Origin of the sequence: Herbidospora daliensis, from assembly GCF_001570585.1 — a bacterium.
GTDB lineage: Bacteria > Actinomycetota > Actinomycetes > Streptosporangiales > Streptosporangiaceae > Herbidospora > Herbidospora daliensis.
On record NZ_BBXF01000010.1, the window covers coordinates 1 to 56,299 of the forward strand.

Sequence of the window (56,299 nt, forward strand, 5' to 3'; positions counted from 1 at the left end):
CTTCCGGCCCGTCCTCGATCGACCGGGGACGGTCCGGTCTGCGGCCCCCTTTTAACGCTCTGATTTGGGAGGAGTCCACCGCAGCGCGGGACAGGTCCAGGGCATCGACACTCCGGAGCCGATCGAGCAGAACTTCATGCAGCCGCTGCCATATCCCGGCCCGGTTCCATTCGTCCAGGCGCCGCCAGCACGTCATGCCCGACCCATAGCCCAGCTCTTGCGGCAGGTGCTCCCAGGCGATCCCGGTATGCAGCACGAACAAGATGCCCTGCAAGGCCAGCCGGTCATCCAGCCGCTTACGTCCCGGATGCGGGACCCGGCGTTGACGACGGGGCAGCAACGGCTCGATCACCGCCCACAGCTCGTCGTCGACTTCCCACGGCTTGGACTTGGCCACCTGCAACGCCTTCCGCTGGGCTACAGCGAGAGATCAAAGCACAGCGGAAGTCATTCTGTTAGGGCCTCTAAGCCAGGACGGGGAAATTGCTCCGGAAGGTCCCGTGAGGGTCGCGCCGCCGCTTGATCTCCCGCAGCCGGGCCAGCGTGTCGGCCGGGAACGCCGCCGCGGCCTTCTCCCCGGCGGCCAGATAGGTGAACGGCTTGCGGCCGGTCGTGTGGGGCACCAGCGCCCGCGCGATCTCCGCCTGCCGCCGCCGCACCGCCTCGGCCACCGGCGGGGCCGGGGCCACCCCGAGCAGGCCGAGCAGGTAGGGCTCGGCGAGGTGGCCGTGCGCGCCGTGGCCGTCCGACGGCCGCGCGAGGGCCCCGCCCAGCTGCCTGACCTGCACTGACACCATCGGGCCACCCGGCGCGGACAGGATCGTCTCGGCCGCGTCGTCGGGCAGGCCGGTCAGGATCTGGCCCGAGAACAGCGACGCGCCCGGCTCGGTCGGCTCGGCGCAGATCGAGCCCATCTCGTCGGCGCGCAGCGGCCGCCGCGAGTCGATCATCAGGCCGGGGATCGCCGCCAGCCGGTCGGTCAGCGCCCGCCCCTCGGCCTCGCCGCCCAGGAAGGCGAGGTCGAGCACGACCGCCGACAGGCCCCGCACCGGCTCCGGCACCTCGGGGAAGGGCGGGAACTCCAGCAGGGTGAACCACAGGCTGAGCTCGTCGGGCGCCTCCCCGGTCGCCTCGCGGAAGGCCGCCAGCACGTCGGGGGCGTGCCGCGCGGGCCACAACAACCGCCCGCCGAAGATCGACGGCGCCGGGAACAGCTCGATCTCCACGGCCGTGACCAGCGCGAAGTCGCCGCCGCCGCCCCGCAGCGCCCAGAACAGGTCGGGGTCGGAGCCGCCCGTCACCCGGGCCTGCCGCCCCTCGGCGTCGACCACCTCGAACGCCCGCACGCTCGACGCCCCGAACCCGTGCGCGCGGCCGAACCAGCTGAGGCCGCCGCCCAGCAGGAAGCCGGTCGCGCTCACCACCGGGGAGCTGCCGCAGAGCCCGGTCAGGCCGTGCTTGGCCGCCGCGGCCTGCACCTCGCCCCAGCTCGCCCCCGCCTCGACGCGGGCGATCCGGCGGACCGGGTCGACCGCCACGCCCCGCAGCAAGCGGGTGCGCAGCAGCACCTCGCCGTCGAGGCCGCCGGCCGCGCCGTGCCCGTTGGGCTGGGTCGCCACCGTCAGCCCCGCCATCCGCGCGCACCGCACGGCCGCCGCGGCGTCGGCCGCGTCCTCGGGGACCACGACGACGCGGACGCCGCCCTGGTCGACGGCCCGGTTCCAGGGCAGCCTGGCCGTCTCGAAACTCTCGTCTCCGGGCACCAGCACCTGGCCCCGGATCGCACCGCTGAAGTTCTCCATGGCCCCACCGTGGCCGCGCCGATTTGCGGCCCGGCTGGGGGTGACTAGTGGCCCACTAGTGGTCGTACTGTGACGACCATGGACGTTCGCCTCTTCGGCCCCATGGAGGTGCGGGACGCCGACGGACGTCAGGTCGAGCTCGGCACCCCGAAACAGCGGGCCGTGCTCGCCATGCTGGCGATCGACCCCGGCCGGGTGGTCTCCCTCGACCGGCTGATCGACGAACTGTGGTCGGGCGAGGCCCCATCGAGCGCGACCGGAACGCTCCAGGCGTACGTCTCGCAGCTCCGGCGGGCGCTCGAACCCGGCCGGGCGCCGCGCACCCCGCCCCGCGTCCTGCTGACCCGCGAGCCCGGCTACCTGCTGGCGGTCGCGCCGGGCCAGGTCGACCTGGCCCGGTTCCGGGCGCTGGCCGACGACGGGCGGCGCGTCCTGGCCCAGGGGGAGCACGTCCGCGCGCTCCAGGTCCTCGACCAGGCGCTGGCCGTGTGGCGGGGCCGGCCGCTCGACGAGTTCGCCGCCTATCCCTTCGCCCAGCCGGTGGTCGCCGAACTGGGCGACCTGTGGGTGTCGGTCGCCGAAGACCGGTTCGAGGCCCGGCTGGCCCTCGGCGAGATCGGCTCGTGCGTGCCGGGCCTGGAGGCGCTCGTCCACGACCACCCCTATCGCGAGCGGATGTGGGGGCTGCTGGTGCTGGCCCTCTACCGGGCCGGCCGCCAGGCCGACGCGCTCGCGGCGCTGCGCCAGGTCAGGGCCGTCCTCGACCGCGAACTCGGCATCGAACCCGGCCCCGATCTGCGCAGGCTCGAACAGGCGGTGTTCGGCCAGTCGGCCGGTCTCGACCTGCCCCCGGCCGCCGCCGCCGTCGCGCCGCCGCCGCCCGCGCCGCCGGTCGCGGGGGAGCGGCTGATCGCCCGGTCGGAGCAGCTGGCCCTGATCGACGAGCGGTTGTCGGCGGTCCGGCGCGGCCGGGGCGGCGTGCTGATCGTCACCGGGGAGGCCGGGGTCGGCAAGACCCGGCTCGCCCGCGCCGCCGCCGAGGAGGCCGAGGCCCGCGGGCTCGCGGTCGGCTGGGGACGCTGCGCCGAGGACACCGGCGCGCCCGCCTTCTGGCCCTGGCTCCAGGTGCTCCGCGACCTCGGCCGCGACACCGCGCGCTCCCTGCTCACCGGCGACGAGGCGCTGGCCGGCGACCCCGGCGCGGCCCTGTTCGAACTGCACGCCCGGGTGGTCGACGACCTGACCGGCGGGCCGGTGCCCGCCCTGGTCGTGCTCGACGACCTCCACTGGGCCGACGCCGCCTCGCTGCGGCTGCTCCAGTTCGCCGCCGGGGAGCTGGCGCGGCGGCCCGTGCTGGTGCTGGTCACCCTCCGGCCCGACCCCGGCGACCTGCTGCGCGACGCCCTCGGCGCGGTGAGCCGCGAGCTCGGCGCCGACCGGGTGCCGCTGCGGCCCTTCACCGCCGCCGAGGTCTCCCTCTACCTGCGCCGCCGCGACCTCGACGACCCCGCGCTGGCCGGGCTGCTCCACGAACGCACCGGCGGCAACCCCTTCTACCTGGGCGAACTGCTGCGCCTGCTCGACTCGGAACACCGGCTCGGCACGGCCGCAGAAGGGGTGCCCGACGGCGTGCGCGAGGTCATCGGGCGGCGGGTGGCCCGGCTGCCGGAGACCACGCAGGAGGTGCTGCGCGCCGCCGCCGTGCTGGGCCGCGAGGCCGAGGTCGACGTGCTCGAACGGGTCACCGGTTCCGACGCCGAACAGGTGATGTCCCGCCTCGAACCGGCCGTCGGCACCGGCCTGCTCGTCGAGTCGGGCGACGGCTACCGGTTCTCCCACGCGCTCGTCCGCGACGCCCTCTACGCGGGGTTGCCCCGGCTGGCCCGCGCCCGGCTGCACCTGCGCGCCGCCCGCGCGCTGGAGGGCCTGCCCTCGGTCGAGGTCTCCACCCTGGCCCACCACTTCGGCCTGGCCGCCCGCGTCGGCGGCGCCGCCAAGGCGGTCGACCACGCGGTGGCGGCGGCCCGCCAGTCGGCCGCCCGGCACGCCTACGACGAGGCCGCCGCCTTCTGGGCCCGCGCCCTCGCCGCCCTCGGCCCCGGCGACCAGGCCCGCCGCTGCGACCTCCTCATCGAGCACGGCCAGGCGCTGCGGGCCGTCGGCGACCCCGAGGGGGCGCGGGTCGCCCTGGTCGAGGCCGTCGGGCTGGCCGCCGACCTGGGCGACCGGGCGGCGCTGATCCGCGCGGTGTCGGTCTTCTCCGACCCCACCGTCTGGAACTGGCAACCCTACGGCTGGGTCGACGACCGCCTCGTCGGCGTGCTCGACGGGCTGCTGCGCGAGCCGCTCGGCACCGCCGAACGGGCCGCCGTGCTGGGTGTGCTGGGCCTCGAACTCGGCTACTCGCCCCGCCGCGCCGAAGGCGAGGCCATGGCCGCCGAGGCCATCGAGCTCGCCCGCCTGACCGGCGACGACGACCTGCGCGTCCGCACCATCAACGGCTACCTGGTGATCGCCGACCTGACCGGCCGGGAGGCCGAGCGCACCGCCGTCACCGACGAGATGCTCGCCATCCCCGGCCTGCCCGCCCGCACCGAGATCGTCGCCCGGGTCTTCCGCATGTCCAACCTGCTGCGCGGCGGCCGGCTGGCCGAATGGGACCGGGAACTGGCCCGCTGCCGCCACCTGCTCACCGAGGCCCGGCGGCCCGAGCTCACCGCGATGGTGCTCAACGCCGAATCGGCCATGCGGGTGCTGCGCGGCGAGTGGGACGAGGCCGAACGCCTCGCCGGGGAGTTCGGCGGCCTGCTCGGCGCCACGACCATGTGGGGCCGCGACTACCCCCGCCTCGTCACCGTGTTCGTCTCGCGCCGCGCCCAGGGGCGCACCGCCGAGATCCTCCCCGAACTGGTCGCGTACGCCGCCCGTCCCGAGATGATCCCCCTGCGCCCCGCCGCGATCCTGGCCACCCTCGACGTCGGCGACCTCGGCGGCGCCCGCCGCATGGTCGCCGAATGGGGCACCGACATCCCCGACAACTGGAGCACGGGCTTCCTCACGGTGCTCTGGGCCGAGATCTCCTGCCTGCTCGCGACCCCCGACCCCGGGGCGTTGTACGCCAGGCTCAGGCCGTACAGCGAAAGGATCGTGGTGAGCGGGACCGGCACGGCCGCGCTCGGCAGCACCCACCTCCCGCTCGCCCGGCTGGCCCGCGCCATGGGCGATCCCGCCCTCGCCCGGCGGCACGCCGAGGCCGCCCTCACCCTGCACGAACGCCTCGGTCTGACCCACTGGGCGGCGGAGAGCCGCCGGATCCTCACTGAGCTGGGGGCTTAACGTGATGCGCGGGATTCCCGTGTCGTGCCACCATCGATGGGAAGACACGGTGGTGTCGCATTGTTGTCAGGAGAAATGACGTATATGCCTAACGAGCCAGAAGACATCGGCGATTACGAACTCGAAGAGCGTCAGGCGCTACGGCGGGTCGCGGGTCTTTCGACGGAGCTCGAAGATGTCACCGAAGTCGAATACCGGCAGCTCCGCCTCGAAAGGGTCGTCCTGATCGGGGTGTGGACCAGCGGCACCTCCTTCGACGCGGAGAACTCCCTCCAGGAACTCAAGCTGCTGGCCGAGACGGCCGGCTCCGAGGTCCTCGAAGGCCTGATCCAGCGGCGCGACCGGCCCGACCCGGCCACCTACATCGGTTCGGGCAAGGCCATCGAGCTGCGCGACATCGTCGCCTCGACCGGCGCCGACACCGTGATCTGCGACGGTGAACTGACCCCCGGTCAGCTGCGCCAGCTCGAAGAAGTGGTGAAGGTCAAGGTCATCGACCGCACCGCGCTGATCCTCGACATCTTCGCCCAGCACGCCAAGAGCCGCGAGGGCAAGGCCCAGGTCGAACTGGCCCAGCTCTCCTACCTGCTGCCGCGCCTGCGCGGCTGGGGTGGCAATCTGTCCCGCCAGGTCGGCGGACGGGCGGCCGGCGGCGTCGGCATCGGCGGCCGCGGCCCCGGTGAGACGAAGATCGAGCTCGACCGCCGCCGCATCCGCGAGCGCATGGCCAAGCTGCGCCGCCAGATCAAGGAGATGTCCACCGCCCGCGACACCAAGCGCCACACGCGCCGCCGTCGCGAGGTGCCCGCCGTGGCGATCGCCGGTTACACCAACGCCGGCAAGTCGTCGCTGCTCAACCGCCTGACCGGCGCGGGCGTGCTGGTCGAGGACGCGCTGTTCGCCACCCTCGACCCGACCGTGCGCCGCGCGCGCACCCCCGAAGGCCGCCTGTTCACGCTGGCCGACACGGTCGGCTTCGTGCGCCACCTGCCCCACCAGCTGGTCGAGGCGTTCCGCTCGACGCTGGAGGAGGTCGGCGACGCCGACCTGATCCTCCACGTGGTCGACGGCTCCCACCCCGACCCCGAGTCGCAGCTGGCCGCCGTGCGCGAGGTCTTCGGCGAGATCGAGGGCGCCCGCGACATCCCCGAGATCGTCGTGATCAACAAGGCCGACGCCGCCAGCCGCGAGGTCATCGACCGGCTGACGATGCGCGAGCGCCACAGCATCGTGGTCAGCGCCCGCACCGGCCAGGGCATCACCGAGCTGATGGACCTGATCGAGCAGGAGCTGCCCCACCTCGACCACGAGGTCCACGTGCTGATCCCCTACGACCGGGGCGACCTGGTCGCGCGGGCCCACAAGGAGGGCGAGGTGCTGTCGGTCGACCACACCGGCGACGGCACGGTCCTGCACGCCCGGGTCCCGTCGACCCTGCACCACGAGCTGGACAGGGTGGCCAAGCCGGTGGAAACCGTCTAATTTCGTACCTTTTCCGTAAAGCGGCAGGAAAGCGGCGGTAGCTAGCATGCATCGCCGTTGGTACGATATGGCGAACCTCACGGCGAATTTCGCCGTGAGGGCTGTTACGCGTGGGGGACGCGCGCATAACCGGGCCCTACCTGGGGGAATGGGCTCGGGCGTGACAGGAGAGCAGGACGGGCCAACCGGATGCCCAGGAGGCGAACCGGCGTTCTTCTCAATAACCCTGTACAGCGAGGCGACCTGTGAAATAACGTAACTGGACTGAAATCGCCGAGGCGATCCCCGGCGATCGGTCCATCGCACAACCCGGTGCGCGATGAGAGCAGGAGACCCCCCAATGACGTCCGGACACGGAGCGGACCCGGCGGGTCCACCGGTGGTGACGACATTGGCGTCCTCATTGGTGGTGGTCGGATGACCGTTAGGCTGCTCACGAACATCGGCCGCCTCTGGACCGGCCACGATGTCTGCAGCAACGCCTCGATTCTCGTCCACAACGACCGCATCGCCTGGGTCGGCCGCGCGGCCGACCTGCCGCAGTCGGTCCCCGGCGTCGTCGACGACATCACCGACGTCGACCACGTGGAGAACCTGGGCGGCGCCCTGGTGACCCCGGGCCTCATCGACGCCCACACCCATCCCGTGTACGCCGGCAACCGCTACGCGGAACTGGCGATGCGCTCGGGCGGCTCGACCGCTTCGGCCATCACCGCCGCGGGCGGCGGCATCGGCTCCACCGTCACGGTGACCCGCGGCACCGACCCCTGGACGTTGTGCAACGGCGTCCGCGAACGCCTCCGCGAGTGGCTGCTCAGCGGCACCACGACCGTCGAGGCGAAGACCGGCTACCACCTCACGCGCGACGGCGAACTCGCCGACGTGCGCCTTCTCCGCGAACTGGAGAAGGAGCCGATGATGCCGCGCGTCCACGTCACCTTCATGGCCGCCCACGTCGTCCCGCCGGAGTACTTCGGCCGCCAGCGCGACTACGTCGAGGCCGTCGCCGCCTGGTGCGCCGACGCCGCGGCCGCCGGCGCCGACTCGGTCGACGTCTACTGCGACGACGGCCACTTCTCGACCGAAGAGGCCCGCTGGGTCCTCGCGTCGGGCCGCAACGTCGGCCTGCTGCCCCGCGTCCACGCCGGCGCCTACGCCAAGCGCGGCGCCGTCCAGCTCGCCGCCGAGATGGGCTGCGCGTCGGCCGACCTGCTCCACCACGTGACCGACGAGGACATCGCGCTGATGGCCCGCTACGGCGTGCCCGCGGTCGTCTGCCCCGGCACCGCCCTCCAGCAGGGTTCGCTCCCGCCGGTCCGCCGCCTGCTCTCCCAGCACGTGCCGGTGGCCCTCGGCAGCGACCACAACCCCGGCCACTGCGGCATCACCTCGATGAGCCTGGTCATCAGCCTGGCCGTGGCCGCCTTCGGCATGAGCGTCGGCGACGCCCTCCGCGCCGCGACTTTGGGCGGCGCCCAGGTCCTCGGCGCCCCCGACCGCGGCATCCTCGCCCCCGGACGCCTGGCCGACATCGTGCAGTGGGACGCCGACCACGAAGGCGCCTTCGCCTGGGCCTTCGGCCTGAAGCCCCGCCGCGTCTGGCGCGGCGGCACGCCCGTGCAGTAGATGACGGTCGCCGTCGTCACCGACTCGACCGCCTACCTGCCTCCAGAGGAGGTCTCGCGGTACGGGATCAGGGTTGTCCCGGTGACCGTGGTCGTCGGCGGCCGTGAGTTCCTCGACGGCGCCCAGATCTCGGCCTCGGCGGTGTTGCGGGAGTCGGCGGTGACGACTTCACGGCCCTCTCCCGAGCGGTTCCTGGAGGTGTACGAGGCCGCGGCTCTTGACGGGGCTGACGGGGTGGTGTCGGTGCACCTGTCGGGGGCGATGTCGGGGACCGTGGAGGCGGCCCGGCTCGCCGCTTCCTCCGCCTCGTTGCCCGTCGAGGTGGTGGACAGCCGGTCGGTGGGGATGGGGCTGGGATTCGCGGTTTCCGCCGCCGCCTTTTCCGCTTCTCTTGGGGAGCCGCTTTCTGCTGTCGCTCTCGCTGCTCGGCGGTGTGCCGGGGGGACCTTTTCGTTCTTTTACGTGGATACGTTGGAGTATCTGCGGCGGAGTGGGCGGATTTCCGCTGCTGCCGGGCTGATTGGGAGTGCGCTGGCTGTGAAGCCGCTGTTGCATGTCAGCGGGGGGAGCGTTTCGGTTCTGGAGAAGGTGCGGACTGCTTCCCGGGCGCTTTCCCGGCTGGAGGACCTGGCTGTGGTGGCCGCTGGGGATGAGGGTGTGAATCTGGGAGTGCAGCATCTGGGGGCCGGGGAGCGGGCTGCCCGGCTGGTCGAGAGGTTGCGCTCGCGGGTGCCCAAGGTGGGGGCGGTCTGGGTGGGGGAGATCGGGGCGGCGATCGGGGTGCACACGGGGCCCGGCGTGGTGGGGGTCACGGTTTCGCCGGCCTGAAGCGACGGCGCTGTCTCCACTCACAGAGAGAGCGGCGGCGACCGCAGGCTCTGCCTGACGGTACGCCGACCGCGCCGTCTCTCTTGATTCGGGGGAAGCGCCGCCGACGGACAGCGAGCTCCACGTGGAGGCCCGGCGCTGGTCAGCTCTCCTCGGGCTGAACGAAGGCCACGTTCTCGGTCTCCACGACGGTCGCCTCGCGCCCGGGGGCGGTCTGGAACTTCCAGTACAGGTTCGTGTGGGCGATGACCTGGTCGACAGGTGGGGCGCCGTAGGCGGTGAGATCCTCGGTCGTGTGGGCGTCGCCGACGAGGGTGACGTCGTAGCCGCGGGCGAGGGCGCCGTGCAGGGTCGAACGGATGCACGCGTCGGTCTGGGCGCCGGTGACGACCAGGCGGCCCACACCACGCTCGGCGAGCACGGTTTCGAGGTCGGTGTCCTCGAACGAGTCGCCGTAGAGCTTGTGGACGAGGGGCTCGGGGTCTTCCCTGGTCAGTTCGGGGACATACTGCCAGTTGTCGCTGCCGTATTTGAGACCGTCGTCCGAGTGCTGGACCCAGACGACCGGGACCTTCTCCGAGCGGGCCTTGTCGACCAGGGTGTTGATGTTGGCGACGACCTCGTCGCGGCGGAGTGCGCCCTCGACCACTCCGTTCTGCACGTCGATGACGAGCAGTGCGGTGTTGGGGCGGTTGGACAGGGTCGTCATGTGACCTCCTGGTGCTCCGTGTCAACGGGGTCGCGCACACGGTAGGGGTGGGCCGACGGAGTCTGGCCAGAGCCTCGGGCCGTCGGCTTCGTGCCCGTCCACACTAGGACGGGGCACCGACAAAACCTGATGCGGCGGAGTGGCGTGCGACGGGCCGCGGCCGTGGACTTGCGCGGCGAACTTATCGGCAACCACCCTGCCCTCGGTCCTGCTGTCGGTCTGCTGTCGGTCCTGCCTCCGGTCCTGCCCTTGGTCCTGAGCGCGGTGCGGTGCAGTTTGAGCGCGGTTTGAGCACACGAATCTAAGCGGCGGGTCTGGGCGGCAGGTCTGAGCGCGGCGCGGTGCGGTCCTGAGCACGGCCTGAGCGTGGGCTTGAGCGCCGGTCTGAGCGGAGGGGTTAAGCACAAGGGTGTAGCGCAGGTCTGAGCGGCGGGTCCTTGCGGCGGGTTTGAGCATGGCGCGGTGCAGTCTGGGCGCGATCTGAGCGAGGGGTTGAGCTTGTCGAGCCTCGGACTGGTTCTCAAGTGGCCCGGACTTCAGCCTGAACTAGAGCCCGGGTTCTGAGCGCAGGTCCGAACGCAGAGGTGGAGCGCAGGTCTGAGCGGCGGATCTCAGCGGCGAATCTGAGCGCGGTGTGGTGCAGTTTTGAGCCCGGTCTGCGTGCGGTCCCGAGCACGGTCTGAGCTCGGGTTCTGAGCGCAGTGGTGGAGCGCAGGTCTCAGCGGTAAGTCCGGGCGGCAAGTGTGAGCGCGGTGCGTGGTAGCCCTGACGCGGGTCTGAGCGCGGGTCTGAGCGCGGGTCTGAGCGCGGGTCTGAGCGCGGGTCTGAGCGCGGGTCTGAGCGCGGGTCTGAGCGCGGGTCTGAGCGCGGGTCTGAGCGCGGGGGGTGAGCTGATCGAGCCTCGGCCCGGTTCTCGAGGTGGCCTTGGACTTGAGCGCGGACTTGAGCGCGGCATTCAGGTCGGATTGGCGTGGCCCTGGTTGAGCTCGGGTTGGCTCGGCTAGAGCCTTGGGCGTTCGCGAAAGTTCGTCAGCGCGTCGATATGCGGGATGTGCGGCCGACTACAGCGTGGATGCGCATGTGAGGCGGAATCTGTATGCGGCGACCGGGGGTTAAGCCGTTCTTGCGTGGAATCACAGGTGTGACGAACTCCGGCGAAAAGGTGCTGTTTGCTGTTGATTCCGGCTTTTGTTCTTCGCGGGTTATCCACAGGATTGTGTTCTGGGTCAGCGGGATCATCGCGCGAGGCTTTACCTTCTCCGGGTGCGTAGCAGGGAGCGGGAAAGTCGCCAAGCCGTGGCGCAGGCGCGGCTGAATCAGATCGTCGAGCGGCCGCCGCCATCATTCGGGGCGGCCCACCCTCAACCGAAGTATCCGGTGCAGTCAGGTTCCCAGCCGGCGAGCCCGGCAGGTCCCAGAGGGCGCGACCCATACAAGGCCGATCCCTCGCCAGATCTTCGGGATGACGCGTTTTCTTCTTTCGACGCTTCGCTCGACCAGTTCGGCGACCCGCATGCGTCAGGGGCGGGGCAAACGCAGCCGAGGTACCCGGTGCAGTCGGGATCCGTGCCCGCGAGAGCGGCTGACCCCTATCGCGCCGAGCCGTCCCCAGGCCCACAGGAGCGGGCGCCTCTCCTGCCCGGTGCGCCGCCCAACCGCGCCGGTGAGCCCCCTCCGTTGAGGGCCGATCGGGTGCAGGCGAAGTACCCGGTGCACTCGGATCCCCGCCCGGCGGCACGGTCGGCACGGCCCAGGGGGCGTGACCCCCTTCTGGCCGAGTCTGACTTCCAGCACGGTGCTCCCATGTCACCCGGTGGCGTGCCGCCCTCGTTCGGGAAGGCGCCGCCTCTGCCCAGGTGGCCGCTTCTCGACGAAGCCGAGTTGGCCGAGGAGCTCGACGGTCCGCTCGATCCGGGGCGGCGGGGCATCAAGGGGCTGATCGTGGTGGGGATCGTGGCGGCGCTGGTCGCCGTGGCCATCGCGATCTGGACTCGTCCACGTGAGGAACCGCTCGCACCGCCCACCCCGGTGGCCGGGTCGTCGGTCGCGCCCAGTCCTGCGCAGTCGGCCGCCGCCGGCGAGGTGACGGTCTATGTGACGGGCAAGGTGAAGCGTCCTGGTGTGATCGCGTTGCCGCTGGGGTCGCGCGTGGTCGACGCGATCATGGCGGCGGGTGGGCTCAAGAAGGGGGCCGAGCCGGGCGGGATCAACCTCGCCCGCCGGGTGATCGACGGGGAGCAGATCGCGGTGGGGGAACCCGGCATGGCCGCTCCGCCGCCCGGCGTCGCCGAATCCGGGGTGGTCAGCCTCAACTCGGCCACCGTCGACCAACTCGATGAATTGCCCGGTGTGGGGGAGGTGCTGGCGCAGCGGATCGTCGAGTTCCGCGACGCCAATGGGGGATTCCAGAGCATCGAGCAACTACGCGAGGTCGAAGGAATCGGCGAAGCCAAGTTCGCCGATCTGAAGGACCAGGTCACGCTGTGACACCTCATACCGAGCCCATGCATCCGAAAGCGGTCATCCACCGGCTGCCGGTGACATGCCGCCTGCTCGGTCCTGCAAGACCGGAATCGACGCAGGGCGCGTCGCCCGCCACCCGGCCATAAGAGGTCTTGATGAAGGGAGGTCATTCGTGAGTATCCGGCTCAACGGCACCGGCGGGCGGCGATCGGGTGCCTCCCATTTGCGCGACCGGTTCTCGCAGGAGGTCGGCCACAAGTGAGCCGACGCGGAAGCTTGCAAGACAACCTCAAAGCGCGCATCCAGCAACGAGCCGACCGCTACCGCCCCCAACGTCCACGAGACGAAGAACCCCTCGCCCCGCCCGCCAACGTCTGGCGAGGCCACTCCGTCGAGCTCGTCGTCCCGGTCGTGGTGGCCTGGCTCGCGGCCCTTCTCCTCATCGGCCTGCCCACCTGGGCCTCTGTTATCTCTGCCGGAATCTTCGCCCTCCTCGCACTCTCCAGAAGGCGCATCCTCGTAGCGGTGGCCATCGCCGGATGCGCCGTCTCGATAGTGGTCGCCCTCAAAGTCCACGCCGTCACCTCAGGCCCACTCGCGGAACTGGCCAAGAAGAACGCCACCGTCTCAGCCGAGCTCGTCATCGCCGCCGACCCCAGAACCAAGGGCGATCTCGTCTTCGTCGAAGCCCGCCTGATCGCCGTCGATCGCCTCAAACTCGACGCCCCCGTCCTGGTCTTCGCCCGGGGCGACACCTGGCGCACCCTGCTCCCCAGCCACCACGTCAAAGTCTCCGGCCGCCTCGGCGTGGCAGAGCCGGGAGAACTGCTGGCGGCCGTCTTCATGGCCAGAGGCGACCCGATCGTCCTCGCCGCACCGTCGACCCCGCACGGCCTGGCGGGTGCCATCAGAGCAGGGCTGAGAGAAGCCAGCTCCGTCTTGGCCCCGGCCGAACGCGGACTCCTCCCCGGCCTCGTCGTGGGCGACACCACCGACCTCAGCGAAGACGTCAAGGCCGACTTCAAAACCGCCGGCCTCTCGCACCTCACGGCGGTGAGCGGCGCCAACCTCGCCATCATCGGCGGCGCCGTCCTGCTGATCGCGCGGGCCGTAGGGTTCACGCTCGTCTGGCGGGCCGTGCTCGTCGTGGTCGCCATGGTCGCGTTCGCGTTCGTCGCCCGGTTCTCGCCGAGTGTGCTGCGGGCCCTTGTCATGGGCACCGTGGCCGCGCTCGCCCTGGGCGCGGGCAGACAGAAGGACGGCGTGTCCGCCCTGTCCGTCGCCGCCCTGCTGTTGTTGCTGTTCAACCCCGGCCTCGCCCGGGAGTACGGCTTCGCCCTCTCGGTCGCGGCCACCGCCGGGATCATCCTCCTGGCCCCCTACTGGCGCGACCGCATGGCCACCCGGATGCCCCTCTGGTGCGCCGAGGCCATCGCGGTGCCGGCGGCGGCGCAGGTCGCCGTCACGCCCATCCTGGTGCTCATGTCGGGCGAGATCGGGCTCGTCGCCATCCCCGCCAACCTGCTCGCCGGTCCGGCCGTCGCGCCGGCCACCATCGTCGGGTTCGTCGCCGCGATCACCGCCCCGATCAGCATGGACCTCGCCCAGCTGGTCACCCGGCCCGCCGGGCTGGCCGTCGGGTGGATCATCCTGGTCGCCGACCGGGCGGCGGACGTACCGGCCGCGACCATCGGGTGGCCCGGTGGTCTGCTGGGGGTGGCGCTGCTCGTACCGACCGGGATCGCCCTCTGGCATCGGGGGGCCAGGCGGGTCGGGCTCGCCGTCGCGGGCGGGGTGCTGGTGGCGACGCTCGTGGCGGGGCCGGTGGTGTCCGGTTGGCCGCCCAGTGGGTGGCTCATGGTGATGTGCGACGTCGGCCAGGGGGATGCGATCGTCCTGAGCGCCGGTGACGGGAAGGGGGTCGTCGTCGACACCGGGCCCGAGCCCGATCTCGTGGACGCCTGCCTCGACCGCCTGAACGTCGACGCGGTGCCGCTGCTGGTGCTGACCCACCCGCACGCCGACCACACCGGCGGGCTCACCGGGGTGTTGCGCGACCGGCGGGTCGGCGCGGTCGTGGTCAGCCCGAAGCGGGTGGTCAGCCCGGAACTGGCGGCGCGGCGCATCCCCGAATGGGTCGTCACGCCCGGCACCACCTGGCGGTTCGGCGATCTGGTCCTCACCGTGATCGCGCCCGCGCCCGACGCGCCCTCTAAAGGCGCCGGTGAAGGGTCGGTGCTGAACAACGCCAGTGTGGTGCTGCACGCCAAGTGGCCGGGCACCTCCGCGCTGCTCGCGGGCGACCTGGAGACCGAGGCCGAGTCCGCTCTTGTACGCACCCTCCCGCAGGCCGACATCCTGAAGGTCCCCCACCACGGGAGTGCGAGACAGGACCCGGCCTTCCTCGCCGCCGCCCGTTCCCGGCTGGCCCTGATCAGTGTCGGCGTGGGGAACGACTACGGCCACCCCGCCGACTCGACCCTCGCCACGCTGACCATGCTCGGCACCCGGATCCACCGCACCGACGTCCAAGGAGACCTCGCGGTCGTGACCAGGGAGGGCACGCTGGCCGTGGTCGCGCGGGGGCCGTGATGTGGCATGCTGCCGGGATGGGGAACGCCGCGCCGGTGACGCTCGTGTCGGGTGACGAGGAACTGCTCGCCGACCGGGCGGTCGCGTCGGTGGTCTCGTCTGTACGCGCCGAGGAGCCCACCGCCGAGGTCCACGACCTCGTCGGGGGGAAGGTCGAGCCCGGCGAGCTGACCCGGCTGATGTCGCCCTCCCTGTTCGGCGACCGGTCGGTCGTGGTGGTGCGCAACGCGCAGGACCTGACGAAGGACGTCGTCACCGAGACGGTGAAGTACGCCGCCCACCCGTCCGACGACGTGACGCTCGTGCTCGTCCACCCGGGCGGGGTGAAGGGCAAGGCGCTGGTCGACGGGGTGAAGAAGGCCGGCGCGCAGGTGGTCACCGTCGCCAAGCTCACCAAGGCGGGCGAACGCATCGACTTCATCCGCAACGAGTTCCGCGGCCTGGGCCGGACCATCGCGCCCGCCGCCGCCCACGCCCTGCTCGACGCGGTCGGCAGCGACCTGCGCGAGCTGGCCGCGGCGTGCAGCCAACTGGCGTTCGACACCCAGGAGAAGACGGTCGGCGAGGCCGCCGTGGCCCGCTACCACCGGGGCCGGGCCGAGGTGAGCGGCTTCAACGTGGCCGACATGGCGGTCGAGGGCAAGCTCGCCGAAGCCCTGGAGCAGCTCCGCTGGGCCCTGTCGACGGGCGTCGCCCCGGTGCTGATCGTCAGCGCCCTGGCGGGCGGCCTGCGCAGCCTCGCGAAGGTGTCGGGCGCGCCGAGGAACGCCAACGAGAACCAGCTCGCGGGCAAGCTCGGCATGCCTCCCTGGAAGATCCGCAACGCCCGCCGCCAGCTGAACGGCTGGGGCCCCGAGGGCCTGTCCCGCGCGATCCAGGCGGTGGCGACGGCTGACGAACAGGTCAAGGGCGGCGGCACCGACGCGGCCTACGCCCTGGAGAACACCGTCCAGACCATCGTCCACAGCCGAAACGGCCGCTGACCCGGCCACGGAGTGCATAGAGTCCGGATGCCGCTTATGCTCCAGCGGTGCCCGACGATCTTCCCATCCTGTTCCTGGACGTCGACGGCCCGGTCATCCCCTTCGGCGGTCGGCACGCCATCAGGAACGCCGTATCCGGGGAGAACCCGCTGCTCGGCCGGGTCGACCCCGCGCTCGGCCCCAAGCTCGCCGCGTTGCCCTGCGAGCTCGTCTGGGCGACCACCTGGGCCTCGCACGCCAACGACGTCATCGCGCCGATTCTCGGCCTGCCCGACCTGCCCTACGTCGACTGGCCCGACGCCGACGAGCAGGGCGAACTCCACTGGAAGACGCGCCACCTGGTGGCGTGGGCCGGGAGCCGCCCGTTCATCTGGGCCGACGACGAGCTCACGGACGTCGACCGCCGTTGGGTGGCCCGCCACCACCGGGCACCGGCCCTGCTGCACAGGGTGCGTCCCGACATCGGCCTGACCGACACGGACGTCGAGCTCATGCGGGAATGGCTCAGGCCGCTGAGGTCTCCGCTTCCAGGAAGACCCCGTCCCGCAGTTCCAGCACCCGATCGGCCAGTGTGATCAGGCTCGGGTCGTGGGTCGCGACCACCGCCGTGACCCCCTCGCTGCGCACCAGCGCCCGCAGCAGCTGCATGATCTGCCGCGCCGTCTGCGAGTCGAGCTGACCGGTCGGCTCGTCGGCGATCAGCAACTTCGGCCGGTTGGCCAGCGACCTGGCGATCGCCACCCGCTGCTGCTGGCCTCCCGACAGCTCGTACGGCCGCTGGTTGGCGTGCTGCTCCAGCCCCACCAGGGCGAGCAGCGACTTCACCCGCTCGTCGCGCTCGGCGGGCGCGGTCCGGCTCAGGCGCATCGGCACGCCCACGTTCTCCGCGGCCGACAAGACCGGGATCAGCCCGAACGACTGGAACACGAACCCGATCACGTCGCGCCGCAGCTCCAGCAGGCCCGCCTCGGGAAGAGCGGTGACCTCCTTCCCGTCCACGAACACCCGCCCCTCGGTGGGCGCGTCGAGGCCGCCGAGCAGGTTCAGCAGGGTCGTCTTGCCCGACCCCGACCGGCCGCGGACGGCGATCAGTTCCCCGGGGGAGGCGGTGAAGGACACGCCCCGCAGCGCCTCGACGCCGCGCGGGTAGACCTTCCGCAGACCTTCCACCACGACAAGCGGTGCGCTCATTCGCCGTTCTCCTCGCCAGCGCCGGCCGGCCACACTCCGATGTGGTCGCGTTCGAGTTCGAGCCTGACGCGCCGTTCCATCTCCAGCGCGTTCATGAAGTCACGGGGGAGCTGCAGGCGGCCCACCCGGTCGAGGACCGCGTACTCCTCGGCGATCACGTCGCCGTCTTCGGAGGTGCGGCGCAGGGTCTCGCTGGAGGTGCGGCCGTCGCGGATGCCGACGGTCCGGTCGACCTGCTCGGAGACCAGGGGGTCGTGGGTGACGATGACGGCCGTCACGCCGAGTTCGCGGTTGGCGCTGCGCAGCGCGCCGAACACCTCCTCGGAGGTGTCGCTGTCGAGCTCGCCCGTCGGCTCGTCGGCCAGGATCACCTCGGGGGAGTTGGCCAGGGCGACGGCGATGGCCACGCGCTGCTGCTCGCCGCCCGACATCTGGCCGGGCCGGCGGGGGGCGCAGTCGGCGACGCCGAGGAGTTCGAGCAGGTCGTCGGCCCGGCCGGGGGTGACCTTGCGGCCGGCCAGCTTCATCGGGAGCAGCACGTTCTCGCGGGCCGTCAGGTAGGGGAGCAGGTTGCGGGCGGTCTGCTGCCAGATGAAGCCGACCACCGAACGGCGGTAGCGCAGGCGGTCCTTGGCGGTCATCGACAGCAGGTCCATGCCGGCCACCCGGGCGAGGCCGGCGGTCGGCACGTCCAGACCCGAGAGCACGTTCAGCAGGGTCGACTTGCCCGAGCCCGACGCGCCGACGATCGCGATCAGCTCGCCCTTCTCGATCAGCAGGTCGAGGCCCTGGAGGGCGACCACCTCCACGCCCTCGGTCTTGTAGATGCGGACCAGGTTGTCGCACAGGATGTGGGCGTGCTCGCCGAACGCGGGCGCCCGGCGGCTCGCCTGGGCCTCCAGGTCGGACAGTGTGGTCATGAGGATTCCCCCACTCGGAGTGCGGTGGTGACGCGGCGCCCGGCGGTCGCGTGGGCGAAGGCGCCGAGGATCGAGACGGCGGTCAGGGTGGCCGCCAGCAGGGCGGGTGTGGTGAGGCTCAGCGGGAAGTCGGTGACGGCCAGGCCCGCGAACGACGACAGGTCGAGGCCGGGGCCGACCACCAGGGGCAGCACGAGGCCGAGCGCGAGGCCGGCCACGGCGGTCAGCACGATCAGGGGCGCCACCTCCAGCACGGTCAGCGTGCGGGCCTGCTGCTGGGACAGCCCCAGCGTACGCAGGAACGACAGCGCCTTGGCGCGGTCGGCGGCGCCGATCACCAGGGCCACGATCACGGCGATGAGCGCGTAGACGCCCATGGCCACGGTCGCGACGGTGAAGGCGACCGTGACGGCGCCGGTCAGCGGGGTGTCCTGGACGTCGGCCAGCGCGCTCGCGTAGGTCTCCACCTCGGCGTCGGCCAGGCCGATCGTGCGTTCCAGCGTCGCCCGGTCGACGTCGCCGTTGACCAGCAGGATGTTCGTGTACGTCCGCAGCCCCGCCCGCTTCGGCCCGTCGAACGGCATCACGATCAGGTTCTCGCCCGGGAACGACAGTCCGGGCAGCTCGTCGAGCCGGCCCATGTTGCGGATCGTCATCCGGGTGTGCCACCCGACCTCGATCTCCTTGTACGGCACCAGCGTCGTCGACACCAGCGCCGGGATGCCGAGCCCGCGCGGCGGGTCGGGCACCACCAGGGGCGAGCCGTCGACGAGTTCGCGGTAGTCCTTCAGGTCGATCGACAACACGGTCGCCCGCATGCCGCCGATGCCGACCTGGACGTTGCCCTTGCCGGCCCGCAGCACCGAGGTGACCCCGGGCAGCGCCTCGACCTTGGCGACGACGTCCTCGGGGATCTCGGCGGCCCGTTCGATCCGGGCCTGCCCGCCGACGTCGCGCCACGCGGCCCGGCTCTGGGTGTCGCCGATCGCGCCCGACACCAGCGCCCCGAACACCGACACGGCCAGCGCGGGCAGCAGGATCAGCACCGGCAGCGCCGCCCCGCCGCGCGACCGGGCGGCCAGCGTCAGGCCCAGGAACGGGACCGCGCCGGGACGCCGTCCGGCCAGCCGCGTGAACAGCTTCAAGGGCAGCGGGTAGAGCCGCAGCGTCAGGATCCCGGCGGCCAGCGCCAGCCCGGCGGGCGCCAGCACCAGGAACGGGTCGACGCCGAGCTCCTGCGCCTCGCTCGCCACGCCGCGCGTGCGCATCAGGTAGGCGCCGCCCACGCCGAGCAGCACCACGAGCGACTCCAGCGCGATGCGGCGGGGCGAGGGGCGGGCCGACACGAGGTCGGACCGGCTGTCCTTCAGCGGACGGCGGTGCGCCAGCGCGACCCGCCCGGTCGCGAACAGCAGCGTCGCCACGGCCAGCACGACCGGGACGACGTGCGCGAGCGGCGTCGACGGGCCGGGCACCAGGTACGACAGGCCGTATCCGGCCAGCGCGGCGGGCAGCACCGCCAGCGCGACGACCGCGACCCCGGTCCGCACCACCTGGGCGAGGGAGGCGCCGCGGGCCCGTACCAGCGACAGGCCCGTGCGCATGCGCTCGGTGAGCAGCTGCACGGCCAGCGCCAGCACGCCGAGCGACACCACCGCGAGCCCGCCCAGCAGCAGGTAGAGCAGGGTCTCGGCGGTGCGCAGCACGACCAGGAAGTCGCCGAGCACCCGGTCGAGGCCGGTCAGCAGCTCGTAGTGGAGGGCGAGCGGGCTGCCCCACGCGCCGCCGGACAGCTCGCCGAGGAAGCGCCGGTAGTCGTTCACCTCGGCGATCACTGCCGGGGCGGTGGCCGCCGCGACGTGGTCGCGGTCGACGCCGAAGATCCACCAGTAGCTCACCTCGCGGCGCTCGTCGAGCTTGGCGAGGCCGTCGTCGCTGATCAGGCCGGAGGTCAGCCACTCGTTGTCGGTCGAGTGGGGGATGGGCCGCTCGACGACCCGGGTGACCTCGCCGTTGTGCTCCCAGAACGGGTCGGCCGCGTCGGTGAGCTCGTAGAGGCCGGTGACCTTGGCCACGACCGGGTAGCTGTTGCCGAGAACGAGGGTGGCGCCGACGTCGATGCCCATCTCCTCGACGGCCTCGGCCACCACGCCGATCTCGATGACCGTCAGGTTCCTGAGGTCGGGCCGGCCGGGCAGCCGGGCCAGTGTGGAGGACGCGCCGGGCGGTTCGCCCTTGACCCACTTCACCCGGGAGGCCGCGTCGGGCAACCAGGAGAAGTCGACGTACTGGTTGTTGCGCCGGGCCGCGCCGATGCGGTCGCTGACCGGGGTGCCGGTGGTCTTGGCGCTGAAGTGGGAGGTGCCCTGCCCGAGCGGGACGATCACCTTCTTCAGCTGCGCCGGGAAGCCCTTGGCGATCTCCTCGTACCGGTTGCGGAAGTCGGCCGGGTGGGTGAGCAGCGCCTGCTGCGCGATCGGCCGCCCGGTCACCCCGAGGTCGCTCACCTGCACCGAGACGTCGCCGAGCATGCCGTGGACCGCGTCGTCGTAGGCCCGCTCGTAGCCCCGGGGCAGCGCCGCCAGCAGCAGCGACGCGGAGAGGCTCAGCAGCGCCAGCACCAGGGCGCTGCCCCGGTGCACCTTGACGAGCTGCCAGACGTTCACTCAGTCCTCCCCGATGCGCAGCGCGCGGCCGAGACCCTGGCGGCGGAGCGTGCGGGCCAGGCCGCCGACCACCGCGAACAGCAACAGCGCCACCGCCGCGAGCAGGGCGGCCGTCGCGCCCCACGGGATGTCCAGCAGCACCCCGGGGGTCACCGCCGTCGCCTGCCCGGTGAGCACGATGTGCGGCACGACGAGGGTGGCCACGGCGACGGCGAGAGCCGTACCGCCCACCAGGGACAACCCGATGATGAAGGTCTGCTCGACGGCGAGCAGCCCGAAGACCTGGTTGAAGCTCACCCCGAGCGCGCGCAGCAGCGCGAACTCGGTGGCGCGTTCGCGGGCCGCGACGGCCGCGTTGACGAGGAAGCCGAGCACCGCGAACACCAGCGCCGCCGCGAAGCCCAGGATCAGCGCGCCCTGCAGGCCGCTGGCCAGCGGGTCGTCCTGGAGCTGGCGGGTCAGGGTGGTGCGCGACACGATCGTCTGGTCCCAGTCGACGTGCCTGGTCATCTCCGCCTCGGCCCGCCCGCCGTCGGCGGACAGCCACCACTCCGTGGCGGGATGCGGCGGGTACGCCCCCGCGAGGTCCCGCGTCTGGAGGGTCTCGAGGTCGGCCAGCACGGCCGGCTGCCGGCCCTCGGTGCCGGGCATCGCCTTCAGGATGGCGACGGGCGTCACGGGGGTCGGTGTGCCGTCGATCGCCATGGTCGCCGTCTTGCCGATCACCAGCTTCGAGCTGGCGGCCAGGTCGGCGGTGACCGCGACCGGCAGCGTCGTGGCGGCGGCCGGGCCGGGCAGCATCGCGATGTGCTCCGACTCGACCGGCACGTCGGCCGGGTGGGAGGCCGGGCGGCTCGTCGTGATCGTCAGGAAGCCGCCGGGCGTGATCTCGGGCTTGTCGATGCTCTCCTTGCCGCGCTGCGCGACCGTCCACGACGGCGCGGTCAGTGCGGCCCCGGCGTCGGTGGTGATCGAGTCGACGGCCAGGGTGAGCGCGCTGCCCTCGGGCGGGATCGGGACGTCCAGGAGCACGCCCTCGATCGTCAGCGGGTAGGCGACGGCGCCCGAGCGCCCGCCCAGCGCTTTCAGGTCGGCGACGACCCGGTGGTCGCGGCCGTCGGTGCGCAGCGCGGGGGTGCGGACCTCGGTCCGGGTGCCGAGGCGGTCGCGCACGACCAGGCGCAGCGGCATGCCCTGGTAGCCGTCGGCGTTGGCCGGCTCGGCGAGGGTGAACCGGATGCGCAGGTTCAGCGCGGCGGGTTCGCCCGGGATCGCGATCGAGACCGGGTCGGGCCGGGCCGAGGACAACTCGCCGGCGAGTTCCGGCACGGTCATCGGGGTGAGGTCGGAACGCAGGTGCAGCAGCCCGTCGAGGCGTCCGGCGTCGGCGGCCAGGAACACCGCGTCGTCGCCGCCGAGCTCGACCGCGCCCCGGTAGACCGGGCTGAGCCCGGTGACGCCGGGCAGCGCCGCGTAGGTGCCCGCCCGGCCGAGCGCGCCGAGTTCGGCGCCCGCGACCGGCCCGGCGACCCGCAGGTCGGCGGCGGCGATGTGGCGCGCCTGGTCCTCCTGGGACCCCCGCCAGGTGGCCGCCGTCGCGACCGACACCACGCCGATCGCGATGGCCATCGTGAGCAGCAGCACGGGGCCCGAGTAGCGCAGCGGGCGGCGGCTGACCTGCCAGGCGCCCAGCGCCGGCGCGAGACTGGACCTGCGGCTCGTCCACCGTTCGGCGATGCCCGAGACGATCGGGACGAGCCGCAGGCCCAGCATGCCCCCGCACAGAAGGGCCAGTGCCGGTCCCGTCACGATCAGCGGGTCGATGCCCAGACCGCCGCTCGACGTGGACGTGACCGGAGCGCCGTACCGCTGGAGCTGCCAGACCGCGAGCGCCGCCACGACGAGCAGGACCAGGTCGCCGCCGGCGCGCTGGATGATGCCCTGCTTCTCGCCGCGCCCGCGGGCCGACTGTTCTTCTATGTACGTCCGCCGCGCCCCCCGCCAGGCCGGCAGCGCCAGCAGGACGGCGCACGCGACCGCCACCCCCGCGGAGATCAGGAACGTCGACAGGTTCGGCGTGGGCGTCAGCCGCACCCCGGTGGCCCGCAGCCACGGCAGCGACCCGATCAAGGTCAGCACGGGCGGGGCCAGGAACGGCGCCACGATCGCGCACGGCAGCGCCACCAGCAGCGACTCGGCCCCGGCCAGCAGCCCGAGGCGCATCGACCCGGCGCCGCGCGAGCGCAGCAGCGCGACCTCCATCCGCCGGTGGTCGGCCAGCAGCCGCGCCGTCAGCATCAGCGCGTACGCCGCCAGCACCAGCAGCTGGAGCACCGGCACCAGCATCGTCGAGCGGGCCACCAGCGCGGCCTGGTCGAGCTGGGCGAGCATCTCGGGCAGGTTGCTGACCGTCGCGCAGCCCGAGCAGTCGCGCTTGACGTCGTCGTTGAGCGCGGCCACCGCGTCGGCGAACGGCCGCAGCTCCTCCCGCGGCAGGTCCCGCAGGTCGGGCACCGCGAACCAGGTCGCGGTCACGTTCGTCGCGAACCGCTGCACGAACGTCTCCTCGGCCACCATCAGCGGCCCGTACGTCGTGTAGTTGCGGACCTCCGCGCCCCGCCGCAGCAGTTCGTCGTCGTTCCACCGGTCGCTGTAGGGGTCGGTCAGCCGGAAGATCCCGCTGACCTTGACGTCGACGGGCTTGTCGTCGAGCCGCCCCACGATCGTGAAGGCGGCGCCGCTGGTCAGGTTCATCTCCTGGGCGGCCGGCTGCGACAGCACGACCTCGACGACCCCCGTCGGAGACGGCGCCGGCCAGGCGCCCTCGACGAGCTGGGCGTGCCGGTCGAGGTTCTGGTAGGTCGCGAACCGGGTCAGCTCGGGCTGTTCCTGCTTCTCCTGGCCGGGCATCGCGTAGGAGTCCGACCGGATGCCGACCGTCACCTCGGCGGGCACGTCGCCGTACGTCTTGTCGAGCTGCGCCCGGATGAGGGCGTCGCGCTGGGGGAAGGTCGTCGCGTCGACCGGCGTGGTGACCTTGGCCGAGGTGGTCCGGATCGGGGCCGTCTCCATGGTCCGGCGGACGCCGACCTCGGCGACGGTGACGGCGTACATGATCAGCGCCACCAGCGCCGTGGTGGCCAGCAGGATCGAACCGAACGCGGCGACGAGGAGGAGCGGCTGGCTGAGCGCGCGCCGCAGGACCAGCGGAATACGCCCCCGCATGTACCGACTCCCATCGTTTTTGCCGTTGTGCGGCACACGATAGGGGAGCAGGCGGTCTTGACGACCGGTCAGGGGAGACGGTGACCTAGCCGGTACGCTGCGGCGATGCCAATGTGATATCGAAAACGTGACATATTACGGGTTGAATCCCGACAACGGCGGAAGCCGCGCCCCGAGGGTGTCGGGACACGGCTTCCGGAACGTCGCTGAACGCAGACCTAGCTGGCCGCGAGGGCGGCGGCGCGCTTGGCGATCGCCGACTTGCGGTTGGCGGCCTGGTTCTTGTGGATGACGCCCTTGCTCACGGCCTTGTCGAGCTGGCGGCTGGCCGCCTGCATCGCCGCGGACGCCGCGGCGGCGTCGCCGGACTCGGCGGCCTCGCGGAACTTGCGGACAGCCGTCTTGAGGGACGACTTGACGGCCTTGTTGCGCTGCCGGGCCTTCTCGTTCTGCCGGTTGCGCTTGATCTGGGACTTGATGTTCGCCACGAAGAAGCCTCAAAAAGAAGTCTGGGTTTCGGTATGGGTCGCGCTGGCTCGGTGAGAGGGCGTGCCATACGCAGTTGTCTAGGATACCAGCACCCATGACTCGCGGTACTCCTTCCAATCCTCCTCGGTGGCCGCGAAGTCGACGTAGAGGGCCAGGCCGGTGTCCTGGCGCGGAGTCTCGCTGATCACCAGCCGGAGCCCCTCGGCCGCCATCTCCACACTTTCGGCGTAGTCGGTCAGGCCCAGCTTGTGGTCGTGGTAGGCCGGGGCGCCGATCAGCACGCCCGTCGAGGCGGGGGCCAGCGCGAACGCCTTGCGGGCCTGGCGGGCGACCCAGCCGCCGTAGACGGTCTGGAGGGGCGTCCACGAGTCGTAGGTCATGATCGCCACCTGGTCGACCCGCTCGGCCACCTTGCGGAAATACCCCTCCGACCAGTATTTGCCGTGCCCGACCACCGCGTTCCAGCCGGTTACCGCGCCGGGGAAGGGCTCGATCTGGTGGCTGGCGATCGAGATGCGGGCGTTCGGGATCGCCGCCCGCGTCTCCTCCAGCAGGCTCAGGTAGGCGGCGTCGCCGTCCATGACCGGCTCGAAGTTGTAGTGGACGCCGTCGTAGCCGAGCGCGACGATCTCGCGCGCCCCCGCGATGACGTTGGCCCTGGTGGCCGGGTCGTCGAGGTCGAGGAAGCCCGCGTCGTCCTCGTTGACCGTCTGCCCCAGCCACGGCAGCACCCGCACCCCCGGCAGGTGGGTCCGCGCCCACGCCAGGAACTCGCGCGACCTGGGGTGGAGCCCCGGATCGAGCCGCCCGTCGGCCCCATAGGGCCCGGAATGCACGAACAGGTCCCGCATGTGCGTGAGCCGCGGCTTCAGCGCCTCAAGATCCTTCTCGGTACGCCGCCCGTCGACCCACATGTGCCCCATCCACAACGCGTCGGTGCCCGCCGAACGCGCCGTGGCCGAGGGGGTGCCCACGTAGTCGAGCCGCAACACGGCCGTTCCGGTCACCGCCAGGACCAGCGGCAACGCGACGAGAATCGACAGGCCGAGCAGCACACGGCGGCGCGTGGTCGAGGCAAGCATGGGGACATGCGACCATGGAGGGTGGCTGCTCCGCCAGCCGTCGATCGCCTCAATCCCAGTTGAAACGGACTTCGGTGCGCACTCAGACCGGCCAGACCGACCCCGCGTTGATCCGCAATTTCTGCATCATCGCGCACATCGACCATGGCAAGTCAACGCTTGCCGACCGGATGCTCCAGATCACCGGAGTGGTCGACGACCGGTCCATGCGCGCCCAATACCTCGACCGGATGGACATCGAGCGCGAGCGCGGCATCACCATCAAGTCGCAGGCCGTGCGGCTGCCGTGGAACGGCCACGTGCTCAACATGATCGACACGCCCGGCCACGTCGACTTCACCTACGAGGTGTCGCGGTCGCTCCAGGCGTGCGAGGGCGCGGTCCTGCTCGTCGACGCCGCCCAGGGCATCGAGGCGCAGACGCTGGCCAACCTCTACCTGGCCATGAACGCCGACCTCAACATCATCCCGGTCCTCAACAAGATCGACCTCCCGGCCGCCCAGCCGGAGAAGTACGCCGAGGAGCTGGCCGGCCTGATCGGCTGCGAGCCCTCCGACGTGCTGCGCGTCTCGGGCAAGACCGGCGTGGGCGTCAAGGAGCTGCTCGACCACGTGGTCGACACCATCCCCGCCCCGGTCGGCGACGCCGACGCCCCCGCGCGGGCCCTCATCTTCGACTCGGTCTACGACACCTACCGGGGCGTCGTCACCTACGTCCGCGTCATGGACGGCCACCTCGGCAAGCGCGAGCGCATCCTGATGATGTCCACCAAGGCGCAGCACGAGACGCTGGAGATCGGCGTCATCAGCCCCGAGCCGCTGCCCTCGGCCCTCGGCCTCGGCGTCGGCGAGGTGGGCTACCTGATCACCGGTGTGAAGGACGTCCGCCAGTCGCGCGTGGGCGACACCGTCACCTCGGCCGCCAAGCCGGCGAATGACGCGCTCGGCGGCTACGAGCACCCGCGCCCGATGGTCTACTCGGGCCTCTACCCGATCGACGGCGACGACTTCCCCGAGCTCCGCGAGGCCCTCGACAAGCTGCGCCTCAACGACGCCGCCCTGGTCTACGAGCCCGAGTCGTCGGCGGCCCTGGGCTTCGGCTTCCGCTGCGGCTTCCTCGGCCTGCTCCACATGGAGATCGTGCGCGAGCGCCTGGAGCGCGAGTTCAACCTGGCCCTGATCTCGACCGCCCCCAACGTCATCTACCGCGTCATCATGGAAGACGGCACCGAGCACACGGTGACCAACCCCTCGGAGTTCCCCGAGGGCAAGATCGCCGAGATCTACGAGCCGACCGTGAAGGCGACCGTCCTGGCGCCCGCCGAGTTCATCGGCGCCATCATGGAGCTCTGCCAGGGCCGCCGAGGCGCCCTCCAGGGCATGGACTACCTGAGCGAAGACCGCGTCGAGATCCGCTACACCCTGCCCCTCGGCGAGATCATCTTCGACTTCTTCGACCAGCTGAAGTCGAAGACCCGTGGCTACGCCTCCCTCGACTACGAGCCCTCCGGCGAGCAGGACTCCGACCTGGTCAAGGTCGACATCCTCCTCCAGGGCGAGGCCGTCGACGCGTTCTCGGCCATCGTCCACCGCGAGAAGGCCTACGCCTACGGCGTCGACATGGCCAAGAAGCTGAAAGACCTGATCCCGAGGCAGCAGTTCGAGGTCCCGATCCAGGCCGCGATCGGCGCCCGCGTGATCGCCCGCGAGAACATCCGCGCGATCCGCAAGGACGTCCTGGCCAAGTGCTACGGCGGCGACATCTCCCGCAAGCGCAAGCTCCTGGAGAAGCAGAAGGAGGGCAAGAAGCGCATGAAGATGGTCGGCCGCGTGGAAGTCCCCCAGGAAGCTTTCGTGGCAGCACTGAGCACCGACTCGAGCGGCGCCGCAGAAAAGGCCAAGAAGTAGCGCCTCAGGCGCCCGCGTAGGGCTTGATCCGGAGGGCGCGGCGTCCCGCGGCGCTGTGCGAGCGCAACATCGCCGCCGCGTCCTCGTCCGTCAGGCGATTGCGGGTGAGCAGGCTCACCCCTGCCGCGGGGTTCTTGTCGTGGTCTTCGACCAGCCAGATGCCGACCACCGGCTCGGGCTTGGAGACGAGCGGGTTGAGGTAGCGCACCACCAGGGTGTGCCGGTGCAGCACCTCGGTCGCGACGACCAGCAGGTGGTCCTCCTCGGTGAGCTGGCCTTCGTATTCGAACCCGGCGCCCGGGCCGAGCGTCTGCCGTCTCTCGTCGCGGATGGTGACGATCAGGCGGTGGCGCACGCCCCGGCGGATGACGACGTGACCTCGGCCGATCACCTCGCGGCCCGAGTCGAAGGTGTAGTGGCATTCGTGCCAGGCGCCGAGCATGGGGCGTCGCCGGCCGCGATCGAACAGCAGGCGGCCGGCGGGCGCCCACCGCTGCACGGTGGCGCCGATGACCGCGCCGATGAAGGTGACCACGACCCAGTTGGGTTCGTTCTCGAAGATCGACCGCACGAAATCGATCACAGGACGCTCACCCCATATCGTCAATCTGACGATATAGCGGATGGCGGCGTCGGGAGGTTCCGCCGCGAGGGATAGGTTTCCCTATCCCGGAAACCAGCCGGTCCGCTTCCCTGCCCGTCGCCGCGCGTGGACGTCCACGGAAAGAATGAAGGGCCGGAGCGCGACCCAGTTGCGCTCCGGCCCTCGTCGTTCAGGTCAGCGGAGGACCTTGTAGAGCGCGGTCGTCAGGGACGCGCGGCTGTCGTCCTGGTCGATCGACCACATCATCGCGCCGCCGAGGCCCTTCAGGCGGATGTAGGCCGCCTTCTCGACGAGCGAGATCGGGTCGTCGTAGGACCAGAACTCGTTGCCGTCATAGAGCCACAGGGCGCCGGTCAGCAGGTCGCGGTGGCGCTTGCCGGGCTTGTTGACGATGTCCTTGTAGTCGTCGGTGCCGTTGGCCCACTTGCCGGGGGCGGGGCCGGTGGCGGGCTTCCAGAGGCCGTTGCCGCCGGCGGTGACGCCGGTCCAGCCCTGGCCGTAGAACGGGACGCCGACGACGATCTTCTTCTTGGGGGCGCCGCGGCTCAGGTAGTCCTTCACCGTCTGGTCGACGCTGAACTTCACCGCGTTCGGGTCCTTGCGGTCGGTGAACAGGTTGCCGTTGTGGCCGGTGACCTGCTCCCACGAGCCGTGCAGGTCGTAGCCCTGGACGGTGGCGAAGTCGAGGTAGGAGAAGACCTTCTTGACCTCGAAGCCGGCGTCGATCTTGGCGGCGGCGGCGGGGAGGAAGGCGGTGAGCTCGTGCTTCTTGTTGAAGGCGTTCATCTGGCGGCGCAGCTCGGCCAGGAACAGGGTGAAGTTCTGCTTGTCCTCGGGGCGGATCACGTTGCCGACCTCGCCGGAGGAACCGGGCCACTCCCAGTCGAGGTCGATGCCGTCGAAGACGCCGGCGCCCGCGCCGGGGGCGGCGCCGGGCAGGTTGCCCTTCAGCCACAGGTCGATGCAGGAGGCGGCCAGCTTGGTGCGGGCCTCGGGGGTGACGACGGCGTCGGAGAACCACTTGGAGCCGGTCCAGCCGCCCAGCGAGATGAGGACCTTGAGGCTCGGGTACTTGGCCTTCAGCTTCTTGAGCTGGTTCATGTTGCCGGCGATGGCGCCGGTGCCGTCGTCGGCGACGCCGTCGACGCTCTGCTCGGCCGGGACGGGGCGCTGCCAGTCGGCCCACGGGTCGGCCGAGTAGCACTCGCCGCCCTGGTTGACGAAGCCGAAGGCGTAGTTGATGTGGGTGAGCTTGGCGGCGGCGCCGGTCGTCACCATGTCCTTGACGTGGTAGTTGCGGCCGTAGATGCCCCACTGGATGAAGTAGGCCACGCGCTTGTATCCCGAGCCGCCGGGCGTGGCCTGGGCGGGGGCGGGCGCGGCGGTGGCGACCAGGCCGGCCACCAGGGCTAACAGAAGGGGGGTGCGAAGTCTCGGCACTGTTGTCTCCGCTGCTAGGAGGCATTTCTTATAGGAAAGTTTCCTGTAAGTTTGCCGGGATCATAAATGCGTGCGAGCGACCGCGTCAATGAACTCCCCGGCATCGGGCAGACTGGGCGGATGCCCTCCGTGCTCCCCGACGGCGAACCCGTCCCCACGTCCGGTGAACTGCCGTCTTCGGCGCTCGCCACCCTGGGCGGGCGTCCGTTCGGTTTCTATGTGCACGTCCCCTTCTGCGCGAGCCGGTGCGGCTACTGCGACTTCAACACCTACACGGCGTCGGAGCTAGGGTCCGGCGCATCACAAAGCTCTTACGCCGACACCGCGATCGAGGAGATCCGGCTGGCCCGGCGGGTGCTCGGCGACGCCGACCTGTCGGTCTCCACGGTGTTCTTCGGCGGCGGCACCCCCACGCTGCTGCCGCCCGGCGATCTGGTGCGCATCCTCAAGGCCGTCCACGAGGAGTTCGGGATCGACCACGACGCCGAGGTCACCACCGAGGCCAACCCCGAGTCGGTCGGCCCCCGCGAGCTGGCGGCCCTTCGGGAGGGCGGCATCAACCGCATCTCCTTCGGCATGCAGAGCGCCCGCGACCACGTGCTCCAGGTGCTCGACCGCAGGCACACGCCGGGACGCGCCGCCCAGGCCGTCCACGACGCGAAGGAGGCGGGGTTCGGCCACGTCAACCTCGACCTGATCTACGGAACGCCGGGCGAGACCGACGACGACTGGCGGGCCTCGCTCGAAGCCGCCGTCGCGGCCGGGCCCGACCACGTGTCGGCCTACTCCCTGATCGTCGAGACCGGCACCCGCCTGGCCGCCCGCATCCGCCGCGGCGACCTGCCCATGCCCGACGACGACGTCGCCGCCGACCGCTACCTGATCGCCGACGAACTGCTCACCAAGGCCGGTTTCTCCTGGTACGAGGTCTCCAACTGGGCCACCAGCGAGAAGGCCCGCTGCCGCCACAACCTGCTCTACTGGTCGGGCGCCGACTGGTGGGGCGCCGGTCCGGGCGCCCACAGCCACGTCGGCGGGGTGCGCTGGTGGAACGTGAAGCACCCGTCGGCCTACGCCGCCCGCCTGGCCCAGGGCCACTCGCCCGCCCACGCGCGCGAGCAGACCTCGGCCGAGGAGCGCACCCTCGAACGCGTCATGCTCGAACTGCGCCTGGTCGACGGCTACCCGCTCGACGACCTGGCCAAAGAGGTCAGGCCGGCGGCGGCCAAGGCGCTCGCCGGCGGGCTGCTCGACGTCGAGGCGTTCAAGAAGGGCCGCGCGGTGCTGACCCTCCAGGGCCGCCTGCTGGCCGACGCCGTGGTCAGGGATCTGACGTGACGAAGTCGATGAGCTCCTCGACCCGGCCCAGCAACTCGGGCTCCAGGTCGGCGTAGCTGTTCACCCGGCCGAGGATGTGCCGCCAGGCGTCGGGCGGCTCCATCCGCCAGCCCAGCGCGGCGATCACGCCCTCTTTCCACGGGATCCCGCGCGGCACCTGCGGCCACGCCCCGATGCCCAGCACGGCGGGCTTGACCGCCTGCCAGACGTCCACGAACGGATGGCCCGCCACCAGCACGTGGGGGCCCGTCACCTGCGCGGCGATCCGGCTCTCCTTCGAACCGGCGACGAGATGGTCGACCAGCACGCCGAGCCGCCGGCCGGGTTCGGGGCCGAACTCGGCGACGATCTCGGGCAGGTGGTCAACGCCTTCGAGGTACTCGACGACCACGCCCTCCACCCGGAGGTCGTGGCCCCAGATCTTCTCCACGAGCGCGGCGTCGTGCACGCCCTCGACGTAGATCCGGCTCTCCTTGGCGACCCGGGCCTTCAGGCCCTCGACCGCGATGGAGCCCGAGGCGCTGCGCTTCGGGCCCTTCGGTCCGGCCTGGGGGCGGACGAGCGTGACGGGCCTGCCCTCCAGGAGGAAGGCGGCGGGTTCCATGGGGAACAACCGTCGCCGCCCGAACCGGTCTTCCAGGGTGACGGCCTCCTTGTCGCAGGCCACCACCGCCCCGCAGAACCCGTCGTCGGCCCACTCGACCACGAGGTCGAGCTCGGCTGGGATCTGCGGGATCGTCCCCTTCTTGGGGCGCCGCCAGTCTCCGGAGAGCACGTCCCGCTCGTACATGCCGCGAACGTTAGTACATCCCCATCATCCGGCGGCGGGCCCGGCCGCGCCGCACCAGCACCACGATCGTCACGATCACGGCGATCAGGAAACCAAGGCCGGGCAGGATGACCAGCGCGGCCAGGCCACCCACCAGCCCGCCCGCCGCGTCGGCGGTGACGGCCGACAGCAGCTGCTTGCCGACGCCGAACGTGACGCCCTCGCCGTCGCAGGCGACCTGGTACTCGCCCTTGGCCGGGACGCCGATCGTGAAGAGCATCTCCCACTCGGTGCCGTCGTAGGTGAGGGTCTGCGAGCCGGCCGCCTTGTCGAGGGTGATCTGCCGGCTCGGGTCCGCGCCGGTGACCTGGCACTGGACGTCGGTGGGCTGCCCGGCGGCGGCCCAGATGGCGGGGCTGTCGGCCGGGTCGATGGTCACCTTGACGGTCTCGCCGCCCTGGAACGACGACGACGGGGCGATCTCGCCGATGTTGGCGATGGTCGAGCCGACGCCCGCGGCGAAGAGCACGCCGCCGACGACGAGCGTGACCAGGAAGAAGACCCAGGACAACACGATCCAGAGGATCCGGGGGCGGATGGGCCCCTGCGGCGGCGGGCCGCCGTAGGGGGACTGGGGGGCGCCGTAATAGGGGTGGGGCTGCTGGCCATAGTTCTGGCCATATTGAGCGGTCATGAGGGACATTGTGTGGAATGCGACTTGCGACGTATTTGCAGTCGGCTTGTTCCCCTCGTGCCCGACTGTGTTATCGCACCCCGGGGACGGTGGCCGTACACTTGGCACTCGGGAACACAGAGTGCCAGGGAGGTGAGAACGTGCTTGACGACCGGAAGCTGGCGGTGCTGCGGGCGATCGTCGAAGACTACGTCTCCACCAACGAGCCCGTGGGTTCCAAGGCGCTGGCCGACCGGCACAACCTCGGAGTCTCGCCGGCCACCATCCGCAACGACATGGCGGCCCTCGAAGACGGCGGCTACATCCACCAGCCCCACACGAGCGCGGGGCGGGTGCCGACCGACAAGGGCTACCGGTTGTTCGTCGACCGGCTGTCCCAGGTCAAGCCCCTCTCGGGCGCCGAACGGCGGGCCATCGAGACCTTCCTGGCCGGCGCGATCGACCTCGACGAGATCGTCATGCGGACCGTCAGGCTGCTCGCGCAGCTGACCCGCCACGTCGCGGTCGTGCAGTATCCCTCGCTGACCCGCTCGACGGTCCGGCACGTGGAGATCGTGCCGCTGGCCGACCGGCGGGTCATGCTGGTCCTGATCACCAACACCGGCCGCGTCGAGCAGCGGGTGGTCGATCTGCCCGAGGTCATCGCCGACGACCGGGTGTCCCACCTGCGCGCCGTGCTCAACACGGCGCTCGACGGCTGCGGGCTGGCCCAGGTCCCCGAGACCGTGGCCGCGCTGCCCGAGCGGCTGTCCCCCGAAGACCGGCCGGCGGCCGCCACGATCCTCTCGGTGATCCTGGAGACGCTGGTCGAACGGCACGAAGAGAAGATCGTGTTCGCCGGGGCCGCCAACCTCGCCGCCGCCGATTTCACCATCGGCCTGCGCGACGTGCTGGAGGCCCTGGAGGAGCAGGTCGTCCTGATGCGCCTCCTCGGCGAGACCGACGACCTGTCCGAGCTGACCGTCCGGATCGGCTCGGAGAACCCCTACACCGGTCTGCGCGGCACCTCGATCGTGGCCGCCGGATACGGCTCGGGAGACAAGGAACTGGCCCGGCTCGGAGTGCTGGGCCCGACGCGAATGGATTATCCGGTGACGATGGGTGCGGTGCGCGCGGTCGCGCGCTATGTCGGCCAGATCCTGGCGGGGTCATAAGTGGCCAAGGACTATTACGCCACCCTCGGCGTACGCCGCGACGCGAGCCAGGAAGAGATCAAGAAGGCCTACCGCCGGCTGGCCCGTGAACTGCATCCCGACGTCAACCCCGACCCGGCGACGCAGGAGCGCTTCAAGGAGATCACCGCGGCCTACGAGGTGCTCTCCGACCCCCAGAAGCGCCAGATGCACGACATGGGCGGCGACCCCTTCGGGGGCGCGGGCGGCGGCGCCGGTTTCGGCGCGGGCTTCCCCTTCAGCGACATCATGGACGCCTTCTTCGGCACGGCCTCCGCCTCGCGCGGCCCCCGGTCGCGGGCCCGCCGGGGCCGCAACGCGACGATCCGGGTCGAGCTCGACCTGGCCGAGTCGGGTTTCGGCACCACCCGCGAGCTCGTGGTCGACACCGCGATCCTGTGCGAGGTCTGCCAGGGCTCCGGCGCCGCCGCCGGCACCCACCCCGACACCTGCGACATGTGCCACGGCCGGGGCGAGGTCTCCCAGGTGACCCGCTCGTTCCTGGGCCAGGTCATGACCTCCCGCCCGTGCCCCCAGTGCGGCGGCTTCGGCAGCGTCATCCGCCACCCCTGCCAGGAGTGCTCCGGCGACGGCCGCGTGCGCACCCGCCGGACCATCAAGGTCCGCATCCCGGCGGGCGTCGAAGACGGCACCCACATCCAGCTCGCGGGCGAGGGCGAGGTCGGCCCCGGCGGCGGCCCGCCCGGCGACCTGTTCCTGGAGATCGTCGAGCGTCCCCACCCGACGTTCGAACGCCGCGGCGACGACCTCCACTGCACCGTCTCGATCCCGATGACCGCCGCCGCCCTGGGCACCTCCCTGACCATGGAGACCCTCGACGGCCCCGAGCAGATCGACGTCCGCCCCGGCACCCAGTCGGGCCAGGTCATCCCGCTCTACGCGCGGGGTGTGCAGCGCCTCAACGAGACCGGCCGGGGCGACCTGCTGATCCACGTCAACGTCGAGACCCCGCTGAAGCTCGACCCCGAGCAGGAGGAACTGCTCCGCAAGTTGTCCCAGCTGCGCGGTGAGGAGCGCCCGCCCGGCAAGTTCGCCCCGGGCCAGCAGGGCTTCTTCTCCCGCCTGAAGGACGCGTTCAACGGCCGATGACCGTCCCCGTCTTCCTGGGTGAGGTCACCCCGGGCCCGCGCCTGACCCTGGCCGGGCCCGAGGGCCGCCACGCGGCGGCCGTGCGCCGCATCACGGCGGGCGAGCGCGTCGACGTGACCGACGGCGCGGGCCGGGTGGCCGAGTGCGCGGTCGACCACGCCGGCAAGGACCACCTCGACCTCACGGTCCTGCGCGTGTACGACATCCCGCCCCCCTCGCCGCGCCTGGTGGTCGTGCAGGGCCTGCCGAAGGGCGATCGGGGCGAACTGGCCGTCGAGATGATGACCGAGGCCGGGGTCGACGCGATCGTGCCCTGGTCGGCGTCCCGGTCGATCACCCAGTGGAAGGGCGAGCGCGCGGCCAAGTCGCTGGCCCGCTGGCGCTCCACCGCGCGTGAGGCGGGCAAGCAGGCCCGGCGTTTCCACCTGCCCGAGGTCCTCGAACCCGCCTCCACCAACCAGGTGGCGGCGCTGCTCGAATCGGCCGCGCTGGCCGTGGTGCTCCACGAGGAGGCGGCCGAGCCGCTTTCGCGCGTCGACCTGCCCGAGAAGGGCGACATCGTCGTGGTGGTGGGCCCCGAGGGCGGCGTGTCCGACGACGAGATCACCCGCTTCCGGGAGGCCGGGGCGCTCCCGGCCCTCCTGGGCCCGACGGTGCTGCGCACCTCGACGGCCGGGGTCGCGGCGGCGGCGGTCCTGCTGACCCGCACCGGCCGCTGGTAGAGCGAAGCGGGCCTCCCCGGAGTGCGCTTGGCACGTTCCGGAAAGGCCCGCTTCGAAAAGGCTTACGACGCCGGGGTCGAGACCTCCACCGTCGACGGCGTCACCGCGGGAGACGGGTCGGGCGTCGGCGTGGGGCAGTCGTCGCCGCACCCGGTCGGGGCGGGGCTGGGGGAGTCGGCCGTCGGCGTCGGCGACGGCTTCGTCGGGGACTTGGTCCCGCTCGGGTTGGGCTTGCTCGTCGGTCCCGAGGTCGGGTTGGCCTCCTGCGTCGGGCACTTCGCCGCGACGGCCGGGTCGGGGGCCGGGGTCGGCTCCGGGGTGACGCACGGGTCGGACGACGGCTCGGGCGGCGGCGCGGCGGCGGGCTGCGACGGCGCGGACGAGGTCGCCGGCGGCGTCGTCTCGGGGGCCCGGGTGGGGTTCTGGGTGGTGATCGAGATCCCGGGCTCGTCTTGGGTCGGCGGCGGCTGGGCGGTCGAGCCGGCGCTCGGCAGCTCGCCGGCCGGGGTCTGCTCGGTTCCGGTTCCGTTGCCCACGAAGTCGACGCCCACGTTCTCGCGTATTCCGGGAACGGTGACGACCACGATTCCGGCCACCAGGGCGGCGGCGGCCACGGACGCACCTATGCGCCACCACAACAGACCGCGGAGGCCGCGGTTGTCGATGCGGTGGCGGATGATCTCCAGTCCGTCGGGAGACGGCACGACCGAGTCCGCCTCCGCGCGCATCACACGGCGGAGGAGGTCGCCGTGCTCGTCGGGGGGGATGGTCATGAGAACTTCTCCAGCACTTGACGTAATGAGGCCATGCCTCTGGCGGTGTGACTCTTCACCGCGCCTTTGGAGATGCCCATGGCGTGGGCGATCTCGGCCTCGGAAAGGTCGCCGTAGTAGCGCAGGACCAGCGCTTCGCGCTGCCGCTGGGGCAGGGCGCGCAGCGCCTCGATCACCGCGGTGCGCTCGAGTTCGCCGATGGCGCCGTTTTCGGCACTCGGCGCGTCGGGGAGGCCCTTGGGGGCGTACTTCTCCACGACGGCTCGATGACGCAGCACGGAGCGCGAACGGTTGACGACCGACTGTCGCAGGTACGCAAGTGCCTTGTCGGGATCGCGCAGCCTGCGCCAGGCGCCATGGATGGCGACGAACGCGTCCTGCACGACTTCTTCGGCGCTGGCCACATCGCGGACCAGCAGCACCGCGAGACGCACCAGTGACCGATAGTGGGCGCTGTAAAGCGCCGTAACGGCCATGTCGGCATCCCACCCGACCGGCACCGTGCCCAGCGACCTGTCGGCCACGAGGGTCTCGGTGGTCACATCAGTAGGACGCTCGTCCTTGCCAGGGGGTTTACGTTCTTCCGAATCATTAGGGGGCATGACCCAGTTGTGTCCTCGCCCGACACAGGGGATTGGTTGACGGTGCAGTCTCGCACATAAACCCTATCCGGGCAGATCTTTGCACGGGACATTCCGGGGATTACCGATTGGCAACGCTAGGCTTCCCCCGTGAAGAATGAGTGCCTGTTCTGCGCAATCGTGGCTCGTGAGATACCCGCGACGGTCGTGTACGAGACCGACACCACCCTTGCCTTCCGTGACATCAATCCCCATGCCCCCACACATGTTCTGGTCGTACCGAAAAACCATGTGCGCGACGCGGGGGAACTGGCGGAGGCTGGGCTCGCCGACGACGTGATCAAAACGGCGAAGGCCGTAGCGGTCGCCGAAGGCATCGCCGAGTCCGGTTACCGGCTGGTCCTGAACACCGGGCCCGACTCGGGGCAGAGCGTCTTCCACGCCCATCTCCACCTGCTGGGCGGGGCGCCGCTGACGCTCCAGATGGGGTAGCGGACGGCTACCATTGACAGCGGTTAATAGGGAGGCGAGCAGGCCCGACGAGGCCGCCCATGTCCGAGACGCGCGAAACACAGAAGACCCACGCCAAGGTCGTGATCCCCGACGAGCACGCGATGATCAGCATCCTGGGCTCGCGTGACGAGCTCCTCCGGGTCATCGAGAAGAGCTTCCGGGCCGACATCCACGTGCGGGGCAACGAGATCACCATCACCGGGTCCCCCGACGAGAGCGGTGTGGTCGTCCGGCTGTTCGAGGAACTGGTCGAGCTCGCCCGTTCGGGGGCTCAGCTGACCCCCGACGCGGTCGAGCGCAGCATCTCCATGCTGCGCCAGAGCAACGGCCGCCCGGCCGAGGTGCTCTCGCTCGACATCATCTCCTCGCGCGGGCGCACGATCCGCCCGAAGACGGTCAACCAGAAGAACTACGTCGACATGATCGACAAGCACACGATCGTCTTCGGCATCGGCCCCGCGGGAACCGGCAAGACCTATCTGGCGATGGCCAAGGCCGTGAAGGCCCTGCAGGAGAAGCGGGTCAACCGCATCATCCTGACCCGTCCGGCCGTGGAGGCCGGCGAGCGGCTGGGCTTCCTGCCCGGCACGCTCTACGAGAAGATCGACCCTTACCTGCGGCCGCTCTACGACGCCCTCCACGACATGATCGACCCCGACTCGATCCCGCGCCTGATGGCGGCGGGCACGATCGAGGTCGCCCCGCTCGCCTACATGCGCGGCCGGACGCTCAACGACGCCTTCATCATCCTCGACGAGGCCCAGAACACCTCGCCCGAGCAGATGAAGATGTTCCTGACCCGCCTGGGGTTCAACTCCAAGATCGTCGTCACCGGTGACGTCACGCAGGTCGACCTGCCGGGCGGCACGCAGAGCGGCCTCAAGGTGGTCCAGGGCATCCTCGAAGGCATCAACGACATCCACTTCAGCCGTCTGACCAGCGCCGACGTGGTCCGCCACAAGCTGGTGGGGCAGATCGTCGACGCCTACGGCCGCTACGACGCCGCACTGGCGTCCGACCCGCGCGCCAACGGCACCAACCGGCCCAGGGGGCGGCGATGACGATCGAGGTCAACAACGAGTCCGGCACCGAGGTCGACGAGAGCCGTCTCGTCGCCCTCGCCGGGCACGTCCTCGGCCAGATGGGCATCAACTCCCTCGCGGAGTTGTCGATCCTGGTCGTCGACGAGGCCGCCATGACCGCCCTCCACGAGCAGTGGATGGGCGAGCCCGGCCCCACCGACGTGCTGGCCTTCCCCATGGACGAGCTCCGGCCCGGCCAGGGCCGCAACGACGACGCCTCGCCCGACCCCGCACTTCTGGGCGACGTCGTCCTCTGCCCGACCGTGGCGGCCCGGCAGGCCGCCGAGGCGGGTCATCCGACGCAAGACGAACTCGATCTGCTGTGCACCCACGGCATCCTCCATCTGCTGGGCTACGACCACGCCGAGCCCGAGGAGCACGCCGAGATGTTCGGCCTCCAGGGCGAGCTGCTCGAGTCGTGGCGTAAGACAGCCCCTTAGGAACCATGAGTAACGGCTGGTTGTTCTCGGCCGTCGCCCTCGTCGTCGGCGGCGGCCTGCTCGCGAGCGCGGAGACCGCGCTCACCCGGATCTCCCGCGTGCGCGCCGAGGAGTTCGTCAAAGACGGACGCCGCGGCGCCAACCCCCTCCAGGCCATCGTGGCCGACCCCCCTCGTTACCTGAACCTGCTGCTCCTGCTGCGGATGAGCTGCGAGCTCGGCGCGACCGTGATCGCGACGCTGCTGTTCATCGACTGGCTGGGCGACACGGGCCAGGCCTACGCGGCGGCGGCCGGGGCCATGATCGTCATCGCCTACGTCATCGTCGGCGTCTCCCCGCGCACGCTCGGGCGGCAGCACGCCGAGCCGATCGCGCTGTTCAGCGCGCCGGTCGTCTACGGCCTGACCCGGATCTTCGGGCCGCTGCCGACGCTGCTGATCCTGCTCGGCAACGCGGTCACCCCCGGCAAGGGCTTCCGCGAGGGGCCGTTCACCTCCGAGGCCGAGCTGCGCGACCTGGTCGACCTGGCCGAAGAGCGGCGGGTGATCGAGCCCGACGAGCGCGAGATGATCCACTCGGTGTTCGAGCTGGGTGACACGCTGGTGCGCGAGGTCATGGTGCCGCGGACCGACATGGTCTTCATCGAGCGCCACAAGACCCTCGAACAGGCGTTGTCGCTGGCGCTGCGCAGCGGCTTCTCCCGGGTCCCGGTGACGGGCGAGAACGAAGACGACGTCATCGGCATCGCCTACCTGAAGGACATCGTCCGCCGTATCCAGGAGACCGGCGACGACGAGGGCGCGGTCGAGGAGCTGATGCGCCCGGCGACCTACGTCCCCGAGAGCAAGCCCATCGACGACCTGCTGCGCGACATGCAGGCCCGGCAGATCCACCTGGCGATCGTGATCGACGAATACGGCGGCACCGCCGGTCTCGTCACGATCGAGGACGTCATCGAGGAGATCGTCGGCGAGATCGCCGACGAATACGACCAGGAGGCCCCCCGGGTCGAGCACCTCGACGACGGCGCGGTCCGGGTCACCGCCCGGCTCGCGGTGTGGGAGCTCGAGGAGCTGTTCGACACCGAGATCGAGTCGGAGGACGTCGACACGGTCGGCGGCCTGCTGGCCCACGCCCTGGGCCGGGTGCCGATCGCCGGCTCCGAGGCGACCGTGGCCGGGCTGCGGCTGACGGCCGACGAACTGGCCGGCCGCCGCAACCGCATCAGCACCGTGGTGGTCCGGCGGGTCGACGACGACGCGGTGGCGCGCCACTGACTCACCGCCGGGCGCTCGCGTCGGCCCGCATCGGCGGGCAGTCGCCGCCCGGCGTGGTGGCCAGCTCGAAGTGCCACATCTCGTTCGCGTACGTCTGGCAGAGGCCGTAGGCGCGGCCGTGCCGGTTGAGCCAGTCGTCGGCGTCGGTGGGCCCGACGTCGACGGCGTCGCCGGTGACGTGGCGCGACTGGCCGGGGGTGCTGACGTAGCGGCGGGCCTCGTGTTCACTGCCGTACTTGGTGATCGCCTCGTCGTAGAGTTTCCGCTGGTAGCGCTCGCTGCGCCAGGCGGTGGTCAGGTAGAGCTCGACGCCGTCGGCGGCCGCGTCGCGGGCGGCCTGACGGACGGCGCGCAGCAGGGCGGGGTCGAGGTTCGTGATCGCGGGCGAGTCGTCGAACGGGGAGATGTGCCCCTCCACGAGTCCGTCGGCCACGCCGACGGCGTCGGCCTGGAGGGGCCCGCAGGCGGCGACGAGGGTGAGCAGCAGGGGCGCCAGCCACCGGTACATGAGGTGAACGTCCGTTCCTGGTCGGCATCGGGTGGATGCGTCCAGGCTGGTCGGCGCGGGTGTCGGTCTCGCGGGGGCCGCGTATGGGCGGGCGCTCGGCCGTGTATCAGTTCAGCCGCACGGTGGCGACCGCGCCGCCCTCGGGGTCGTTGCCGAAGGCGAGCCGGGCCCCGATGACCCGGGCCTGCCCGGCGGCGATGGTCAGCCCCAGGCCGTGGCCCCGGCCGCGTTCGGCCGCGCCGGTCCGGAACCGCTGCGGCCCCTCCGCCAGCAGCGACGCGGGGAAGCCCGGCCCGTGGTCGCGGACGGTGATCGTCGTGCCCGTCACGTGCACCTCGACCGGGACCTTTCCATGGCGGTGGGCGTTCACGACCAGGTTGGCGAGGATGCGGTCGAGGCGGCGGGGGTCGGTCACGGCGACCGGGTCGCCCTGGGCGGTCACCTCGGCCGCCAGGCCGGTCCGGTGCACGCAGTCGGCGGCGAAGCGGCCCAGCGGCACCTCGACCCGGTCGGCCGCCTCGGCGCCGGCGTCCAGGCGGGAGATCTCCAGCAGGTTCTCCACGAGGACCCGCAGCACCCCGACCCGGTCGCGCACCAGGTCGGTCACCTCGCCGTCCGGCAGCAGCTCGGCGGAGGTGACCAGGCCCATCAGCGGGGTGCGCAGCTCGTGGGCGACGTCGGCGGTGAACCGCTGCTCGGCGCGCAGGCGGTCGTGCAGGGCGGCGGCCATCGTGTCGACGGCGGCGGCGATGGCGGTGATCTCGTCGCCGCCGCGCCCGGCCGACGTGCGGGCCTCCAGGTCGCCCTCGGCGATCCGGCGGGCGGTGCGGGCGACCCGCCGCAGGCGGTGGTTGGGCAGTTCGGCGGCCAGCGCCGCCAGCGGCACCACCAGGCCCAGCACGCCCGCCGAGGCGAGCGCCATGTTCCGGTCGAGGGCGCGCAGCCCGCGCACCTCGCCGCCCATGTCGATCTTCACGGACCCGGTGCCGTCGGCCCCCCACATCCAGGGAGACTCGGGGGCGCTGTCGTCGTACCAGGTGGCGTAGGTGCCCGGAGGCCCGACCCGGGCGGCCAGCGCGGGCGGCAGCGGGCCCTCGTCGACCGGGCCGGTGAGCAGGGCGGTCACCGCCCGGTCCCGGCCGAGGCTGAGCGAACGTTCCCAGGTGCTCTGGTGCACCAGCAGCCCGACGGCCAGCGCCACCACGCCGGACGCCACCGCGACCAGCGCGGCGATCTGCCAGCGCAGGGATCTCCAGCGGGCCATCTCAGCGCCGCAGCTTGTAGCCGAAACCGCGGACCGTCTCGACGCGGTCGGCCCCGACCTTGCGGCGCAGCCGCTGCACGCACAGGTCGACGACCCGGCTGTCGCCGTCCCAGCCGTAGTCCCAGACGTTGCGCAGCAGCGTCTGCCGGTCGAGGACGATGCCGGGGTTGGCGGCGAACTCCAGCAGCAGCCGCAACTCGGTGGGGGCCAGGGAGACGAGCTCGCCCGCGACGCGCACCTCCAGCGCCTCGGGGTCGACGGTCAGGTCGCCGAAGACGAGCGTGGGGGTGCCGGGGGCGGGGGCGGCGCGGCGCAGCAGCGCCCGGATCCTGGCCACCAGCACGGCGGTGTCGGCGGGTTTGACCACGTAGTCGTCGGCGCCGGCCTCCAGCCCCGACACCACGTCGAGGGCGTCGCCGCGCGCGGACATCATCAGGATCGGGACCAGGCTCGACTCGCGCACCCGGCGGCACAACCCGATGCCGTCGAGGCCGGGCAGCATCACGTCGAGCAGGAGGAGGTCGTGGCCGCCCGCGTGGAACCGCTCCAGGCCGGTCAGGCCGTCGGCCGCCGCGTCGACCCGGTAGCCGTAGCGCTCCAGGGCCATGCCGACGCTCTTGCGGATCACCTCGTCGTCTTCGACCAGGAGCACCGAAACCGACATCGATCTCCAAACACGCAGGAACAGGTCCGACGCAGAATATGCGGACTCGGCAGCCGTCCCGGCGCGGGCGGGTATCAGCCGTGAATCGTCCTGATCGGGTGGACCCGGTATTCGTAGGCGTGCTCGTCGAAGAGCAACCACTCGGTGACGTCGATCCGGTAGAGCCGCTCGCCCGGGGCCAGCCGGACCGGGTCGGGCGACTCGGCGGCGCTCGCGATCCCGGCGAAGGTCACGCCGCGCCCCGCGTCCGCGATGATCGACCCCGCCACCTTCGGGCGGGCCGACAGCCCGGCCACGAGCGGGCGTTCGCGGTGGGCGATGAACATGAGCCGATCGGGCCCGAAGGCCGCGTGGAAGGGCAGGGGGAGAAGCGCCGGCGCCCCGTCGCCGTCGACGGCGGACAGGGCCATGAGCCGGGCGTTGCCGACGTACTCCTGCAGGAGGCGTCGGTGGTGGGCGGGCGCGGTTGTCACGTGCCAAGAATGCTCACACCCGCTTGGGTGTGTCTTGCATCCGGCAAGGAGTTTCTTCGCAAGCGTTCTTTAAGCGACTTGCAAGTCATCCCCGGCATTCTTATTCCACGGCGTCCGGGAGGGGTTCGGGGCGCCGCACAAGGGGTCGATCGGTGCGCCGGGAGGGGTTCGCGGCGCACCGGCTGATCTGAGGGGGATCATCGATTAGGGGGCTCTCGTCCGGCGAGAGCCCCCTAATGATGTTTTTAGGCCCGTTGACATCCGGGAATGAAGCCCGGGGGATGTCGACGGGGGGACCTGGAAAAATGCGCGTGGCGAAACTCACCATCGCCTGCTGTCTGCTCGCCGCCGTGGCCGGATGTGGCTCGGGGCCCGTGGGCGACGCCCGCACCACCCCCCAGGCGCTCAAGATCAAGGCGCTGTTCGCCGACCTCGACGAGATCCCGCGCGGCTTCGCGACCCGGTCGCGGCCCGGCTGGGAGGAGCCGTTCGAACCGGTCGTCCAGGAGTGCCGCCGCCTGTTCAACCTGATGGCCGGCCGCCCCGCCCGCAAGGGCCTGACCGCCGCCACCACCGCCAGCTACCTCGGTGAGGGGGTCGGCCAGACGGCCGCCGTCTCCCTGGCCCTGTACGGCTCCCGCGAGGCCGCCGACCAGATGGACGAACTGGCCGCCGCCTCCCGCAAGTGCACCACCGCCCGCGACCAGACCCCCGGCGAGGTCAACCGGCTGACCGTGGCCCCGCTCGCGGTGTCGGAGCGCGTCCTCGAAGGCGGCGGCGTCGCGCGCCGCCTGGTCGGCCGGGTCGGCGGCTACCCCTACGAGATGCACCTGATCGTGGCCCGCCAGGGCGGGGCCGTGATCGGCCTGGTGAACGGCGGCATGAGCGGCGCCGACGCCCGCACGACCGAGGAACTGGCCCGGTTGGTGTCCCGCAAGGTCGCTACCCTTGACCTGTGACGCTCGACCCAGAAGACGAAAAGATCCTCACCCTGGCGCGGTCGGCCAGGGCCAGGAACGGCACCGCCGAAGGCGCCGCCGTCCGTGACGAGACCGGCCGGACCTATGTCGCGACCGACGTGAACCTGCCCTCGCTGCGGCTGACCGCCGTGCAGGTCGCGGTGGCGACGGCCGTGTCGAGCGGGGCCCAGGGCCTGGAGGCCGCGGCGCTCGTCAGCGACGCCGAGGAGCCCGCCCGGGAAGACCTGGCGGCGGTGGAGGACCTGGGCAACGCGATCCTGTTCCACGCGGGCCTCGACGGTTCGCTGAAAGGCCGATATGTCTGAGCACCGCGCGGGGTTCGCCGCGTTCGTGGGGCGGCCCAACGTGGGCAAGTCGACCTTGATGAACGCCCTGGTCGGCACCAAGGTCGCCATCACCTCCTCCAAGCCGCAGACCACCCGGCGGGTGATCCGCGGCATCGTCCACCGGCCCGACGCGCAGCTCGTCATCGTCGACACCCCCGGTCTCCACCGGCCGCGCACCCTGCTGGGGGAGCGGCTCGACAGCCTGGTGCTCTCCACGCTGACCGAGGTCGACGTGCTGGGGTTCTGCGTCCCGGCCAACGAGCCCATCGGCAAGGGCGACCGGTTCATCGCCGAGAAGCTCGGCGCGGTCAAGAAGACGCCCGTGGTCGCCGTGGTCACCAAGTGCGACCTGGCCACCCGCGAGCAGGTCGCCAAGCAGCTGCTGGCGGTGTCGCAGCTGGCGGAGTTCGCCGAGATCGTGCCGGTCTCGGCGAAGGGCGACGACCAGCTCGACGTGCTGGCCGACCTGCTGATCGAGCGGCTGCCCGAGTCGCCGCCCCTCTACGCGGGCGGCGAGCTGACCGACGAGCCCGAGCAGGTGCTGGTCGGCGAGCTGATCCGCGAGGCGGCCCTCGAAGGCGTGCGCGACGAGCTGCCCCACTCGATCGCGGTGGTGGTCGAGGAGATGGGCCCCCGTGAGGGGCGCGACGACCTGCTCGACGTCTACGCGTTCATGTTCGTCGAGCGCGACTCGCAGAAGGCCATCGTCATCGGGCCGGGCGGCTCGCGGCTGAAGGACGTCGGCAGCAGGGCGCGCAAGCAGATCGAGGCGCTGCTCGGCAGCCGCGTCTACCTCGACCTGCGGGTCAAGGTCGCCAAGGAGTGGCAGCGCGACCCGAAGCAGCTGCGCCGGCTCGGCTTCTACGACTGACCGGGCGGCTGACGCCGCCCGACGAGGGCGAGGCAGGCCAGCGCCGCGACCACGACCGAGGCGCCGAGGCCGGCGAACCAGCCGTACATGATCGTGGGTTCGACCGAGACCAGGCCCGGGATGGCCATCGAGAGGCGGTCGAACCCATGGGGCCTGGTCAGGAACATCGCCAGCGCGAACGCCGCGACCGCGCCCGGCAGGATGGCCAGGCCGGTGACGATCCGGTTGCGGGAGATGCCCAGCGCGCCCAGCACGGCCGCGACGACGCCCGACCCCATGACCCACCAGCCGGCCGCGTCCTCGGTTCCGTGGACGGCGGTCAGGTCGGCGTTGACGACCCCGAACGTGGCGCTGATGCCGAACCAGGGCAGCACCCCGGTCATGGCCAGGCCGAGCCCCGCTATCACGACGGCCAGCCCTAACAAGGTGCTTGTTCCGCTTCGATCCGGTGTGGGGGGATGTGCGGTTGCCACCTCCCCAGCCTAGGGGAAGCGAGGCGCCGGCGGCCGGAAGCCGACAGTGGCTCGCGCGAGCGAATCCCCCTATACGGACACGCGGCTCTCTCCCCAGGAGAGCCGGTTCCGGAGTTCGACCGCGTCGGCCGCGAGCGCCGAGACCAGCGTGCCCGGACCGGCCAGGGGCAGCACCGCGACCCCTTCGGCGACCTCCGCCTCCTTGGACGCGGCCGTGATCAGGGTGCTGCCGACGCAGCGGGCCGTGCCGAACACCGCCGGGCTGCCGTCGGCGTCGGGGTCGCCCACGACGAACTCCTGACGGAGCAGGGGACGGCCGGCGAACGTCGCGTCGAAACGGGAGTGGCAGCGGCCCGGCCGCTCGCCGTGGCGGCCGAAGACGATCTCCTCACGCCAGAACAGGGACGCGTCGGGCTCCAGGGTGATCGCCGTGGTCATCCGGTGGTCGCAGGCGGCCGCCAGGACCGTCGGCTCGGGGGCGAAGACCAGGGAGCCGCCGGAGGCGACGTACACGTGGATCTCCATCAATGAGCGGCCGGTGCCGGGGAGCACCAGCGTGCTCGCGATGGAGCGGACCGTCAGGGAGGTGCCTTCGGCGACCTCGACGTCGAGTCTCAGCCGGTCGCCGCCCAGGGGGCCCGCGCCGGTGCTGACCAGGTGGACCTCTCCGGGGGCCGTCTGGCGCAACGTGATCGGCGGGTCGGAGCGCATCGTCTCGACGCGGGTGCGGCCCCGGTCGTCCAGGCCCGTGCGCAGGATCGCACGGGCCCGGACCAGCGCCTTCGTCATGACAGGTGGCTGTGGGAGTGCTGGTGGCGCCACGACTCGACGAGGCCCGACACCCATTCGGCGACCGAGTGGGCGCCCTTGTCCTCGCGGATCGAGGTGAACAGCACCGGCTTGCCCTCCCGGACCGCCGCCGCGTCGCGGGACATGACCGTGAGGTCGGCGCCGACCATCGGGGCGAGGTCGGTCTTGTTGACCACCAGCAGGTCGGCCGACGTGACGCCGGGGCCGCCCTTGCGCGGCACCTTGTCGCCGCCGGAGACGTCCAGGACGAAGATCTGGCGGTCGGCCAGGCCCCGGCTGAACGTCGCGGTCAGGTTGTCGCCGCCCGACTCGACGATGACCAGGTCGAGGGGGCCGAAGCGCTCCTCCAGGGTCTCGACGGCGTCGATGTTGGCGGCGATGTCGTCGCGGATCGCGGTGTGCGGGCAGCAGCCCGTCTGCACGGCCAGGATCCGGTCGGGGTCGATGACGCCTGCCCTGCGCAGGAAGTCGGCGTCCTCGGTCGTGTAGATGTCGTTGGTCACCACGCCCAGGCGGAGCGACGGCCCGAGGCTCCGGCAGAGCGCCGCGGTCAGGGCGGTCTTGCCGCTCCCGACCGGGCCGCCGATGCCCAGGCGCAGCGCCCGGCCGTGCCCGTCGGGCGCGTCGTGGTGGTCATCGTGGTTAGCTGACAAAGAGCCTTACCTCCGTACGTAGGTGCTGTTCGGCCAGCAGATCGAGAGCGGGGGCGGCATGCGCGGGTAGCGCGGACCAGTCGTGCTGTTCGGCGATGACCGAGTCATAGGGGAGGTCGGCCAGGACGCGGTGCACGGTCACCGGGTCGAGCCCCAGCAACCTGACCGCGGCCGTGGCCGCACCGGTGACGGACGTGTACGCGGCCGCCATGGCGGCCTGCGCGGGCGTGCAGCCCGCCGCCCGCGCGGCGACGCCGAGGGCGATCGGGTGGTGCGCGCCGTCGGGCACGTCGCGGGCCAGCTCTTCGAGTGCCCTGGACGGCCAGATCCGCTTGGCGGTCCTGACGAGAAGGCGGCCCTGGGTGCGGCTGGCCAGCCGCTGCGCGGGCGAGGCGATCCGCGCGTCGGCCTCGGCATCGAGCAGCCGCCACTTGTCAGCCGCATCGGCCGCGCCCGCAGGCCCGGTCGAAGTGGGGTCGCCGGAGTCCGCGGCGCGGATGTCCGGCACTTCGGTGTCCGGAAATTTCGGTACATGGGCTGCCGCGCAGGCGGACCAGGCCAAGGCCGCCGCCACCCGGCCCGCCGTCGCGAGCCGGCCCCGGAGGAACCGCGCCAGGTCCTCGGGGCCGGAGATCGCGCCGGTGCGGCAGGCCTCCTCCGCGCCGCCCGAATGGGCGTGACCGCCCGCGGGCAGCCGCGAGTCGGCGAGCAGCAGCAGACCGGACAGGCCGGTCAGGCCGGTCAGATCGGCCGGGCCCGGCTGACCGGTCAGGTCGGTTGTCGGCGGCATGCCGGAGGCCGCGCCGGTCAGGGCGGGGGCTTCGGTCGCCGTTACGTCCATGGACCTTCGCCTAGAAGAGGAAGTAGCGCTGGGCCATGGGCAGGACCTCGGCCGGGGCCGGTTCGATCAGTTCGCCGTCGACCTTGACGGCGAAGGTGTCGGGGTGGACGTCGATGTCGGGCAGGGCGTCGTTGAGGGGCATCGACTCCTTGCCCCGGCCGCGGACGTCGGCCACCGGGACCAGCCGCCGCTCGACGCGCAGGCGGTCGGCCAGGTCGCCTTCGAGGGCCAGGGGCGCGACGAAGTGGACCGAGGTCCGAGACGGGGCCGCGCCGTAGGCGCCGAACATGGGGCGGGGGAGGACCGGCTGCGGGGTCGGGATGGAGGCGTTGGCGTCGCCCATCTGGGCGTAGGCGATCATGCCGCCCTTGACGACCAGGTCGGGCTTGACGCCGAAGAACGCCGGGGTCCAGAGCACCAGGTCGGCCAGCTTGCCGACTTCGACCGAGCCGACCTCGGCGTCGAGGCCGTGGGCGATCGCCGGGTTGATGGTGTATTTGGCGACGTACCGGCGGGCTCTGAGGTTGTCGGCCGGGCCGGACAGCGCGCCGCGGCGCTTCTTCATCACGTGGGCGGTCTGCCAGGTGCGGATGATCGTCTCGCCGACGCGGCCCATCGCCTGGGAGTCGGAGCCGATCATCGAGATGGCGCCGATGTCGTGCAGGACGTCCTCGGCCGCCATCGTCGAGGGGCGGATGCGGGACTCGGCGAAGGCCAGGTCTTCGGGGATCGACGGGTTCAGGTGGTGGCAGACCATGAGCATGTCGAGGTGCTCGTGGTGGGTGTTGACCGTGTGGGGCCGGGTCGGGTTGGTCGACGACGGCAGGATGTTGCGCTCCCCGGCGACCTTGATGATGTCGGGGGCGTGCCCGCCGCCGGCGCCCTCGGTGTGGTAGGCGTGGATGCTCCGGCCGTTGATCGCCGCCAGGGTCGACTCGACGAACCCGGCCTCGTTGAGGGTGTCGGTGTGGATGGCGACCTGCACCCCGGTGGCGTCGCAGACCGCCAGGCACGCGTCGATCGCGGCGGGGGTGGTGCCCCAGTCCTCGTGCAGCTTGAAGCCCGACGCGCCCGCCCGCAGCTGCTCCAGCAGCGCCTCGCTGCTGACGGTGTTGCCTTTGCCGAGGAGGGCGACGTTGACGGGCATGCCGTCCATCGCCTCCAGGATCCGGCCGACGTACCAGGCGCCGGTGACGGTGGTCGCCTTGGTGCCCTCGGCGGGGCCGGTGCCGCCGCCGACCAGGGTGGTGACGCCGCTGGCTAGGGCCTCCTCGACGATCTGGGGGCAGATCAGGTGGACGTGGGAGTCGACCGCCCCGGCGGTGACGATCTTGCCGTTGCCGGCCAGGATCTCGGTCGACGGGCCGATCACCAGGTCGGGGTGGACCCCGTCCATCGTGTCGGGGTTGCCGGCCTTGCCGATGGCGACGATCCGGCCGTCGCGCACCCCGATGTCGGCCTTGACGACGCCCCAGTGGTCGAGGATCACCGCGCCGGTGATCACCAGGTCGGGGGCGCCCTCGGCACGGGTGGCGCGGGCCTGGCCCATCGACTCGCGGATCACCTTGCCGCCGCCGAACACCGCCTCGTCGCCGGCTCCGGCGGGGCCCATCGCGAGGTCGTCGGTGACCTCGACGAACAGGTCGGTGTCGGCCAGCCTGATCCGGTCGCCGGTGGTCGGGCCGTAGAGCGCCGCGTAGCGGGCGCGGGAGATCTCAGGCATGGGGGCCTCCGTCGAGAGGGCCGGCCCATTCGGAGCGCAGGCCGGGCACGACCCGCTTCCCGGCGATGGGCACCAGGGTGACGTCGCGCTCGACGCCCGGCTCGAACCGGACGGCGGTGCCCGCCGGCACGTCGAGTCGGTGACCCCAGGCGGCCTCGCGGTCGAACTCCAGCCCGGGGTTGGCGGCGGCGAAGTGGTAGTGGGAGCCCACCTGAACGGGCCGGTCGGCGGTGTTCACCACCCGCAGCGTCACCCGCTCGCGGCCGGGGTTCAGCGGCACGGGCCCGTCGCCCGGCACGATCTCTCCGGGGACCGTCATGTGATCGGGTGGTGGACGGTGACGAGCTTGGTGCCGTCGGGGAAGGTGGCCTCGATCTGGACGGAGTCCAGCATCTCCGGCACGCCCTCCATGACGTCCTGACGGCGCAGGACCTTGCGGCCCGCGTCCATGAGATCGGCGACCGACTGGCCGTCGCGGGCCCCTTCGAGCAGGAACGAGGCGATGATCGCGGTGGCCTCCGGATGGTTAAGGCGCAGGCCTCGGTCCATCCGGTCGCGCGCGACGCCGGCCGCGACGTGAATGAGCAGGCGTTCCTGCTCGTGTGGGGTGAGCCGCATGGCCGGACCCTAAGAAAGATCGGTTTCAATGGCGTTTCGGGGTGATGACGGACGCGTTTCCGCGTTTTCCGGCGCCGCCGGTCAATGATAGCGCCGTCTGTAGCGTTCGTCCGTTGGGTGAAGTTTCGGTAATCGGCTATTAACCTCCCCGATTTTCCCGGGAAATCGCGCTCGATCACCTTTGCGGCAGATGGGTCGGTGCGGGGGCCGTATCGGCAAGGAGGAAATTCATTGCTTAACGCATTCTTACGGACCGCGGTGGGCGCGGGTCTGGTGCTGGCGCTGGCCGCGTGCGGCGGCGAGCCGACCGAGAGCACGACCGGTGGCGCGGCCGCGGCGGGCGGCGACACCATCAAGGTCGGCCTGCTGCACTCGCTCAGCGGCACGATGGCCATCAGCGAGGTCACGGTCCGCGACGCCGAGCTGCTCGCGATCGAGGAGATCAACGCCGCGGGCGGCGTGCTCGGCAAGAAGCTCGAACCGGTGGTCGAGGACGGCGCCTCCGACTGGCCGACCTTCGCCGAGAAGGCCAACAAGCTGATCAGCCAGGACAAGGTCGCCACCGTCTTCGGCGGCTGGACCTCGGCCTCGCGCAAGGCGATGCTCCCGGTCTTCGAACGCCACAAGGCGCTGCTCTGGTATCCGGTCCAGTACGAGGGCCTGGAGTCCTCCCCGTACATCTTCTACACGGGCGCGACGACCAACCAGCAGATCATCCCGGGCCTGGACTACCTGAAGGAACAGGGCAAGACCAAGATCTTCCTGGTCGGCAGCGACTACGTCTTCCCCCGTACCGCCAACAAGATCATCAAGGCGTACGCGGCCGCGAACGGAATGACGATCCTCGGCGAGGAATACACGCCGCTCGGCCACACCGAATACTCCACATTGACCAACAAGGTCGTGCAGGCGAAGCCCGACGCGGTTTTCAACACGCTGAACGGCGACAGCAACGTCGCCTTCTTCAAGCAATTGAAGAGCGCCGGCGTGACCGCCGAGTCGATGCCCGTGCTCTCGGTCTCGGTGGCCGAGGAGGAGGTCACCGGAATCGGCGTCGACAACATCGTCGGCCACCCGGTGGCGTGGAACTACTACCAGACCACCGAGAACGCGGCCAACAGCAAGTTCGTGGCCGCCTTCAAGGCCAAGTACGGCGACGCCAAGGTCACCTCCGACCCGATGGAGGCCGGCTACAACGCGGTCTACCTGTGGGCCGAGGCGGTCAAGAAGGCCGGCACGGTCGAGGTCGAGGCGGTCAAGAAGGCGTCCGGCGGGATCGCGCTGGAGCGTCCCGAGGGCCTGGTCACCATCGACGGCGAGACGCAGCACATGTACAAGACGGCCCGGATCGGCATCATCCAGCCCGACGGGCTGATCAAGGAGGTCTGGAACTCGGGTGAGCCGATCAAGCCCGACCCCTACCTGAAGTCGTATCCGTGGGCCGGGAGCCTCGCCTCCTGACGCCGCTCCTCCCGGGGCGCCCGCGTGCGCCCCGGGACCGTACCTCCAGAAAGGGGGCAGGGTGGAGGGAATCCTCAACCAGCTGCCGATCGGGTTGTCGATCGGGGCGGTCCTGCTGCTCATCGCGCTCGGGCTGACGTTCACGTTCGGGCAGATGGGCGTGATCAACATGGCCCACGGCGAGTTCATCATGGCCGGGGCGTACACGGCCTACCTGCTGCAGGACTTCGCCGGCCGGAACGCCGTGCTGGTGGCGCTGCCGGTGGCGTTCCTGGTCGCCGGGCTGATGGGGCTGATCCTCGAACGCGCGGCCATCCGGCACTTCTACGGCCGGCCGCTCGACACGCTGCTGCTGACCTGGGGCGTCTCGCTCGTGCTCCAGCAGGTGGCGCGCGACCTGTTCGGCGCGCCGAACGTGCAGGTGACGTCGCCGACGTGGTTGCAGGGCACGCTCGGGCCGATGCCGTACAACCGGCTGTTCATCCTGCTGCTGGCCGTGGGGTCGGTCGTGGCGATCTGGGTCTACATGAACCGGAGCGCGCAGGGCCGCCGGATGCAGGCCGTGATGCAGAACCGGCAGCTCGCCGCGACCAGCGGCATCAACACCGGGCGGGTCGACCAGCGCACCTTCTTCATCGGGTCGGGGCTGGCCGGGATCGCCGGGGTCGCCCTCACCCTCATCGGGCCCGTCGGCCCGACGCTCGGCACCTACTACATCGTCGACGCGTTCCTCGTGGTCGTCGCGGGCGGCCTCGGGCAGCTGCGCGGCGCGGTCATCGCCGCGCTGGCGCTGGGCCTGCTGAACTCGTACGCGGAGTTCTGGACCAACGCGAGCCTGGCCAAGGTGATCGTGTTCGTGGTGATCATCGCCTTCCTCCAGTTCCGGCCGCAGGGCCTGTTCGTCCTCCGTTCAAGGGCGCTGACATGACAGCCATCCTCGAGAAGCCCCCCGTCACCCCGGCCCCCGTCAAGGAGCCGCGCGACTGGCGCGGGCCCGCCCTCTTCGCGCTCGTCGCGGTCATCGGGCTCGTCGTCATGCCGCTGGTGCTGGAGCCGTTCCGGCTGGGGCTGCTGGCCAAGTACCTCACCTACGCGATCGTCGCCCTCGGCATCGGCCTGGCCTGGGGCCAGGGCGGCATGCTGACCCTCGGGCAGGGGGTGTTCTTCGGCCTCGGCGGCTACGCCATGGGCATGCACCTCAAGCTCAACGACGCCGGCGACGGCCTGCCCGACTTCATGGTCTGGAGCGGCGTCGAGACGCTGCCCGCCCTGTGGGAGCCGTTCCGCAACCCCGTCTTCGCGATCGCCATGGTGGTGGTCGTGCCCGGGGCGGTCGCCTGGCTGCTCGGCACGCTGGTGTTCCGGCAACGGGTGCGGGGCGCCTACTTCGCGATCCTCACCCAGGCCCTCGCGGCGGCCATGGTGATCCTCCTCGTCGGCCAGCAGGGCCTGACCGGCGGCACCAACGGCCTGACCAACTTCTTCGAGTTCTTCGGCCAGGACGTCGCCGCCGACTCCACCCAGCGCGGCCTCTACTTCACCGTCGCGATCGTGCTCGGCGTGCTGTTCCTCGGCGCCTGGCAGCTCCAGCGGTCGCGGTTCGGGCGGCTGCTCCTGGCGGTGCGCGACGGCGAGGACCGGGTGCGGTTCCTCGGCTACAACCCGGCCACCGTCAAGACGATCACCTTCACCCTCTCGGCGGTCATGGCGGGCATAGCGGGCGCGCTGTTCGTGCCGGTCGTCGGCATCATCTCGCCGGCCCTGCTCGGGGTCGTGCCGTCACTGGAGCTCGTGGTCGCGGTCGCCGTCGGCGGGCGGTTCGCGCTCGCCGGGGCCGTGCTCGGCGCGGTCCTCATGGGCTACGCCAAGACCTATTTCAGCGAGGAACTGCCCGACGCGTGGCTCTACCTCCAGGGCGCGCTGTTCATCCTGGTCATCGGCCTCGCGCCGAAGGGGATCATCGGGTTCTTCCGCAGGAAGGACGTGACGGCATGACCGCCCTGCTGGAGGTCCGCGACGTCTCGGTCGTCTTCGACGGGTTCCGGGCGCTCGACGGGGTCGACTTCACCGTCGACCACGGCGAGCTCCGCTTCCTGATCGGCCCGAACGGCGCCGGGAAGACCACCCTGATCGACATCATCACCGGCCTGACCAAGCCGACGACCGGCACGGTCGGTTTCGACGGCGCGGTCATCAACGGCAAACGGGAGCACGAGCGGGTGCGGCTCGGGATCGGGCGCACCTTCCAGACCTCGGTGGTCTTCGAGGAGCTGACCGTCCTGGAGAACCTCGACCTGGCCGCCTCGTTCCGCCGGCCGCTGCTCTCGCTGCTGGCCCGGCGCAGGGGCGTGACCGAGAAGGTCGCCGAGGCGCTGGAGACGACCGGGCTCGGGGACCTCGCGAAGAAGAAGGCGGGCGTGCTCTCCCACGGGCAGCGCCAGTGGCTGGAGATCGGCATGCTGATCGCCCAGGGCCCCCGCCTGCTGCTGCTCGACGAGCCGGTCGCAGGCATGTCGGCCGACGAACGGGCCCGGACCGGCGACCTGCTCACCGAGATCGCCAAGGACCACACCGTCATCGTGATCGAGCACGACATGGACTTCCTGCGGCGGTACGCGTCCACCGTCACCGTGCTCCACGAGGGAAAACTCCTGATAGAGGGCTCGGTGGACGAAGTGCGGGCCGATCCGCGGGTACAAGAGGTCTATCTGGGTCGCGCGCGCGAGGAGGCCGCACACGATGTTGTCAGTTGACGATTTGGAGGCCGGATACGGCCGCGCCCGGGTGCTCTTCGGCGTCGGGCTGGCGGTCGAACCGGGGCAGCTCGTCTGCGTCATGGGCCGCAACGGCGTCGGCAAGACGACCCTGCTCAACACGATCATGGGCGTCATCCCGGCGACCGGCGGGACGGTGACCTTCGAGGGCCACGACGTCACCAAGATGAAGCCCCACGAGAGGGTCAAACTCGGCATGGGGTACGTCCCCCAGGGCCACGAGACCTTCCCCCAGCTCAGCGTCCTCGGCAACCTGCTGGTGACGCTGGAGGCGTCCGGGAACCCCCAGTCGGCGCTCGACGAGGCGCTCGACGTGTTCCCCCGCCTCAAACCGCTGCTGAAGCGCCGGGCCGGCTTCCTGTCGGGCGGCCAGCAGCAGCAGCTCGCCATCGCGCGGGCCCTGGTGACCAAACCGAAGCTCCTGATCCTCGACGAGCCGACCGAGGGCATCCAGCCGTCGATCATCATCGAGATCGAGGAGGCGATCGAGACCCTGCACGCCTCGGGAATCGCCGTCCTCCTCGTGGAGCAGTACCTCGACCTGGCCATGCGCCTGGCCGATCGCTACCTGATCCTCGACGGAGGCCACGTCGTCCACGCCGGAACGGCCGCCGACCTCCAAGGAGAGGAGGCCCGCAAACTGCTCGCCGTCTGACCGTTCTTGACAGTTCTCAGTAACGGCGCAGCTCAACGGCCAGAAGAAGGGTAGCGTCTAAGTCAGGACCCGTCGGGCCTCTCCCGGACTTGGTGGCACAGTCCGGGCCGGCCCGACGGGTCCCCTTTTTTCACCGGCCGAGACGGTCGTCCAGGACGAAAAGCACCTCCAGTGTCAGGAAGTCGTCTCCGTCCTCGTCGAGCCGGAGGGTCCGGCCGCTCCGGATGACCGCACGGGCCGTCTTGCCGTCGGCCGGGCCGAGCGCGTGACCCAGACCTCTGACCGCCTGTTCCCGGATCAGCAGCCGTCCGGCGGGCGAATCCCATCCCGGCCCGGTCGGCCCGCTCGCCACGGCGGCCGCCTCGGCCCGCAGGGCGTCGGCGCGCTCGGCCAGTCGGCGGCGCAGGTCCTCGTCGGGTGCGGTCGCGGTCAGGGCGGTGCGGGAGAGGTCGTCGTCGAGACCGGCGACCCTGACGATCAGGCGCGCGGCCAAAGCGATGATCCCCGCGTAGGTGGGCGCCGCCACCACGGCCGCGAGCGCCTGGTCACGGCCGATGAGTTCGTGGTGCTCGGGCTCTAAGAAGATCAGCGAGTCCATGCCGTCCATGATGCCCGTCGACCCGGTGTCACCGGTTCGTCGTTCGGCTGGTTGCCGCTTCCCGAGGAGATCAGGAGCGACGTGGCCGCCGCCGACCTGGCCGGGAAGGGCATCCTGGTCTCCGCGTCGGACGCCTTCGCGGTGCCCCCGGCGACCGCCAACGGGCTGCGGCTGGCGCTGGCCGGTCCGCCGTTGGAGCGGCTCGCGGACGTCCTGCGGGTCATTCGCGCAGTTCCCAGATCTGCCACACGTCCAGGAGCCGGTAGCCCAGGCGCTCGTTGATGGCGATCATGTGGTGGTTCGAGACCGCGTTCCAGGTGATCACGCGGTCGACCGCCGGTTCGGCCGCGAACATGTGGGCGTTGTTGCGCAGCTTGACGTGGAATCCCAGGTTGCGGCCGCGGTGCCGCTTGAGCACGGCCGTGTCGGTCTGCCGGGCCCAGCCCGCCGGGTCGTCGGCGTCGGCGAAGACCCGGGTGAAGGCCGCCGCCTCGCCGTCGGCGGCGCGGGCGACCGTCGTGTAGACGGTCTGGCGGGCCGGGGCCCAGGTGTCCTCGTAGGCGCGGACCAGGGTGGTGGTCCAGCGTTCGGCGTCGACCTCGTGGTCGTCGGTCGGGGCGTCGTTCATGGCGGCCAGCAGGGGCACCATCTCGTCGAGGCGGCCGGGCGGGGTGGGGCCTAGGGTCGTCTCGAAGGTGTAGCCGTCGGGGGCGGGGGCCGGGGCCGCCTGGCTCGACCGGTGGAGCACCCGCCTGGCCTCGGTGTACACGGCGCGGAAGCCGCGGCGGGCG

The 56,299-nt window shown here is 71.4% G+C and carries 53 protein-coding genes and 1 pseudogene (1 of these 54 cut by a window edge); 25 read left to right on the forward strand and 29 right to left on the reverse strand.

The genetic code is table 11. The features are described from left to right. Nucleotides 1-397: pseudogene (locus AW274_RS35080) on the reverse strand (transposase); the annotation flags it as partial. A 67-nt stretch (nt 398-464) separates the two neighbouring features. Further along, nucleotides 465-1,802, reverse strand: coding sequence for an FAD-binding oxidoreductase (locus AW274_RS35085; RefSeq protein ID WP_062442241.1), 1,338 nt, complete (start codon nt 1,800-1,802; stop codon nt 465-467). 78 nt (nt 1,803-1,880) lie between these two features. Here AW274_RS35085 and AW274_RS35090 point away from each other — a divergent pair, with 78 nt between their 5' ends. The 4 genes from AW274_RS35090 to AW274_RS35105 all read left to right on the forward strand — a co-directional run bounded on the left by AW274_RS35090 (nt 1,881) and on the right by AW274_RS35105 (nt 9,074). Further along, nucleotides 1,881-5,138, forward strand: a complete 3,258-nt coding sequence (locus AW274_RS35090) for an ATP-binding protein (protein WP_083975378.1) — start codon at nt 1,881-1,883, stop codon at nt 5,136-5,138. A gap of 75 nt (nt 5,139-5,213) precedes the next feature. Next, on the forward strand, nt 5,214-6,620 hold the full coding sequence (gene hflX, locus AW274_RS35095; RefSeq protein ID WP_062442246.1) for a GTPase HflX: 1,407 nt from the start codon (nt 5,214-5,216) through the stop codon (nt 6,618-6,620). Nucleotides 6,621-7,037: 417 nt separating this feature from the next. Further along, nucleotides 7,038-8,246, forward strand: a complete 1,209-nt coding sequence (gene hutI, locus AW274_RS35100; RefSeq protein WP_030450768.1) for an imidazolonepropionase — start codon at nt 7,038-7,040, stop codon at nt 8,244-8,246. Continuing rightward, complete coding sequence (locus tag AW274_RS35105) at nt 8,247-9,074, forward strand: DegV family protein (protein ID WP_062442250.1); 828 nt, start codon at nt 8,247-8,249, stop codon at nt 9,072-9,074. Between the two features lie 142 nt (nt 9,075-9,216). On the opposite strand, the gene AW274_RS35110 is transcribed toward AW274_RS35105, so the two are convergent. Both AW274_RS35110 and AW274_RS40875 read right to left on the reverse strand, forming a co-directional pair. Beyond that, nucleotides 9,217-9,783 carry a cysteine hydrolase family protein gene (locus tag AW274_RS35110; RefSeq protein WP_062442254.1) on the reverse strand — a complete coding sequence of 189 codons (567 nt, stop codon included), beginning with the start codon at nt 9,781-9,783 and terminating at the stop codon, nt 9,217-9,219. A 1,029-nt stretch (nt 9,784-10,812) separates the two neighbouring features. After that, nucleotides 10,813-11,022 (reverse strand): hypothetical protein, encoded by a 210-nt coding sequence (locus tag AW274_RS40875; RefSeq protein WP_157520903.1) that lies wholly within the window; start codon nt 11,020-11,022, stop codon nt 10,813-10,815. Between the two features lie 642 nt (nt 11,023-11,664). Between AW274_RS40875 and AW274_RS35115 the strand changes: the two genes are divergently transcribed. The 4 genes from AW274_RS35115 to AW274_RS35130 all read left to right on the forward strand — a co-directional run bounded on the left by AW274_RS35115 (nt 11,665) and on the right by AW274_RS35130 (nt 16,396). Beyond that, nucleotides 11,665-12,270 carry a ComEA family DNA-binding protein gene (locus AW274_RS35115; protein WP_198169560.1) on the forward strand — a complete coding sequence of 202 codons (606 nt, stop codon included), beginning with the start codon at nt 11,665-11,667 and terminating at the stop codon, nt 12,268-12,270. Between the two features lie 501 nt (nt 12,271-12,771). After that, complete coding sequence (locus AW274_RS35120) at nt 12,772-14,838, forward strand: DNA internalization-related competence protein ComEC/Rec2 (protein WP_198169561.1); 2,067 nt, start codon at nt 12,772-12,774, stop codon at nt 14,836-14,838. A gap of 17 nt (nt 14,839-14,855) precedes the next feature. Next, the gene (gene holA, locus AW274_RS35125; protein ID WP_062442261.1) at nt 14,856-15,821 is read left to right on the forward strand and encodes a DNA polymerase III subunit delta; all 966 of its coding nucleotides are present in this window, start codon (nt 14,856-14,858) and stop codon (nt 15,819-15,821) included. A 47-nt stretch (nt 15,822-15,868) separates the two neighbouring features. Beyond that, a complete protein-coding gene (locus AW274_RS35130) occupies nt 15,869-16,396 on the forward strand; it encodes an HAD domain-containing protein (RefSeq protein ID WP_062442266.1) in 528 nt (175 codons plus the stop codon). Here the strand turns inward: AW274_RS35130 and AW274_RS35135 are convergent. From AW274_RS35135 to AW274_RS35160, 6 genes are all read right to left on the reverse strand, one after another. Continuing rightward, nucleotides 16,326-17,012 (reverse strand): ABC transporter ATP-binding protein, encoded by a 687-nt coding sequence (locus tag AW274_RS35135; protein ID WP_062442270.1) that lies wholly within the window; start codon nt 17,010-17,012, stop codon nt 16,326-16,328. The two genes, AW274_RS35130 and AW274_RS35135, sit on opposite strands and share 71 nt — an antisense overlap. After that, on the reverse strand, nt 17,009-17,932 hold the full coding sequence (locus AW274_RS35140; RefSeq protein ID WP_062442273.1) for an ABC transporter ATP-binding protein: 924 nt from the start codon (nt 17,930-17,932) through the stop codon (nt 17,009-17,011). The genes AW274_RS35135 and AW274_RS35140 overlap by 4 nt, the downstream gene beginning before the upstream one ends. Then, nucleotides 17,929-20,598, reverse strand: coding sequence for an ABC transporter permease family protein (locus tag AW274_RS35145; RefSeq protein WP_062442287.1), 2,670 nt, complete (start codon nt 20,596-20,598; stop codon nt 17,929-17,931). The genes AW274_RS35140 and AW274_RS35145 overlap by 4 nt, the downstream gene beginning before the upstream one ends. After that, the gene (locus AW274_RS35150) at nt 20,599-23,823 is read right to left on the reverse strand and encodes an ABC transporter permease (RefSeq protein ID WP_062442292.1); all 3,225 of its coding nucleotides are present in this window, start codon (nt 23,821-23,823) and stop codon (nt 20,599-20,601) included. 218 nt (nt 23,824-24,041) lie between these two features. Next, complete coding sequence (gene rpsT, locus AW274_RS35155) at nt 24,042-24,311, reverse strand: 30S ribosomal protein S20 (RefSeq protein ID WP_062340140.1); 270 nt, start codon at nt 24,309-24,311, stop codon at nt 24,042-24,044. A 78-nt stretch (nt 24,312-24,389) separates the two neighbouring features. Beyond that, nucleotides 24,390-25,394, reverse strand: a complete 1,005-nt coding sequence (locus tag AW274_RS35160; protein WP_062442296.1) for a glycoside hydrolase family 18 protein — start codon at nt 25,392-25,394, stop codon at nt 24,390-24,392. Between the two features lie 74 nt (nt 25,395-25,468). Between AW274_RS35160 and lepA the strand changes: the two genes are divergently transcribed. Next, the gene (lepA, locus tag AW274_RS35165; RefSeq protein WP_062442301.1) at nt 25,469-27,301 is read left to right on the forward strand and encodes a translation elongation factor 4; all 1,833 of its coding nucleotides are present in this window, start codon (nt 25,469-25,471) and stop codon (nt 27,299-27,301) included. Nucleotides 27,302-27,305: 4 nt separating this feature from the next. On the opposite strand, the gene AW274_RS35170 is transcribed toward lepA, so the two are convergent. Both AW274_RS35170 and AW274_RS35175 read right to left on the reverse strand, forming a co-directional pair. Then, a complete protein-coding gene (locus tag AW274_RS35170) occupies nt 27,306-27,884 on the reverse strand; it encodes a hypothetical protein (RefSeq protein WP_062442306.1) in 579 nt (192 codons plus the stop codon). Nucleotides 27,885-28,079: 195 nt separating this feature from the next. Beyond that, nucleotides 28,080-29,345: a glycoside hydrolase family 18 protein gene (locus tag AW274_RS35175; protein WP_062442310.1), complete on the reverse strand. Its 1,266-nt coding sequence runs from the start codon at nt 29,343-29,345 to the stop codon at nt 28,080-28,082. A gap of 120 nt (nt 29,346-29,465) precedes the next feature. Between AW274_RS35175 and hemW the strand changes: the two genes are divergently transcribed. Further along, nucleotides 29,466-30,683: a radical SAM family heme chaperone HemW gene (gene hemW / locus AW274_RS35180; RefSeq protein ID WP_062442314.1), complete on the forward strand. Its 1,218-nt coding sequence runs from the start codon at nt 29,466-29,468 to the stop codon at nt 30,681-30,683. Here hemW and AW274_RS35185 read toward each other — a convergent pair. Both AW274_RS35185 and AW274_RS35190 read right to left on the reverse strand, forming a co-directional pair. Then, nucleotides 30,667-31,473, reverse strand: a complete 807-nt coding sequence (locus AW274_RS35185) for a DUF3097 domain-containing protein (protein ID WP_198169563.1) — start codon at nt 31,471-31,473, stop codon at nt 30,667-30,669. The two genes, hemW and AW274_RS35185, sit on opposite strands and share 17 nt — an antisense overlap. A gap of 10 nt (nt 31,474-31,483) precedes the next feature. Continuing rightward, entirely contained in the window at nt 31,484-32,146 is a 663-nt protein-coding gene (locus AW274_RS35190; RefSeq protein WP_062442316.1) for a hypothetical protein, read from the reverse strand. 140 nt (nt 32,147-32,286) lie between these two features. Here AW274_RS35190 and hrcA point away from each other — a divergent pair, with 140 nt between their 5' ends. From hrcA to AW274_RS35205, 3 genes are read left to right on the forward strand one after another with little or no spacing between them, the layout of a single operon-like run. Beyond that, nucleotides 32,287-33,300, forward strand: coding sequence for a heat-inducible transcriptional repressor HrcA (gene hrcA, locus AW274_RS35195; RefSeq protein WP_062442320.1), 1,014 nt, complete (start codon nt 32,287-32,289; stop codon nt 33,298-33,300). After that, entirely contained in the window at nt 33,301-34,428 is a 1,128-nt protein-coding gene (gene dnaJ / locus AW274_RS35200) for a molecular chaperone DnaJ (RefSeq protein ID WP_062442324.1), read from the forward strand. After that, nucleotides 34,425-35,150 (forward strand): 16S rRNA (uracil(1498)-N(3))-methyltransferase, encoded by a 726-nt coding sequence (locus AW274_RS35205; RefSeq protein WP_062442327.1) that lies wholly within the window; start codon nt 34,425-34,427, stop codon nt 35,148-35,150. Before dnaJ ends, AW274_RS35205 begins: the two co-directional genes overlap by 4 nt. A 62-nt stretch (nt 35,151-35,212) precedes the next feature. Here AW274_RS35205 and AW274_RS35210 read toward each other — a convergent pair whose 3' ends face one another. Then, nucleotides 35,213-35,923: a superantigen-like protein SSL4 gene (locus tag AW274_RS35210; RefSeq protein ID WP_062442330.1), complete on the reverse strand. Its 711-nt coding sequence runs from the start codon at nt 35,921-35,923 to the stop codon at nt 35,213-35,215. Further along, a complete protein-coding gene (locus AW274_RS35215; RefSeq protein ID WP_051759275.1) occupies nt 35,920-36,399 on the reverse strand; it encodes a SigE family RNA polymerase sigma factor in 480 nt (159 codons plus the stop codon). The genes AW274_RS35210 and AW274_RS35215 overlap by 4 nt, the downstream gene beginning before the upstream one ends. A 255-nt stretch (nt 36,400-36,654) precedes the next feature. On the opposite strand from AW274_RS35215, the gene AW274_RS35220 reads away from it, so the two are divergent. The 4 genes from AW274_RS35220 to AW274_RS35235 are packed head-to-tail and all read left to right on the forward strand — an operon-like array spanning nt 36,655 to nt 39,816. Further along, nucleotides 36,655-36,996: a histidine triad nucleotide-binding protein gene (locus AW274_RS35220; protein ID WP_062442333.1), complete on the forward strand. Its 342-nt coding sequence runs from the start codon at nt 36,655-36,657 to the stop codon at nt 36,994-36,996. A 59-nt stretch (nt 36,997-37,055) separates the two neighbouring features. Continuing rightward, the gene (locus AW274_RS35225) at nt 37,056-38,078 is read left to right on the forward strand and encodes a PhoH family protein (protein WP_062442336.1); all 1,023 of its coding nucleotides are present in this window, start codon (nt 37,056-37,058) and stop codon (nt 38,076-38,078) included. Then, nucleotides 38,075-38,539, forward strand: coding sequence for an rRNA maturation RNase YbeY (gene ybeY / locus AW274_RS35230; protein ID WP_062442339.1), 465 nt, complete (start codon nt 38,075-38,077; stop codon nt 38,537-38,539). The genes AW274_RS35225 and ybeY overlap by 4 nt, the downstream gene beginning before the upstream one ends. 5 nt (nt 38,540-38,544) lie before the next feature. Continuing rightward, nucleotides 38,545-39,816 carry a hemolysin family protein gene (locus tag AW274_RS35235; RefSeq protein WP_062442343.1) on the forward strand — a complete coding sequence of 424 codons (1,272 nt, stop codon included), beginning with the start codon at nt 38,545-38,547 and terminating at the stop codon, nt 39,814-39,816. A gap of 1 nt (nt 39,817) precedes the next feature. On the opposite strand, the gene AW274_RS35240 is transcribed toward AW274_RS35235, so the two are convergent. From AW274_RS35240 to AW274_RS35255, 4 genes are all read right to left on the reverse strand, one after another. Beyond that, nucleotides 39,818-40,324 (reverse strand): M15 family metallopeptidase, encoded by a 507-nt coding sequence (locus AW274_RS35240; protein ID WP_062442347.1) that lies wholly within the window; start codon nt 40,322-40,324, stop codon nt 39,818-39,820. Between the two features lie 106 nt (nt 40,325-40,430). Then, on the reverse strand, nt 40,431-41,588 hold the full coding sequence (locus AW274_RS35245; protein ID WP_062442350.1) for a sensor histidine kinase: 1,158 nt from the start codon (nt 41,586-41,588) through the stop codon (nt 40,431-40,433). Between the two features lies 1 nt (nt 41,589). Continuing rightward, on the reverse strand, nt 41,590-42,252 hold the full coding sequence (gene cseB, locus AW274_RS35250; RefSeq protein ID WP_062442354.1) for a two-component system response regulator CseB: 663 nt from the start codon (nt 42,250-42,252) through the stop codon (nt 41,590-41,592). A 74-nt stretch (nt 42,253-42,326) separates the two neighbouring features. Further along, nucleotides 42,327-42,725, reverse strand: coding sequence for a pyridoxamine 5'-phosphate oxidase family protein (locus AW274_RS35255; RefSeq protein ID WP_062442358.1), 399 nt, complete (start codon nt 42,723-42,725; stop codon nt 42,327-42,329). A 311-nt stretch (nt 42,726-43,036) separates the two neighbouring features. Between AW274_RS35255 and AW274_RS35260 the strand changes: the two genes are divergently transcribed. From AW274_RS35260 to era, 3 genes are read left to right on the forward strand one after another with little or no spacing between them, the layout of a single operon-like run. Then, on the forward strand, nt 43,037-43,684 hold the full coding sequence (locus AW274_RS35260) for a hypothetical protein (protein WP_157520905.1): 648 nt from the start codon (nt 43,037-43,039) through the stop codon (nt 43,682-43,684). Then, nucleotides 43,681-44,010, forward strand: a complete 330-nt coding sequence (locus AW274_RS35265) for a cytidine deaminase-like protein (RefSeq protein WP_062442364.1) — start codon at nt 43,681-43,683, stop codon at nt 44,008-44,010. The genes AW274_RS35260 and AW274_RS35265 overlap by 4 nt, the downstream gene beginning before the upstream one ends. Next, nucleotides 44,003-44,902, forward strand: coding sequence for a GTPase Era (era, locus tag AW274_RS35270; RefSeq protein WP_062442367.1), 900 nt, complete (start codon nt 44,003-44,005; stop codon nt 44,900-44,902). Before AW274_RS35265 ends, era begins: the two co-directional genes overlap by 8 nt. On the opposite strand, the gene AW274_RS35275 is transcribed toward era, so the two are convergent. The 7 genes from AW274_RS35275 to AW274_RS35305 all read right to left on the reverse strand — a co-directional run bounded on the left by AW274_RS35275 (nt 44,893) and on the right by AW274_RS35305 (nt 50,020). Next, a complete protein-coding gene (locus AW274_RS35275; protein ID WP_157520906.1) occupies nt 44,893-45,309 on the reverse strand; it encodes a hypothetical protein in 417 nt (138 codons plus the stop codon). The genes era and AW274_RS35275 overlap by 10 nt on opposite strands. A 135-nt stretch (nt 45,310-45,444) precedes the next feature. Then, nucleotides 45,445-46,164: an urease accessory protein UreD gene (locus AW274_RS35280; protein WP_062442376.1), complete on the reverse strand. Its 720-nt coding sequence runs from the start codon at nt 46,162-46,164 to the stop codon at nt 45,445-45,447. Continuing rightward, entirely contained in the window at nt 46,161-46,838 is a 678-nt protein-coding gene (gene ureG, locus AW274_RS35285; protein ID WP_062442380.1) for an urease accessory protein UreG, read from the reverse strand. Before ureG ends, AW274_RS35280 begins: the two co-directional genes overlap by 4 nt. Beyond that, nucleotides 46,828-47,679 (reverse strand): urease accessory protein UreF, encoded by an 852-nt coding sequence (locus AW274_RS35290; RefSeq protein WP_232320642.1) that lies wholly within the window; start codon nt 47,677-47,679, stop codon nt 46,828-46,830. Before AW274_RS35290 ends, ureG begins: the two co-directional genes overlap by 11 nt. A 10-nt stretch (nt 47,680-47,689) precedes the next feature. Then, complete coding sequence (locus AW274_RS35295; protein ID WP_062442385.1) at nt 47,690-49,402, reverse strand: urease subunit alpha; 1,713 nt, start codon at nt 49,400-49,402, stop codon at nt 47,690-47,692. Beyond that, nucleotides 49,395-49,721: an urease subunit beta gene (locus AW274_RS35300; RefSeq protein ID WP_062442390.1), complete on the reverse strand. Its 327-nt coding sequence runs from the start codon at nt 49,719-49,721 to the stop codon at nt 49,395-49,397. Before AW274_RS35300 ends, AW274_RS35295 begins: the two co-directional genes overlap by 8 nt. Next, entirely contained in the window at nt 49,718-50,020 is a 303-nt protein-coding gene (locus tag AW274_RS35305) for an urease subunit gamma (RefSeq protein ID WP_062340111.1), read from the reverse strand. Before AW274_RS35305 ends, AW274_RS35300 begins: the two co-directional genes overlap by 4 nt. Before the next feature lie 231 nt (nt 50,021-50,251). Between AW274_RS35305 and urtA the strand changes: the two genes are divergently transcribed. The 5 genes from urtA to urtE all read left to right on the forward strand — a co-directional run bounded on the left by urtA (nt 50,252) and on the right by urtE (nt 54,910). After that, nucleotides 50,252-51,481, forward strand: coding sequence for an urea ABC transporter substrate-binding protein (gene urtA / locus AW274_RS35310; protein ID WP_157520907.1), 1,230 nt, complete (start codon nt 50,252-50,254; stop codon nt 51,479-51,481). A 61-nt stretch (nt 51,482-51,542) separates the two neighbouring features. After that, nucleotides 51,543-52,409: an urea ABC transporter permease subunit UrtB gene (gene urtB, locus AW274_RS35315; RefSeq protein WP_062442398.1), complete on the forward strand. Its 867-nt coding sequence runs from the start codon at nt 51,543-51,545 to the stop codon at nt 52,407-52,409. After that, nucleotides 52,406-53,476 (forward strand): urea ABC transporter permease subunit UrtC, encoded by a 1,071-nt coding sequence (gene urtC, locus AW274_RS35320; protein ID WP_083975382.1) that lies wholly within the window; start codon nt 52,406-52,408, stop codon nt 53,474-53,476. Before urtB ends, urtC begins: the two co-directional genes overlap by 4 nt. Beyond that, nucleotides 53,473-54,234, forward strand: coding sequence for an urea ABC transporter ATP-binding protein UrtD (gene urtD, locus AW274_RS35325; RefSeq protein ID WP_062442401.1), 762 nt, complete (start codon nt 53,473-53,475; stop codon nt 54,232-54,234). Before urtC ends, urtD begins: the two co-directional genes overlap by 4 nt. After that, nucleotides 54,221-54,910: an urea ABC transporter ATP-binding subunit UrtE gene (urtE, locus tag AW274_RS35330; protein ID WP_062442403.1), complete on the forward strand. Its 690-nt coding sequence runs from the start codon at nt 54,221-54,223 to the stop codon at nt 54,908-54,910. The genes urtD and urtE overlap by 14 nt, the downstream gene beginning before the upstream one ends. Before the next feature lie 130 nt (nt 54,911-55,040). On the opposite strand, the gene AW274_RS35335 is transcribed toward urtE, so the two are convergent. Continuing rightward, nucleotides 55,041-55,508, reverse strand: coding sequence for a hypothetical protein (locus tag AW274_RS35335; RefSeq protein ID WP_157520908.1), 468 nt, complete (start codon nt 55,506-55,508; stop codon nt 55,041-55,043). A 220-nt stretch (nt 55,509-55,728) separates the two neighbouring features. After that, nucleotides 55,729-56,299, reverse strand: partial view of a GNAT family N-acetyltransferase gene (locus AW274_RS35340; RefSeq protein ID WP_062442409.1) — the 3' portion only. Its footprint extends 371 nt past the window's final position; the window shows 571 of its 942 coding nt (coding positions 372-942); its start codon lies beyond the right edge, outside the window; its stop codon occupies nt 55,729-55,731.

Coding starts and splice junctions, on each gene's coding strand:
- AW274_RS35085 (WP_062442241.1), bottom strand. CDS start 1,802: ATGGAGAACTTCAGCGGTGCGATCCGGGGCCAGGTGCTGGTGCCCGGA.
- AW274_RS35090 (WP_083975378.1), top strand. CDS start 1,881: ATGGACGTTCGCCTCTTCGGCCCCATGGAGGTGCGGGACGCCGACGGA.
- hflX (WP_062442246.1), top strand. CDS start 5,214: ATGACGTATATGCCTAACGAGCCAGAAGACATCGGCGATTACGAACTC.
- hutI (WP_030450768.1), top strand. CDS start 7,038: ATGACCGTTAGGCTGCTCACGAACATCGGCCGCCTCTGGACCGGCCAC.
- AW274_RS35105 (WP_062442250.1), top strand. CDS start 8,247: ATGACGGTCGCCGTCGTCACCGACTCGACCGCCTACCTGCCTCCAGAG.
- AW274_RS35110 (WP_062442254.1), bottom strand. CDS start 9,783: ATGACGACCCTGTCCAACCGCCCCAACACCGCACTGCTCGTCATCGAC.
- AW274_RS40875 (WP_157520903.1), bottom strand. CDS start 11,022: ATGATCCCGCTGACCCAGAACACAATCCTGTGGATAACCCGCGAAGAA.
- holA (WP_062442261.1), top strand. CDS start 14,856: ATGGGGAACGCCGCGCCGGTGACGCTCGTGTCGGGTGACGAGGAACTG.
- AW274_RS35135 (WP_062442270.1), bottom strand. CDS start 17,012: ATGAGCGCACCGCTTGTCGTGGTGGAAGGTCTGCGGAAGGTCTACCCG.
- AW274_RS35140 (WP_062442273.1), bottom strand. CDS start 17,932: ATGACCACACTGTCCGACCTGGAGGCCCAGGCGAGCCGCCGGGCGCCC.
- AW274_RS35150 (WP_062442292.1), bottom strand. CDS start 23,823: ATGCGGGGGCGTATTCCGCTGGTCCTGCGGCGCGCGCTCAGCCAGCCG.
- AW274_RS35160 (WP_062442296.1), bottom strand. CDS start 25,394: ATGCTTGCCTCGACCACGCGCCGCCGTGTGCTGCTCGGCCTGTCGATT.
- hemW (WP_062442314.1), top strand. CDS start 29,466: ATGCCCTCCGTGCTCCCCGACGGCGAACCCGTCCCCACGTCCGGTGAA.
- AW274_RS35185 (WP_198169563.1), bottom strand. CDS start 31,473: ATGTACGAGCGGGACGTGCTCTCCGGAGACTGGCGGCGCCCCAAGAAG.
- AW274_RS35190 (WP_062442316.1), bottom strand. CDS start 32,146: ATGACCGCTCAATATGGCCAGAACTATGGCCAGCAGCCCCACCCCTAT.
- AW274_RS35205 (WP_062442327.1), top strand. CDS start 34,425: ATGACCGTCCCCGTCTTCCTGGGTGAGGTCACCCCGGGCCCGCGCCTG.
- AW274_RS35210 (WP_062442330.1), bottom strand. CDS start 35,923: ATGACCATCCCCCCCGACGAGCACGGCGACCTCCTCCGCCGTGTGATG.
- AW274_RS35215 (WP_051759275.1), bottom strand. CDS start 36,399: ATGGCCGTTACGGCGCTTTACAGCGCCCACTATCGGTCACTGGTGCGT.
- AW274_RS35225 (WP_062442336.1), top strand. CDS start 37,056: ATGTCCGAGACGCGCGAAACACAGAAGACCCACGCCAAGGTCGTGATC.
- ybeY (WP_062442339.1), top strand. CDS start 38,075: ATGACGATCGAGGTCAACAACGAGTCCGGCACCGAGGTCGACGAGAGC.
- AW274_RS35235 (WP_062442343.1), top strand. CDS start 38,545: ATGAGTAACGGCTGGTTGTTCTCGGCCGTCGCCCTCGTCGTCGGCGGC.
- AW274_RS35240 (WP_062442347.1), bottom strand. CDS start 40,324: ATGTACCGGTGGCTGGCGCCCCTGCTGCTCACCCTCGTCGCCGCCTGC.
- AW274_RS35245 (WP_062442350.1), bottom strand. CDS start 41,588: ATGGCCCGCTGGAGATCCCTGCGCTGGCAGATCGCCGCGCTGGTCGCG.
- cseB (WP_062442354.1), bottom strand. CDS start 42,252: ATGTCGGTTTCGGTGCTCCTGGTCGAAGACGACGAGGTGATCCGCAAG.
- era (WP_062442367.1), top strand. CDS start 44,003: ATGTCTGAGCACCGCGCGGGGTTCGCCGCGTTCGTGGGGCGGCCCAAC.
- AW274_RS35280 (WP_062442376.1), bottom strand. CDS start 46,164: ATGACGAAGGCGCTGGTCCGGGCCCGTGCGATCCTGCGCACGGGCCTG.
- AW274_RS35290 (WP_232320642.1), bottom strand. CDS start 47,679: ATGGACGTAACGGCGACCGAAGCCCCCGCCCTGACCGGCGCGGCCTCC.
- AW274_RS35295 (WP_062442385.1), bottom strand. CDS start 49,402: ATGCCTGAGATCTCCCGCGCCCGCTACGCGGCGCTCTACGGCCCGACC.
- AW274_RS35300 (WP_062442390.1), bottom strand. CDS start 49,721: ATGACGGTCCCCGGAGAGATCGTGCCGGGCGACGGGCCCGTGCCGCTG.
- AW274_RS35305 (WP_062340111.1), bottom strand. CDS start 50,020: ATGCGGCTCACCCCACACGAGCAGGAACGCCTGCTCATTCACGTCGCG.
- urtC (WP_083975382.1), top strand. CDS start 52,406: ATGACAGCCATCCTCGAGAAGCCCCCCGTCACCCCGGCCCCCGTCAAG.
- urtD (WP_062442401.1), top strand. CDS start 53,473: ATGACCGCCCTGCTGGAGGTCCGCGACGTCTCGGTCGTCTTCGACGGG.
- urtE (WP_062442403.1), top strand. CDS start 54,221: ATGTTGTCAGTTGACGATTTGGAGGCCGGATACGGCCGCGCCCGGGTG.
- AW274_RS35335 (WP_157520908.1), bottom strand. CDS start 55,508: ATGGACTCGCTGATCTTCTTAGAGCCCGAGCACCACGAACTCATCGGC.